We start from the raw sequence: 48075 nt of genomic DNA, 5'->3' as shown, positions 1-48075 counted from the left end.
GCGAAGGCGAAGGCGAAGGCGAAGGCGAAGGCGAAGGCGAAGGCGAAGGCGAAGGCGAATAGACGATACACGCTGCGGCTACGTCGCGAAATGAAATGTGAGCGCGGAAGCGCAGAGATCATTCAAGGGGAGCCCGTGGCCCCGGCGTGAATGAACGAAGCCGCGTGTTCTCGATGGCCCCTTCTGGCGAGCACGCAGTGCGAGGCGGGAAGTATGACGCCCTTGTCACTTACGTCGAATGTGCGAGGGCACAGATTCCAGATGCACCACTGCCCCCTCCAAGCCAGGGGACCCGCTTAAGAATTGGCGATTTGAGCCGCTTTCTCTTGCCTACTTCTCTTTGCGGCGGCAAAGAGAAGTAGGTGCCCGCCCCGCACAGGGGCGACGCTAATACACCAATAAGAAAACAAGGAAAGGCCAACGCCGCAGGCGAACAGACGAATAAGCGCCGCGCAGGCAACCACTTCAAGAAACGGCCAACGCCATAGGCAACCCGACAAAGCGCCGAGCAGGCAACCACTTCAAGGAAAGCCCAACGCCGTAGGCAATCAGACGAACAAGCCCCCACATGAAACCATGCTCAAGAAAAACCCAACGCCGCAGGCATCTTATTCGGGCAACTCAGCCGCCCCCATCCTCCTCGCGATCACGCGCGACCGCTGCGCCAGATACCCCGAGCCTCTGTGCTCATCAAAATACTTAGGCTGCGGCAGCATCACCGCCAACCTTGCCGACTGCGCAGCAGTCAATTTCGCAGCAGAAGTCTTGTAGTAATAATGCGCGGCCGCCTCCGCGCCATAAACCCCATTCCCCCACTCCACGGAGTTGAGATAAATCTCGAAGATCCGCTGCTTATCCATCAAGGTCTCAAGCATCCACGTAATGATCAGCTCCTGCCCCTTGCGGATATAACTCTTCTCCCGCGACAAAAATAGATTCCGCGCCAGCTGCTGGGTAATCGTCGAGCCGCCCCGCACAATCTTGCCCTTGGCCTTATTGCGCTCCCACGCCTGCAAAATGGCGTCCGTCTCGTAGCCGTTGTTATTCACGAAATTCGCATCTTCGGAAGCGATAATCGCACGCTTCAGATTGTGCGAAATCTGCTCATACGGCACCCACGTATGCTGCACCGAAAGATCAGGCCGATCCTCCGATAAGCGCCACGCATCCGATCGCATGAATGCCGTCGACTGGGGATTCACGTAATTCCACAGCGCGATCTGCGCGAAATAGAACGCCTGCGTAGCGAACCACGCAATTGCCACCACGGCCCCCAGATAAATCACCCATCGCACCGGACCTGGCCGGCTCCCGCGCCGTGTTGCTGTCATCGTGACTGGAGCCCTCAGGTCGGTGAATTGACGTATTCCGGAAAGTAATGCAGCAATCTAGGCGCGCGACGGCGCCGTCAGCAGCGCGCGCAATTCGGCCAGCACCGGTGCGCCGTCCGGCCGCACGCCACGCCACACGTAGAACGATTCGGCGGCCTGCTCGACCAGCATGCCGAGACCATCGGCGCCACGCGCACCGAGCTTCCGCGCATGCTCCATGAACACCGTCGGATGCGCGCCGTACATCATGTCATAAGCAAGCGTGCCGCTGCCGAACGCACGGTCGTCGCACTCGGGCAACGAAGCATCCAGACTGCCCGCCGTCGCGTTGACGATCACGTCGTACGTCCCCGCTTCAATCGCTCGCGCACTGCCGCCGCTCAGACGGCAAACGGCGTCGCGCGCAGCGTCGGCGAACTGCGCGACCAGAGCTTCCGCCTTCGCCGCGGTGCGGTTGACGATCGTCAGCGTATGCGGCGCGCGATCCAGCATCGGCAGCACGACGCCACGCGCAGCACCGCCTGCACCAAGCAACAAAATCCGCGCGCCCTTCAACGGCACACCAAGATTCACCTCGATGTCGCGCACGAGGCCAAAGCCGTCCGTGTTGTCGCCGTAGACACCGTTCCCATCGAAGCGCAGCGTGTTCACCGCGCCCGCGGCCGCCGCGCGCGGCGACAAGCTGTTAGCGAACGCGTGTGCGTCGAGCTTGAACGGCACCGTAACGTTCAAGCCACATCCGCCCGCTTCAATAAAAGCCCTCACGTGCGGCACGAAAGCATCGACCGGCGCAAGCAAATGGCCGTACTCGATCGGCTCGCCGGTCTGCGCGGCAAAGCGGCCATGAATGAACGGCGACTTGCTATGACCGACCGGATTGCCGATGACCGCGTAGCGATCGCGTGATTCGCTAACGCTCATCTTCCTGGCTCCGCCACGTGCTGCTGATCCGCTGGTGCGTCGCTGGCAGGCGCGCCGTTTTCGGCGTCGCCCTGTTCAGCCGCGCCGCCGTCGAGGTCCGCTTCGGCTTGCGCCTCGGCTTCGCCTTCGGCGCTTTCATCGGCCACGTCGATGATTTCCTCTTCGCCCTCGTCGGCTTCCTCAGCTTCGCTGCCGCTCGTCACGGTCGGCGCGTCGAGCACGTGCAACAGGCGCACGGAAGCTTCGACGGTCAGTTCGTCGAGCGACATCACTTCCATCTGCAAGCGCGTGCCACGCGCGTGCACACCGAGACCCGGCACGTGCAGCAGTAGCGGAATTTCCTCGAGGCGCACGAGATCGCCCTTCACCACCGACGCCACCACCTGCTTGCGGTTCTCCTGCTTCAACCACCTCAGGCACCAGAAGTACTCCATGCGGCGCTGGTGATCGGCATACGCGGTGTAGGTGTCGTCGAAACCTTGCACGACGGCGAACAGATCGGCGTCCTTTGGCTTGAAGGGTGCGGCCAGTTTCGCGGTCACGCCATGCTGTACGCAGGCGAGCAATTGCCACTGGTTCACGAGGTCGACGTAGCGGCGCAGCGGCGATGTGCTCCACGCGTATTGCGTGACGCCCAGCCCCTCGTGCGGCGCGGCGTTGGTCTGCATGCGGGTGCGCTTCGGGCCGGTCGGCGCGCCGAACGCGCGCTGCGTACGATAGATGCCCGGCACACCATGGTCATGCAGGAACGCACCCCACGACGAGTTGGCGAGAATCGCGAGCTCCGCGACGATCGTGTCGAGCGGCGACCCGCGCCGACGCGGCGTGATCGTGACGTGCTCGCCTTCCACATAGAAGTTGAAATCGGTGTTGCGTTGCACTTCACGGCGCAGGCCGTAACCGGCACGCGCGGTCTGACGCTTTTCGAACAGCGCCTGCGCGAACGGCCACAGCACGGCAATGTCTTCCTTGTGCGGATAGTCGCCGGTGCCGGCGGCGAGCGCTTCTTCGGTGACCAGCTCGTCCAGCGTGTTGTGGCGCAGATTGTTCTTCACGAACACACGCTCGGCGCGCGTTTCGCTTGCGACGATTTCCTGTGTCTCGCGATTGATGATCACATACAGCGACAACGCCGGCCGCAAGCCGCCTTCAGCCAGCGTGAATGCTTCGACGACGCTATCGGGCAGCATCGTGATCTTGTCGCCAGGCATATAGACGGTCGACAAGCGCGTGCGTGCAATCTCGTCGACCTCGTCGCCACGCACAATGCCGAGGGCCGGCGCGGCGATGTGCACGCCGATCCGCACACGGCCGTCGGCCAGATGCTCGACGGAGAAGGCATCGTCGATTTCAGTGGTGGTGACGTCGTCGATCGAGAACGCCTGCACATTGGCTTCCGGCAGATCTTCCGGCAACGTGCCGACCGTGACCGGCGGAAAACCGGTGCCGTGCGGAAAAAACTCCGACAGGAATTTCGCCTCGTGCAGCGCGCGAGCCGACGGAATCCCCCCGCATTCGAGCATCAGGCGCGCCTGCGAGATGCCGCGCGCGGCTGCGGCGCCTTCGAGCGCCTTGTATTCGATCGTGTTCTTGTCGGGCCGGGTGAGCAAAGCCAGCGCCTTGCTGCCGCTAAAGCCTTCCGGCAGACGGCCTGCCTTCAGTTCGTCTTCGTAACCTGCCTGCACCAGCGCCTGCTGACGCTTACGCTCCAGCCCGGCAAGCGCCAGCTTGAGCTGTTCCTGCGGCGCGCGCTGGTACATGCCACGGCCCTTGCGGCGAAAGTAGACCGGCGCGCCGTGCATGCGCAGCACCAGCGCCGCGCGTTCGATCGAGCCGAACGATTCGCCGAAGTATTCGGCGCCCAGCGTCGCAAACGGGAATTCATCTTCCGGCGCGCATTCCCACAGGAAATCCAGATCGATGTCCTGCGCCGCGGCGTCAGCCTGCTGCATCAACTCGCCGGCGCTCGGCTTTTCAAATTCGATCAGCACATCTTTCGCGCGCACCTTGGCGCGGCGGCCACCCGGCAACTCGACCTGAAAAGCATCGCCCTGGCGCGACAGCACGCTGCCCGCCTTGAAACTGCCCGATTCCTCGAAGAAAACGTTCACTCAATACTCTCGTTCTGACTTGCATCCGCCGGCGCGCCCGACTGGGTTCAGCTATCGGTCACTGCGCGCGGCACGGCAACATGTTCGTGGTAGTGGATCCGCGGCGCGATACGCGCGCGCCGGCGGCATGATTCTGGTGATACTCAACGGCCTCGCGGCGCAAACGTCGCGGCCGTGATTGTCAGGCCGCCTCGCGCGGCGCCGGCGGCTCGATGTCTTCGGCGTCGCAAAAGGCCAGCACCGCGTCGACGTATTGCGCGAATTCGCTGATCGCGTGGTCGCTCCCTTCGATCAGCGTAGTGCGCGCGCCCGGATAGTGCGCAAGCATTTCGCGGTAATCGAGCACTTCGTCGCCGGTGGCGGCTATCAAATAATAGCGTTCGGGCCGCGTGATCGACGCGACGCCCAGCGCGCGCAGTTCATCCAGATGATGGGGCTCGACTGTGATGCTGCCGCCGCCGTGCCACAAAGGCTGCTCGCCGAGGTAGGCGCTCAGGTCGCGTTGCGGCACCACCGCCGGGTTCAGCAACACCGTCGGCCAGCCGTGCTTCTCGGCGAGATGTGTGGCGAAGTAGCCACCCAGCGAACTGCCGATCACGGTGACATTTTCCGGTTGAACTGCCGCCACCAGCGATTCGGCGAGCGCCACGGTCTCGAACGGCGAGACCGGCAGCATCGGACAGCACCATTCGTCGCTGCGGCCCAGTTCGACGAGGCGTGCCGCCAGCACGCGCGCCTTGAACGAATTAGGCGACGAGCGGAAACCGTGCAGATAAAGGATCACGAAGTGCCTCGCGCGGAGAGGGCCGCGGATAACGCATCAAGCAGCTTCTGATGAACGCCGCCGAAGCCGCCGTTGCTCATCACCAGAATCTGGTCGCCGGGGCGCGCTGCGTGGACGACTGCTTTGACCAGCGCGTCGAGATTGTCGAAAGACTGCGCCCTGCCGCCGAGCGGCGCGAGCGCTTCGCCGAGATTCCAGCCGAGTGCGTCGCGACCGGCCGGTGCTCCGTAGCCGAACACGAGGTCGGCGTCGGCCAGACTCGCCGGCAATTGCGCCTTCATCACGCCGAGCTTCATGGTGTTCGAGCGCGGCTCCAGCACGGCCAGGATGCGCGTGTTCTCGCGGCCGACGCGCGCGCGCAGTCCGGCCACCGTGGTTTCGATCGCCGTGGGGTGATGGGCGAAATCGTCGTAGACGGTCACGCCGTCGACGCTGCCGCGCACTTCCATGCGGCGCTTCACATTGCGAAAGCTCGCCAGCGACTTCGCGGCCACTGCCGGCGGCACGCCGACATGCCGCGCGGCGGCGATCGCGGCCAGCGCGTTCATGCGGTTGTGCTCACCCTGCACCTGCCACTCGACCACGCCGACGCGTTCGCTGTTGTGATACACGGCGAAACGCTCGTCGACCGTCTCGCCGTCTTCCGCAGGCAAGGTTTCCCAACCGCCTTGCACGCCGAAGCGCTCGACTTCGCTCCAGCAACCGCGCGTCAGCACGCGCTCCAGCGCGTCTTCGCGACCATTTGTCACAATCCGGCCGATGCCCGGCACCGTGCGGATCAGATGATGAAATTGCGTTTCGATCGCAGCCAGATCCGGGAAGATGTCGGCGTGATCGAATTCAAGATTGTTCAGAACCGCGGTCTTGGGGCGATAGTGAACGAACTTGGAACGCTTATCGAAAAAGGCCGTGTCGTACTCATCGGCTTCGATCACGAAGAAGCTGGAGTCGGTGAGCCGCGCCGACACGCCGAAATTCAGCGGCACGCCGCCGATCAGGAAGCCCGGATTGAGACCCGCGTCGTCGAGCAGCCACGTCAGCATCGAACTGGTGGTGGTCTTGCCGTGCGTGCCGGCCACCGCCAGCACCCACTTGCCGTTCAGCACATGCTCGCCGAGCCATTGCGGACCAGAAACGTAAGGCAGGCCGCGATCGAGGATCGCTTCCATCAGCGGGTTGCCGCGCGAGACAACATTGCCGATCACGAACAGGTCGGCGTTGAGGCCGTTCAACTGGTCAGCGTCATAACCTTCGATCAGACGAATGCCTTGCGCCTCGAGCTGCGTGCTCATGGGCGGATAGACGCCGGCGTCGCAGCCCGTCACGGTGTGGCCCGCGCCGCGCGCGAGGACCGCCAGTCCGCCCATGAACGTGCCGCAGATACCGAGGATGTGGATGTGCATAAGCCTGTCGTGCCGCGCGGGCGTATTTTGCGAGGGATGGGAGTGCAGAGAAGCGGCCGAAACGACCGTCTGCAAAGGACGCTATTGTAACCGACGCCTTTCCATCGCCCTATGAACCGGGCCACCGGGGTGGCCGCCCGGCCCGAGCACGCCAGGCACCCGCTGCGAACCACCCAGAAAGGGCTGTCATCAATCTCTAGTATGATTGAGAGATGGTTCGCAAATCACATTTCGATCCGCAGCGCGTGCGCGAGGAAATCGCCATCGCGGCTGCCCGGATGATCGCTGAAGACGGTCTGGACTACGCAACGGCCAAGCGTAAAGCGGCACGGCAGGTAGTCGGGGAGAGTCGTGTTGCCGGCGAATGGCTGCCGGATAACGACCAGATCGAAGAAGAAATTCGTGAATATCAGTCGCTTTTCCAAGGCGACAGCCAGCCTGCGCTGTTGCGGCGGTTCCGCCACATTGCGATCGACTGGATGGAACGGCTCGCGCCGTTCAATCCGTATCTGACAGGCGCGGTGCTCGGCGGTACGGCCGGCGAACACTCGGATATTCACCTTCAGGTGTTCTGCGACAACCCGAAAGAAGTCGCGATCTACTTTCTGAACGCCAACATTCAATACGACGTGTCGGAGACGCGGCATTTTGCCGGTCGCGGCTACGTCGAGACGCTGAGCTTCCTTTGGCGCCCCACGGACGAAGCGCGCGATGCGGAGCCAGTCGGCATCCACGTCGCGCTGTACGAAACGGATGACTTGCGCGGCGCGGTACGGGCCGACGCGCGCGGCCGCACGGCCCGCGCGAATCAGCAAGCCGTTCAGGCGCTGCTGGACAGTAGCGACGTCACCTCTCCAACTAATTAATTAGACAGAGCTGGAATGAATACGACACGGATTCTGGCAGGGGCGCTGGTGGCGGTCGCCGCTGCGGGCGGCGGCGTGCTGGCCAATCACTGGCTGAACGGCGACCCCGAAGTCGCCCATGCGGCGCAGCGAGCTTCACCCCAAAGCGCGGTTGAACAGTTGTGGGCCGCCCCGGTCACCAGCGTCGACGGCAAGCCGCAAACGCTAAGTTTGCTTAAAGGCCATCCAATCGTCGTCAACTTCTGGGCGTCCTGGTGCGGACCGTGCATCGAAGAAATGCCCGCGCTTTCCCAACTTCAGCGCGACTATGCGAAAAAAGGCATCCAGTTCGTAGGACTTGGCGTTGATTCGGATAAAAATGTGCAGGCGTTCCTGCAAAAAGTGAAAGTGGCCTACCCGATCTATGTGACCGGATTCGGCGGCGCCGACCTGGCGCGCGCGTTCGGCAATAACGCCGGCGGCCTGCCCTTTACCGTTGTCATCGACGCAAAAGGCAACATCCGCTCGACAAAATTAGGCCAAATCGACCCGCAAGCGCTGAAGCAGACGCTCGACGCGCTCTAGATTTCACATTCGTTTGACGATCAGATAGGGGCAAAACGCGCGAAATTACGCGCAAATCGCTCAAATTTGAGAGAAGATGGGCGCCGGGAGCAGCGGCAAAAGGCCGCCGAGACCGTTCCGAACGCGCAGGAAACTAGACAAGTTTCTCTAATCAGCGCTAAAGTGCGCCCAATTCCACGGAAAAAGAAGCGACCATGACGCGACTGCTGGTACTGCACGGCCCCAACCTCAACCTTCTCGGCACCCGGGAACCTGAGGTCTACGGTCGGGTGACGTTGCCGCAGATCGATCAGGCACTGGCGGACCGCGCCGCGGACGCAGGTGTCGAACTCGCGTCGTTCCAGAGCAATCATGAAGGGGCGCTCGTCGATCGCATCCAATCCGCCCGGACTGAACAAACCGATTTCATACTGATCAATCCCGCCGCGTACACGCACACCAGCGTGGCCATTCGGGATGCACTGGCGGGGGTCGGCATCCCGTTCGTCGAGATTCATCTGTCGAACGTACATCGCCGCGAACCGTTCCGGCATCACTCATATTTCTCCGACCAGGCTGAAGGCGTGATTTGCGGCCTCGGCTGGAAGGGGTACATGTACGCACTCGAATTCGCGCTCGACCGGCTCGCCGCCGGTTCGTCGCGCGGCTGATTCCAAACACGTCCAATTTGAGCCGGGTACTGCGATTGCACGCGCCGGCACTTTACGCATTGAAAGGGGCTTCCTGATGGATCTACGTAAACTGAAAACTCTGATCGACCTCGTCTCGGAGTCCGGTATTTCCGAACTCGAAGTGACCGAAGGCGAAGGCAAGGTCCGCATCGTCAAGAATGCGCCGCCGGTTTACGTGCAGCCGTCCGCTTCGTATGCGCCGCAATATGCCCAGCCGGCTCCTCTGGCAGGCGAAGCCCCCGCCGCGGCAGCCGCACCGGCTACGCCGGCCGCCGCCGCGCCGCAAGGCCATGTGGTGACCTCGCCGATGGTCGGCACGTTCTACCGCGCGCCGTCGCCAGGTGCGGACCCGTTCGTCCAGGTGGGCGACACGGTCAAGGAAGGCCAGACGATCTGCATCATCGAAGCGATGAAGCTGCTCAACGAAATCGAGTCGGACAAATCTGGCGTGGTGAAGGAAATCCTCGTCGAAAACGGCCAGGCGGTCGAGTACGGCCAACCGTTGTTCGTGGTCGGCTAACGCGGCACGCGTTGCGCCTGCCGCCCGCGCGCCTGCCCTCCCGAGGCGCGCGACCGATCCTCTGAGGCAGCCTGAGTTGTGATCAACCGGGCGCCTATTGATGAGTCGAAAACCCGCTATGTTTGAAAAAATCCTCATTGCCAATCGTGGCGAGATCGCGCTTCGTATCCAGCGCGCCTGCCGCGAACTCGGCGTCAAGACCGTCGTCGTCTATTCGGAAGCCGACAAGGAAGCCAAGTACGTGAAGCTCGCCGACGAGGCGGTCTGTATCGGCCCGGCACCTTCGAATCTGAGCTACCTGAACATGCCGGCGCTGATCAGCGCGGCAGAAGTGACGGACGCCGAAGCGATCCACCCCGGCTACGGCTTCCTGTCGGAAAACGCCGACTTCGCCGAGCGCGTCGAGCAGTCCGGCTTCACCTTCATCGGCCCGCGCCCGGAAACCATCCGGATGATGGGCGACAAGGTGACCGCCAAGCAAACCATGATCAAGACCGGCGTGCCGTGCGTGCCGGGGTCCGAAGGCGCGTTGCCGGACGATCCGAAAGAGATCGTGAAAATTGCCCGCCAGGTCGGCTACCCCGTGATCATCAAGGCCGCCGGCGGCGGCGGTGGCCGCGGCATGCGCGTGGTCCACACGGAAGCGGCGCTGGTCAACGCGGTCAACATGACGCGCGAAGAAGCCGGCCGTGCCTTCGGCAATCCGCAGGTCTACATGGAGAAATTCCTGGAAAACCCGCGGCACATCGAAATCCAGATCCTCGCCGACTCGTTCAAGAACGCAGTCTGGCTGGGCGAACGCGATTGCTCGATGCAGCGCCGTCACCAGAAAGTGATCGAGGAAGCGCCGGCGCCGGGCATCGCGCGCCGGTTGATCGACCGCATCGGCGATCGTTGCGCGGACGCCTGCAAGAAGATGGGCTATCTTGGCGCGGGTACGTTCGAGTTCCTGTACGAAAACGGCGAGTTCTACTTCATCGAAATGAACACGCGCGTGCAGGTCGAGCATCCGGTGACCGAGCTGATCACGGGCGTCGACATCGTGCAGGAGCAGATTCGTATCGCGGCCGGCGAGAAGCTCGCGTTCCGTCAGCGCGACATCGTGTTCAAGGGTCATGCGATCGAATGCCGGATCAACGCTGAAGATCCGTTCAAGTTCATTCCGTCGCCGGGACGTTTGACATCGTGGCATATGCCGGGCGGCCCCGGCATCCGCGTCGATTCGCATGCCTACAATGGCTATTTCGTACCGCCGAACTATGATTCGATGATCGGCAAGCTGATCGCTTACGGCGCGACGCGCGAGCAGGCGATCAAGCGGATGCGCATCGCGCTGTCGGAAATGGTGGTGGAAGGCATTCAGACCAACATCCCGCTGCACCGCGAGCTGATGCTGGACGCGAAATTCGTCGAAGGCGGCACCAGCATCCACTACCTCGAAAACCGGTTGGCCGCGAAGCAGCAAGCCGCACCGGAAGAAGCGTAACTCATGAGCTACCGGGAACTGATCGCCGAGCTGGCACGCGAGCACGCGGAGGAGTTCTCCGACGCGTTGCTCGAGTTGGGTGCGCTGTCCGTATCGGTTGAAGATGCGGACGCCGACACGCCCGACGAGCAGCCGCTGTTCGGCGAGCCCGGTCTCACGCCGGATCGCACGGCTTGGCAGCGTTCACGGGTGATCGCCCTGCTCGCGCCGGAACAGGAGCCGGCGGTGCTGCTCACGGCCGCGGCCAATGAGATTGGGCTGGAAACAGCACCCTCGTTTACTGTTCGTGAAGTCGAAGAACAGGATTGGGTGCGTCTCACGCAATCGCAGTTCGATCCGATTCCGATCGGCGAGCGCATCTGGGTCGTGCCCTCGTGGCACGATGCACCGGACCCTGACGCGCTCGTGCTGGAACTCGATCCTGGCCTCGCATTCGGAACCGGCAGCCATCCTACGACACGTCTGTGCATGGAATGGCTGGAGCAATCGGTCAAGCCGGAGCAATCCGTGCTCGACTACGGCTGCGGCTCGGGCATCCTCGCGATCCTCGCGAAGAAGTGCGGCGCCAACCCGGTGTACGGCATCGACATCGACCCGCAAGCGGTCGAATCGGCGCGTCACAACAGCGAGCGCAACCGGGCAGAAGTCACCTACGGCTTGCCCGACGAATGCCCCACCGGCGAGTTCGATATCGTGGTCGCCAATATCCTGTCCAATCCGCTCAAGCTGATGGCCTCGATGCTGTCGTCGAAGGTCAAGCCGGACGGCCGTATCGCACTGTCCGGCATTCTGGCGCGGCAAGCGGACGAAGTGGCACAGGTCTACGCACGGTGGATCGACATCGGCGTATGGCGCGAACACGAAGGTTGGGTATGTCTAACGGGAACGCGCCGCGAAAGCCATTAGAATAAGGCGTATTGTCCAACCAACAGCCTTTCGGCTTACCGGCTCAATATGCTCCTGGCGACGCGTTGCCCCTTCTGCGATACCGTCTTCCGCCTGCAACCGGCGCAGCTCGCGCTGCGCCGCGGCCTCGTACGCTGCGGGCATTGCCATGAAGTATTCGACGCATCGAGCAGCCTGTTCGAACTGAACGAGAACGGCGACTTCTCGTCCGCCAAGCCGGTTGCCGCGGCTGCGGCGATCGAGGCGTTGTCCGGCGTACGCCCCAAGGGCCCCGATTTCAGCGCCGAAGCATGGGATCCGTGGGCCCCCGCGCCCGACGCCACGATCGACAACCGCCTGCTTCACAACGCCGGCAATCTGACGCTCACGCCGGTTTCCACCGATGCGGGCGTCGCGGTCACGCCGCGTCACGCCACCGAGCCGGAACTGCCGGCGAACGCCGTCACGACCCCGATTCCTTCCGACCACGAGCCCATCCTCGCGGACGCGCCGCTCGACCCCTTCGCCTATGAAGCCGATGCGCCGCCAGACATCCCGAGGGAGCCTTTCGCTTATCAGCCCGAGCCGCCTGCGGAACAATCGCCGCGGGTCTGGCATAAGACCGAGCGCCCTTCTGACCATCTTGCGGATGCCGACGAACCGGTCTTGAAGGAGTCGGCGACTTTGCATGGCATTCCTGACAATGAACCGCATTTTGGCGCGGCCGGCGCGGGTGGCCTGGGCGGCGGCTCAGGCACAGCAGGCCCAGCCACAACCGGATTGGGATCGAGCGGCGAACCCTTCGCGGTTCAGCCCGTGCATGACGGCGTCGATCCCTTCCCGGTAGTGCGTGAAACGCGCCCCGCCGAACCGCGCCGCGTGGGCTGGATCATCTTCGGCTCGGTGATCGCCGTGCTGCTGGTGATCGCCTTGCTCGCGCAACTCGCCTGGTGGCAACGCGAAACCGTGCAGGTCTACTTCCCCCGTTCGCAGACGCTCTATGCAAAAGTCTGCGCGCAGCTGGGCTGCCAGATCACGCCGCCGCACGACATCGACGGTTTGCAGGTCGAACCGTCCGATCTGCGGCAGATCGACGGCCCGCACAAGCTCGAACTGAAGATGCCGCTGCGCAACCGCTTCAATGTGGCTCTGGCCTACCCGGCCATCGAACTCACGCTGCTCGACGACCAGAACAATGTCGCCGTGCGCCGCGTGCTGTGGCCGCAAGACTACGTCCCACCCGGCACGCCGATCGCGGCCGGCCTGGCGGCGCACACGACCCAGATCATGATCGTCCACCTCGACACGGGCAATGCGGTCGCTTCCAATTTCCGCGTACAGATTTTTTATCCGTAACGCATCCTCGCGCGCCCGGCACTGACCGGGCGTATTCACCGTCATTACTGACGAATTTTCGGAGCACAACAACATGAGTCAAGTCACGCTGGGTGGCAACCCGATCGAAGTAGCCGGCACCTTCCCGTCGGTGGGTCAGAACGCGCCCGCCTTTTCGCTGGTCGGCAAGGATCTGAAGACGTTGTCGCTCGCCGATTTCGCCGGCAAGCGCAAGGTGCTGAACATCGTCCCGAGCCTCGACACGCCGACCTGCGCGACGTCGACCCGCAAGTTCAACGAAGCCGCAGCCAAGCTGAGCAACACGGCGGTGATCGTCGTGTCGGGCGACCTGCCGTTTGCCGCATCGCGCTTCTGCACGACTGAAGGCATCGAGAACGTGGTGACGGCGTCCACGTTCCGCGGCCATGAGTTCGCTCAAGCCTATGGCGTCGACGTGACGAGCGGCCCGCTGACGGGTCTGACGGCACGCGCCGTGGTCGTGCTCGACGAGAACGACAAGGTCGTGCACGCTGAACTGGTCGGCGAAATCAAAAACGAGCCGAACTACGACGCCGCACTGGCCGCGCTGAAGTAACCCGCATTGAAATAAGCTTTCGCGCACGAACCCCGGCGCCGCGCTTCATGCGCGGCGCTGTCACATCGTCGCGCCCATTCTCTCTATTTGTACAGGAAGGCTCGCCTTGGCTACGCTGATTTGCGGTTCGCTCGCCTACGACAACATCATGACCTTCGAAGGCCGCTTTCGGGATCACATCCTGCCGGAGCAGGTCCACATCCTGAACGTGAGCTTTCTCGTGCCGACGATGCGCCGCGAGTTCGGCGGCTGCGCGGGCAACATCGCTTACGCGCTGCATCTGCTGGGCGGCGATGCGCGCATCATGGGAACGCTCGGCGAGACCGATGCGCAGCGCTACATGGAACGGTTCGCACAGCTCGGGCTGTCGACGGAGAACGTGCTGGTGGTGCCGGGCACTTACTCGGCGCAGGCGATGATCACCACCGATCTGGAAAACAATCAGATCACTGCGTTCCACCCCGGCGCGATGATGCAGTCACATCTGAATCGCGCCGATCAGGCGAAAGGCATCACGCTCGGCATCGTCGGGCCTGACGGCTACGACGGCATGATCCAGCATTCGGAGCACCTGGCGGCGGCCGGCGTACCGTTTATCTTCGATCCGGGCCAGGGTTTGCCGCTGTTCGACGGTGATTCGCTGCGACGCATGATTGAACTTGCTACTTACGTAGCTGTCAACGATTACGAAGCCAAACTTGTGAGCAACAAGACAGGTTGGTCGATCGAAGAGATCGCCGGCAAGGTCGACGCGCTGATCATCACGCTCGGCGAACAAGGTGCGCAGATTCATCACGCCGGCGGCATCGAAGCGATTCCCGCGGTCAAGGCACAGCAGGTGCTCGATCCCACAGGCTGCGGCGACGCGTTCCGCGGCGGCTTGCTGTACGGCATCGAGAACAAGCTTGGCTGGGCGACCACCGGGCGTCTGGCGAGCCTGATGGGCGCGCTCAAGATCGAACACCAGGGCCCGCAAAACTATGCGCCCAGCCGGGCGGAGATCAACGAACGGTTCAAGCAGGCGTTCGGATACGACCTGTAGTAATACCGCAAGCTATTGGAGTTAGGGAATGAGAACAACGAGTCGCCTGGTAGTGGCCGCCTTGATCGCCGGTTCACTGGCCATGTCGGGCTGCGCGTACAACAGCAGCTCTGCCGACGTCTACACAGCGTCGCAAGCGCAGCGCGAAGAGACGGTTCGCATGGGCACAGTCGACAGCGTTCGGGCCGTGAAGATCAGTTCGAACAACGGCCAACCCAGCGGCCTTGGCGCGATCGGTGGCGGCGCGTTGGGCGCGGTGGCCGGCAGTGCGATCGGCGGCGGCCGCGGCTCGATCGTGACCGGCATCATCGGCGGCCTGGCTGGCGCGGTGGCAGGCAATGCGGTCGAGAACGGCGTGGCAGTGCACGACGGTCTCGAGATCACCGTGCGGCTCGACAACGGCGACATGCGCGCGATCACGCAAAGCGCCACCGGCGAAATCTTCCGCGCCGGCGAACGCGTCCGTCTGCTCTCCAGCGGTGGCGTCACGCGCGTCACGCACTAAGCTTCCCCTCTCGCGCGGTTGGCGCATCACGCGCCGCCGCGACGACCTCACACGCATGCCTCTGTGCATGCGTTTTTTTTCGCCCGTGGGTTTTGGCGGCGTTCGCTAGGCAGGCGTTTGCGTGAGTGCGGGCGTGAGGGTGAAACGCAAAAAAAATCCCGTCGCCAGAAAACCCGGCAACGGGACCCTGACCGAGTAGCGCTCGGTCATGCTTAAGCGCTACTCGATCATCGACACACGGTACGACGTGTCGAAATACTTCTACAGCTTCCGCCAGTTACGGACGGCTGCCCGTCGGGAACGGCCATGCCGCTGCCGGGTTCAGCGCGGTCTTCACCGTCGCCGCCGGTGCGCTCGAGACAGAAGTCGCAGCGGGTGCAGGAGCCGCCTTCTTGGCGACAGCCTTCTTCGCAGGCGCAGCCTTCTTGGCAGGAGCAGCGGCCTTCTTCGCGGCAGCCTTCTTGGCAGGCGCAGCCTTTTTAGCAGCAGCCTTTTTCGCAGGCGCAGCTTTCTTGGCAGCAGCCTTTTTCGCAGGCGCAGCCTTCTTGGCAGCAGCCTTCTTAGCCGGCGCCTTCTTTGCCGCGGCCTTCTTCGCCGGTGCTGCCTTCTTCGCTACAACCTTCTTGGCCGCAACCTTCTTCACTGCAGCCTTCTTGGCCGGCGCTGCCTTCTTTGCTGCAACCTTCTTCACCGCGACTTTCTTGGCTGCAACCTTCTTGGCCGGAGCAGCTTTCTTCGCTGCAACCTTCTTAGCCGGTGCTGCCTTCTTCGCTGCAACCTTCTTCACTGCGACTTTCTTTGCAGCGACTTTTTTCGCCGGAGCGGCCTTCTTTGCCGGAGCAGCCTTCTTTGCTGCGGGTTTCTTAGCTGCGGCTTTTTTTGCAGTTGCCATCATTTTCTCCTTCAGGTTTTCAGATGAGAGTCAGTTCAAACACCACCCTTCGTCAAAACCCGCTTCCCGCGGACGCTTCTCAGGGCGCGCGCTACGAAGCGGGCTATTCATCGGCGTACGCAGGTGCTGCGCGCTTACGCTAATGAATGCGGTAAGGCGCGCCGTGCCCTTGGGCACCGCGCGCCAGATCTGGTCGGCGCTGGATCTCAACGCCGGCAATTGCTTGATCGGGCCGCCGACGCTAACGCCAGCGGCTTTTTCCGGGGGGAAGTTTGCCCATCCCACTGAAGGGTTCGCAAAGTGCCAGCCATGTTTGTGGGCCGCGAAGGCACGCGGCGCACTGGGCACAATCTGCATCAGGCGGTTCTGCTCCTAACTAAATTGCCGCGGACCGAACCGCAGCATCCCCAAAATGAATGCATCTGCGACACGAACCCGGATCACTCCCAGGTCAGCGCGCCGCCAGTCTGATATTCGATCACTCGCGTCTCGAAGAAGTTGCGTTCCTTCTTCAGGTCGATCATCTCGCTCATCCACGGGAACGGGTTTTCCTCGTTCGGGTACAGCGGATCGAGACCGATCTGCTGGCAACGGCGGTTGCAGATGAAGCGCAGATAGCTCTTGAACATCGACGCATTGAGGCCGAGCACCCCGCGCGGCATCGTATCTTCTGCGTAACGATATTCAAGTTCGACCGCTTGCTGGAAGATCTCGCGGATTTCCGCGCGGAACTCAGCCGTCCAGAGCTGCGGGTTTTCGAGTTTGATCTGGTTGATCAGGTCGATGCCGAAATTGCAGTGCATCGACTCGTCGCGCAGGATGTATTGGTACTGTTCCGCCGCGCCGGTCATCTTGTTCTGACGGCCCAGCGCCAGGATTTGCGTAAAGCCGACGTAGAAGAACAGGCCTTCCATCACACAGGCGAACACGATCAGCGAGCGCAGCAGGGTTTGGTCTGCTTCGAGCGTGCCGGTCTTGAAGGCCGGGTCGGTCAGCGTATGGATGAACGGAATCAGGAATTCGTCTTTCGCGCGGATCGAGGAAACCTCGTGATACGCGTTGAAGATTTCACCTTCGTCGAGGCCCAGCGATTCGACGATGTACTGGTAAGCGTGCGTGTGGATCGCCTCTTCGAACGCCTGGCGCAGCAGGAACTGGCGGCATTCGGGCGCCGTGATGTGGCGGTAGGTGCCCAGCACGATGTTGTTGGCGGCCAGCGAATCAGCCGTCACGAAGAAACCCAGGTTGCGCTTGACGATGCGGCGCTCGTCTTCGGTCAGACCGTTCGGGTCTTTCCAGAGGGCGATGTCGCGCGACATGTTCACTTCTTGCGGCATCCAGTGGTTGGCGCAACCCGCCAGATACTTTTCCCAGGCCCACTTGTATTTGAACGGCACCAACTGATTGACGTCGGTCTGGCCGTTGATGATGCGCTTGTCGGCGACATTGACTCGCGCTTCGGAGGCGGCAGCCGTTCCGGTAGCAGCGTGGGTCACGTGAGCGACGGGAGCGACAGCGATGTCGTTCGCGAAGATGTCTTGAGCCGAGGGAGCGTGAGGAGCGGAACGCGTTCCGACTTGCGAACCGACAGCCGATCCCGCAGCGTTGCGCAACACATTCTGTTGCGTAGCGCTCGAGGGAGTTACGGCAGTGATCTCGTCATCCCAGTTGAGCATAAATGTCACCATCAATTTAGAACGGTTTGTACCATCTTTTCACGAGCGATAAAAGCCTTCGCTGATGAAAAATCCTGTTTTCGATTCGCGTTGCTACGTTCATACAACACTTTATTCAACAGACTGTGTGTGTCGCCTCATATGAAGCGTGTTGAACGTGTGTCGTCGAGGTGCTTCGCGAGCTCGAAGAGCAACGTGTCGAACGACGTTTCGCTGCTCTATCTATCTGTATTGCGGAGCGTGCTTGCGGCGTCTTGCGATTGCTTCCTGCTTGCTTCCCGCTAACTTTCTGCTGTCTTGCCGACGCGGTGTTTGCCTCGCGCTTGCTGCTTCGCGCCTGCTTCACATTCGTGTCGCGTCTGCTTGTTCGTCAGCGCTGGCGAGGTGAAGTTCAATGCGATGTCGAGCGATGCATCTGGCCGGCTATGTCGATCGACCATCGACCGGGGCGTTTGCCGAGCGCTTCATGTCGAGCGCTTCGTCTGTGATGCCGACTGCCGACTGCTTCATCTACCACGTGTCTGGCGCTTGCCTACCGCTTGCCTGCCGCTTGCCTGCCGCTTCAAAACTTCAGTTGCTTGCCATGCTTTGCTGCTGGTCGATGAGCGGCGCGACTTCGATTTCGAATTCGATTTCGTTTCGCCGCGCTGCCCATCGCCTTCACTTCTGCATCACTTCTGTCTGGCTGGCTGATCGCTGCATGCGGGTCTTTACCTACAACCCGTTCAGCAAGTAGCGATCCTGCCGCCTGCTTCGTGCTCGCCCCTCGCTTGTTGCGAGGGCACCGAGGCTCTTACTGGCAAGCCTCGCACTCGTCGAAGCCAGGATCGCCCGGACGCATCATGCACACCGGACCATCCGCTTCCGGCGCTGCTTCGACTGCGACTGCCGGAGCGGCCGCCGCTACCTGGATGCCACCCGAAGCCGCACCGCCGAAGCCGCCAGCCGCGCCACCGCCGAGACCACCTGCACCGCCCGAACCTTCGCCGCCACCCGAGCTCACCGCGTTCAACGCGCCGTGAGCGACCGTCGACTTCTCGACGTGCGTCGCCGCCATCGTGCGGAGGTAGTAGGTCGTCTTCAGACCGCGCACCCATGCAAGCTTGTAGATTTCGTCGAGCTTCTTACCCGACGCGCCGCCCATGTAGATGTTCAGCGACTGCGCCTGATCGATCCACTTCTGACGACGCGAAGCCGCCTCGACCAGCCACACCGGATCGAGTTCGAACGCAGTCGCGTAGATCGCGCGCAGGTCGGCCGGGATGCGGTCGATGCGCGAGAGCGTGCCGTCGAAGTACTTCAGGTCGGCGACCATCACCTCGTCCCACAGACCGCGTTCCTTCAGGTCGCGCACCAGGTAGTCGTTGACCACCGTGAATTCGCCCGACAGATTCGACTTCACATACAGGTTCTGGAAGGTCGGTTCGATGCACGCCGACACGCCGATGATGTTCGAGATCGTCGCCGTCGGTGCGATCGCGACGCAGTTCGAGTTGCGCATGCCGTAGGTGGCGATCCGCGAACGCAGTTCGGTCCAGTCCATCGATTCGCTCGAATCGACTTCAACGTAACCACCGCGCGCTTCGGCCAGCAACTTCACCGAGTCTTGCGGCAGAATGCCGCGATCCCACAGCGAGCCGCGGTAGCTGGAGTAACGGCCTCGCTCTTGAGCCAGTTCGGTGGAGGCGTAGTAAGCGTAGTAGCAAACCGCTTCCATCGACGTATCGGCGAACTTGACCGCCTCTTGCGACGCGTACGGCGTGCGCAGCAGGTGCAGGCAGTCCTGGAAGCCCATGATGCCCATGCCGACCGGACGGTGCTTCAGGTTCGAGTTACGTGCCTTGGCGACCGCGTAGTAGTTGATGTCGATCACGTTGTCGAGCATGCGCATTGCCACGCTGACGGTGCGCTTCAACTTGTCGTGGTCGAGCGCCAGCGTGCCGTCGGCCTGTTCCTTCAGGTGAGCGACGAGGTTCACCGAACCCAGGTTGCAGACGGCGATTTCGGCGTCGCTGGTGTTCAGCGTGATTTCCGTGCACAGGTTCGACGAGTGGACCACGCCGACGTGCTGTTGCGGCGAGCGCACATTGCACGGATCCTTGAAGGTGATCCACGGGTGGCCGGTTTCGAACAGCATGCCCAGCATCTTGCGCCACAGTTGCGCCGCCGGAATCTTCTTGAACAGCTTGATCTCGCCGCGCGCGACCTTGTCTTCGTAAGCCGTGTAAGCCGTTTCAAACTCGGCGCCGAACTTGTCGTGCAGGTCCGGGCAGGTGGACGGCGAGAACAGCGTCCAGTCGCCGCCTTCGTGCACGCGCTTCATGAACAGGTCGGGAATCCAGTTCGCCGTGTTCATGTCGTGCGTACGACGACGGTCGTCGCCGGTGTTCTTGCGCAGCTCGAGGAATTCCTCGATGTCCAGGTGCCACGTTTCCAGGTACGCGCACACCGCGCCCTTGCGCTTGCCACCCTGGTTGACGGCCACCGCCGTGTCGTTGACCACCTTCAGGAACGGCACCACGCCTTGCGACTTGCCGTTGGTGCCCTTGATGTGCGAACCCAGAGCACGCACGCGCGTCCAGTCGTTGCCCAGACCGCCGGCGAACTTCGACAGCAGCGCGTTTTCTTTCAGCGCTTCGTAGATGCCGTCGAGGTCGTCGTCGACCGTGGTCAGATAGCACGACGACAGTTGCGAGCGGCGCGTGCCCGAATTGAACAGCGTAGGCGTTGACGACATGAAGTCGAAGCTCGACAGCACGTTGTAAAACTCGATCGCGCGCGCTTCACGGTCGATCTCGTTCAGCGACAGACCCATTGCCACACGCATAAAGAATGCCTGCGGCATTTCGATGCGCACGCCGTCGTGATGCAGGAAGTAACGGTCGTACAGCGTTTGCAGACCGAGGTAGCCGAATTGCAGGTCGCGGTTGTTGTCGAGTGCGGCGCCGAGGCGCTTCAGGTCGAACTGCAGCAGCTTGTCGTCGAGCAACTCGGCTTGCACGCCGCGCTTGATGAACTGCGGGAAGTATTCGGCGTAACGCTCGCCCATTTCCGTTTGCGTGACTTCCTCTTCGAGGATCTCGCGGCGGATCGTGTGCAGCAGGATGCGTGCGGTGACCTGGCTGTACGCCGGGTCTTTTTCGATCATCGTGCGGGCAGCCAGAATTGCCGAGTCATAGACCTGGCTCATCGGCACGCCGTCGTACAGATTCTTTACCGTTTCCGCGATGATCGGATCGGCGCTCACGGCGTCGCCCAGGTTCGAGCAAGCCAGTTCGATGATGCCGCGCAGCGCAGCCATGTCGAGCGGACGCGTCACGCCATTGTCGGTGACGTTCAGACCCGGCGTGTTGGCGACGATCTGGTCGTCATGACCGCGCGCCTGGGTGCGCTTCTCGCGATACAGCACGTAAGCACGCGCGACGTTATGCTCGCCGCCGCGCATCAGCGCGAGTTCGACCTGATCCTGGATGTCTTCGATATGGAACGTGCCGCCGTTCGGACGGCTGCGCACGAGCGCGCGCACCACATTCTGCGTGAGTTGCTCGACCAGCTCGCGCACCCGCGCCGACGCCGCGCCTTGACCACCGTTGACGGCCAGAAATGCCTTCGTCACAGCGATGGCGATTTTCGACGGTTCGAACGACACCACGCTGCCATTACGACGGATCACCTTGTAGTCGGCGTAGGTCACTTGCGGCGCGAGCGCCTGGGCGCCTTGTGCCTGGCCGAAGGCCTGGCCAGTCGGTGAGCCCTCATACCGGGTCGTCACGTTGTCGGTGGTTTGCATGTGCAAAGCTCCTGGTCCTGGAAATGTTGCGGGAAGATCCGCGGATTAAAACGAACGCTGCGCCGCCGCGTGCGCAAGCGATGGGGTGCAGGAAAAAGGCCGGCTGAGCCGGGTGGCGGGATGCGACAGCGACGAAGCCTGATTCGAATTGATAACGGTCTTCATCATGTGTGTCGCGATCACTTGCTGTGCCCTTTTCCTGAATGCTTCTGGATGCCGCCGGAGGTCTCTACCGGCCGCGCCGCAGGAATTTTTTTCGCTGCCTGGAATGCTTGCGGCGCCATGCTCGAGGAGCGGGGCGCCGCACACTTATGCACTCAGTTATGCACAGAGTTATACACACCAGACACAAGATATAGTGCGAAACTGAATTTCTGGCACCAAGTATAGTGTAGTTTCAAGACAGGTCAAATCGTTTTATTTGCTTTCAAAGGCTTGACTTTTGCATAGCGCGACGCGAAGCCGACTCCCCGGAGAACAAGGCAGCGCCTTGCTCTCCTCGCATCACGCGAACTCGCGCGAAGGCTCGTTACGGCGTTTGGGAAAACTTGAGATAGGGGAAGTACTGATCCGCCAAGGCGGTGTCGCGTTGCAGACGCTGCCACTCGAAATGGGGCCCTGGATCGGTCTTGCGCCCAGGGGCGATGTCCGAGTGACCGGCGAGCCCTTCGACCGGATAGCGGGCCTTGAGCGCCGTCACAAGCGCACCGAGCGTGCGGTATTGCGCCGCCTCGAAAGCAGTCGTGTCACTGCCTTCCAGCTCGATACCGATCGAGAAATCATTGCAGCGCTCGCGGCCGAAAAAATTCGACGGCCCGGCGTGCCATGCGCGCTCGTTGCAGGAGACGAATTGCTCGAGCGCGCCGTCGCGCTGAATCACGAAATGCGCCGACACCCGCACGCCGCGTAGATGCGTGTCGTAGTACGGGTGGGCATCGCAGTCGAGTGTGTTCTGGAATAGTTCGGCAATCGCCGTGCCGCCGAACTCGTTGGGCGGCAGGCTGATGTTGTGCACGACGATCAGCGTCGGCACGGCCCCGGCGGGACGCGCTTCGAAATTCGGCGATGGCAGTTTGCGTGCGGCGCTGACCCAACCGTCGGCATCGACGGTGAACGCGACACTCATCGAGCGTCGCGGCCCGTGGGATGCGCGCCGTGACGCTGCGCGTGCGCGGCGCTGCAGAACGGCTGCCCGGCTACCACCACGGAATCGCTCTTCGGTGCGTGCACACCGCACTCGGCACAACGGATCATCGGCTCGGCGAGCCGCGGTTGCGCTTGCGGCGCATGAGGCCCACGCGCGGCGCCGTGCGGGCCTTTCGCACGACCGGCACCGGCGGAACCATTCGCGTCAGCACCGGTGCGTTGCGACGCTTGCGCGTCATGACGACGCAGCGCCTTGACCAGCCATTGGCCGACGATGAACAGCAGGATCAGCAGAAAAATTTGTCGCATGACAGGGCACTCACACTACAGCACGGTGCAACAGCACCTCGAATACGAAACGGCTGCCGACGTACGCCAGCAGCAGCGCGACGAACGACGCCAGCACCCAGCGCAATGCCGCACGGCCGCGCCAGCCGGAAACCTTGCGCGCGGTCAGCAGCGCGCCGAACATCACCCACGAAAGAATCGCAAAGACAGTCTTGTGATCGAGCCGCAATGCGCGGTCGACCAGTTGCTCGCTAAAGATGATGCCCGAAAGCAGCGTCAGCGTGAGCAGCACGAAGCCCGCGCCGATCAGACGAAACAGCAGCTTTTCCAGAGTCAGCAGGGGCGGCAAGGTATCGAGCCAGCTCGACAGCCAGCCGTTGCCCGCCGCGGCCGCATTGCGTTGCGACACTCCGCCGCGCATTGCATGCAGACGCCGCTCGACCAGCAGCATCAGAATCGCGTGCAGCGCCGCGATCGCGAACAAACCGTATGCGATGTTGGCGATCAGGAAGTGCAGCTTGAACATCGGCGCAGCGGAATACGGCAGCACGCGCACGCCATTGAATGCCAGCGGCAATAACGAAGCGACGCAGGCGAGCGGCAGCACCAGCAAGCGCAAGCCGTCGAGCGGAAAGAAAAAGCTCTCGATCCAGTAGATGCCGGCGCCGAGCCAGAACATCGCGGACAACGCGAACGCGAACCCGAACACCATCGCGTTCTGCGGAAAGATGGTGGTATGCAGCAGCACGCCGTGCGCGAGCAGCGCGACAAACAGCAACGCGCGGCCCGACGCGCCCATGCCAGAGGCGGCCGATGACGCCGAAACGCCCGCGGCAACAGGTACCGGCGGCACGCTTTCGAGCATGGGACGCAGCGCGGCGTGCCGGTGCGAGCGCCAGCCGGCCACGGCGAGACCGCCGTAGAGGAGCGCAGTGAGGGCATACAGTACAATATCCATATTCCAAGTTTACACTAGGCCCCTGCTCCGCGACGTCTTCCGCTTCGCGCCCCGCTCTGGCCGCACTGTTCATCGCTCCCCATGCTCGACAATCTGACTCAACGGATGGCGCGCGTCGTCAAGACGCTGCGCGGCGAAGCCCGGCTCACCGAGGCGAACACCCAGGAAATGCTGCGCGAAGTGCGCCTCGCGCTGCTCGAGGCGGACGTGGCGCTGCCCGTCGTGCGCGAATTCATCGCCAAGGTGAAGGAAAAGGCGCTCGGCGAGGAAGTCATCAGCAGCCTCTCGCCGGGTCAGGCGCTGGTCGGCGTGGTGCAGCGCGAGCTGACCGCGATCATCGGCGGCGACTATGAAGGCAAAGCGGTCGAACTGAATCTCGCCGTCACGCCACCGGCCGTCATCCTGATGGCAGGTCTGCAAGGCGCCGGTAAGACCACCACGGTCGGCAAGCTCGCCAAGCTTCTGCGCGAGAAATACAAGAAGAAGGTCCTCACTGTTTCGTGCGACGTCTACCGCCCGGCTGCTATCGCGCAGTTGAAGACGGTAACCGAGCAGGTGGGCGCGGACTTTTTCCCGTCGGAACCGGATCAGAAGCCGGTGGATATCGCGCGTGCCGCGGTGGATTGGGCCAAACGCCATTACCACGACGTGCTGCTGGTCGACACTGCCGGCCGCCTCGGTATCGACGAAGCGATGATGCAGGAAATCGCCGCGTTGCACAGCGAACTGAAACCGGCGGAAACGCTGTTCGTCGTCGACGCGATGCTGGGTCAGGACGCGGTCAACACCGCGAAGGCCTTTAGCGACGCTTTGCCGCTTACCGGGGTGGTCCTCACCAAGCTCGACGGCGACTCGCGCGGTGGCGCGGCGCTCTCGGTGCGTCACGTGACGGGTAAGCCGATCAAGTTCGTCGGCGTCGCCGAAAAGCTCGACGGCCTCGAAATTTTTTATCCGGATCGCATGGCGAACCGGATTCTCGGCATGGGCGACATTCTCGCCCTCGTCGAAGAGGCGCAGCGCGGCGTAGACGTCCAGGCCGCGCAGAAGCTCGCCGACAAGGTCAAGAAAGGCGGTGACTTCGACCTCAACGATTTCCGCGCGCAGCTTACGCAGATGAAGAGCATGGGCGGCCTGTCGTCGCTGATGGACAAGCTGCCCGCGCAGTTCCAGCAGGCCGCGGCCGGCGCCAATATGGGCATGGCCGAATCGCAGATGCGCCGCATGGAAGGCATCATCAACTCCATGACGCCGCTGGAGCGCGCCAAGCCCGAGCTGATCAAGGCCACCCGCAAGCGCCGCATCGCCGCGGGCGCGGGTGTGCAGGTGCAGGAAGTCAACCGCATGCTGAATCAATACGACCAGATGCGCACCATGATGAAAAAGCTGAAGGGCGGCAACCTGCAAAAGATGATGCGCGGCATGAAGGGCATGATGCCCGGCATGCGCTAAGCTTTAGCAAGACGGCGGCGCGCGTGCTTGCGTGCAGTGCAGGAATAACGGCATGCGCTGCTGACTCCGGATTGGTGCGGGTTTATTCTGTACCGCACGCCGCCGTTCTCACCCACACTATGTATACAGTCACCGCCCGTCAGACGTCATGAACCGCGAAGAAGCTCTCCACATTTTTAGCCACTCCGAAGAAATCGTTTCGGCCGACGACGTCAACGCGTCGATCAGCGGCATGGCTGCCGCCATCCGCAACGAGATGAGCGAGGACTTTCCGCTCGTGCTGTCGGTAATGGGCGGCGCGGCCGTGTTCACCGGCATGCTGCTGCCGCACCTCGATTTTCCGCTCGAGTTCGACTACATCCACCTGACCCGCTATCGCAACACCACCAAGGGTGGCAATGAGATGCAGTGGCGCGTGGCACCGGCTGAGTCGGTGAAGGATCGCGTCGTGCTGGTGCTCGACGACATCCTCGACGAAGGCGAGACGATGGCCGCGATCCGCGACCGCATCCTCGCCATGGGTGCGAAGCGCTTCCTGAGCGCGGTGCTGTGCGAGAAGATCATTCCGAAGGCGAAGCCGCTGCATCCGGATTACTGTGGTTTCGAGGTGCCGGACCGCTATGTGTTCGGTTGCGGGATGGACGCCAAGGGTTACTGGCGTAATCTGCCGACCATTCGGGCGTTGACCGAAGGGGCGTAAGCAAGGTGCTTAAGCGGCGCGGTTTATGGCACGCACCGGCGTAAAAAAAGCGGCTCGCGAGCCGCTTTTTTATTTGTCAGGCTGGTTGCTGGACGCCTGCGCTACCGCGTTGAACCCTGCACCGAAGCTCACTCAAAGTTGATGCACAAACGAACGAATACCGCCGAGCATCATTTCGACTGAGATCGCCACCAGCACCAAGCCCATCAGCCGTTCGAAGGCCATCATCGCGCGCTCGCCGAGCCACGCCTGAATGCGCTCCGCCAGCATCAGCACGATCGCGCAGACGATCATCGTGACGGTCAGCGCACCGATCCACTCCAGCATCTTGCCGGGCGCCTGCGACGTCAGCAGCATCACCGTAGCCAGCGCCGACGGGCCCGCCAGCGCCGGGATGGCGAGCGGCACGATAAGCGGCTCGCCGCCCCGCGTGTCGCCGCCGAGCGGACCGTCCGGATGGGGGAACACCATTCTGAGCGCGATCAGAAACAGCACAATCCCGCCGCCGATGCGCAACGACTGGTCGGTCAGACTCATCATGCGCAGAAAGCCGTCGCCGACCACCATGAAGACCAGCAGGATGGCGAACGCGATCGCCACCTCCCGGAGAATGACGATCGTGCGCCGCTTCGGCGACACACCCCGCAGGCAACTAATAAAGAGCGGAATGTTGCCGAGCGGATCGGTGATCAGAATCAGCAGGACGGTCGCAGATACGAAGGTGTACTCCACCGTCCGCTCCGCTTATTGCGCCAAGGCGGCGCGAACCTTGCCGATTACCGTTTGGGCGGCGTCATCGACCGGCAGCAGCGTGGCTTCGACATCGCGACGGCCCTGATACTCGAGCTTGCCGTCTTTCAGGCCACGGTCGCCGATCACCAGACGATGCGGCACGCCGATCAGCTCCCAGTCAGCGAACATCACGCCCGGACGTTCGCCGCGATCGTCGAGGATCACGTCGACGCCCGCTTCGAGCAACTCCGCGTACAGCTTGTCAGCCTGCTCGCGCACGGCTTCGCTGCGGTCGTAACCCATCGGGCACAGCACGACTTCGAACGGTGCGATCGATTCCGGCCAGATGATGCCTTTCTCGTCGAAATTCTGTTCGATCGCCGCGCCCAGAATTCGCGTGACGCCAATGCCGTAGCAGCCCATTTCCATCTGACGCGGCTTGCCGGTTTCGTCGAGACAGGTGGCGTTCATCGCTTCAGAATACTTCGTGCCGAGCTGGAACACGTGGCCGACTTCGATGCCACGGCAGATGTCGATCACGCCCTTGCCATCCGGCGACGGATCGCCCTTCTGCACATTGCGGATATCAGCGACGACCGGCTCCGGCAGATCGCGGCCCCAATTCACGCCGGTGATGTGGTAGTCCACCTCATTCGCGCCGACCACGAAGTCGCTCATGTTCGCGACCGTGCTATCCGCGACGACCTTGACCGGCTTCTTCGTATTGATCGGGCCGAGGTAACCCGGCGGCGTACCGAAGGTCTCGATGATTTCGGCTTCGGTGGCCATGCGGAAGTCGGCCAAACCCGGCAGCTTGGCTGCCTTGATCTCGTTCAGATCGTGGTCACCGCGCAGCATCAGCAACCAGATGGTCGGCGCAGCGCCTTCGTTTTCCGTGGCGAGCACGATCGACTTGATCGTGCGCTCGAGCGGAATGTTCAGCAGTTCAGCCACGGCCTCGCACTTCGCCTTGCCCGGCGTGCTGGTTTTCTTCATTTCTTCGGTCGGCGCAGCGCGTTCGGCGTAAAGCGACAGCGCTTCAGCCGCCTCGACGTTCGCCGCGAAATCCGAGGTCGGGCAATAGGCGATCGCGTCTTCACCGGTCTCGGCGATCACGTGGAATTCATGCGAACCGCTGCCGCCGATCGAACCGTTGTCTGCCGCCACCGCACGGAAATCCAGACCAAGGCGCGTGAAGATACGCACGTACGCGTCATACATCTTGCGATACGACTCGCGCAGACCTTCGACGTCTTTGTCGAACGAGTACGCGTCTTTCATGATGAACTCACGGCCGCGCATCACGCCGAAACGCGGACGGATCTCGTCGCGGAACTTCGTCTGGATCTGGTAGAAGTTCACCGGCAACTGGCGATAGCTCCTGATCTGGCCGCGCGCGATGTCCGTGACCACTTCTTCGTGGGTCGGTCCGAACACGAAATCGGATTGCTTGCGGTCCTTGAAGCGCAGCAGCTCGGGACCGTACTTTTCCCAGCGGCCCGACTCCTGCCATAGCTCGGCCGGCTGCACCGACGGCATCAACAACTCGATCCCGCCCGCCCGGTTCATTTCTTCGCGCACGATGGCTTCCACCTTGCGGATCGAACGCAGACCGATCGGCAGGTAGTTATAGATGCCGCCGGCGACGCGGCGGATCATGCCGGCGCGCACCATGAGCTGGTGGCTGACGATCTCGGCGTCGGCGGGCGCTTCTTTCAGGGTGCCGATAAAGAAACGGGAAGCTTTCATTCAGATTTTCCAAAAGCGGCGGCTCCGGAGGGACCGCCCGAAAGGTGAAAACGGTAGGGAAATCGACACAGACCCGGTGCGGAGCCGGCACGGATTCGCCGAACACCCGGGCCCGAGCCCGCCTGGCACCAGCCAAAGTCTTGACCAGGCCCCGGCAAACGCCCTGCACATACCAGGCAAACCCCGGCAAAACTGACCCGATCGGGCCGCTGAAGCCACCGCGCAAAGCCTTTGCAGCAAGGGGTAAGGCACGGAAAGACTGACAGGCTACCGCAAACGCGGGGCCTTTTGCGGCGAATCGTTCCAATCTGGTGCGAATCGGTGCGTCGGGTCCGTTATCTGTTTATAATCAAAGCAATTTTAAAGGATTCGAAGGTGGTTGTATGCTGGATCGTGAAGGCTTTCGCCCGAACGTCGGCATCATCCTCTTGAACGCGCACAACGAGGTGTTTTGGGGCAAACGGCTCCGTGAACATTCCTGGCAGTTTCCGCAAGGGGGCATCAAGTACGGAGAGACCCCCGTGCAAGCGATGTATCGGGAGTTACACGAAGAAACCGGGTTGCTTCCTGAGCACGTCAAGGTGATTGGTCGCACGCGCGACTGGTTGCGTTACGAGGTGCCTGACAAGTTCATCAAGCGTGAAGTACGCGGTCACTACCGCGGCCAGAAGCAAATCTGGTTTTTACTCCGGATGGTTGGACGCGATTGCGACATCTGCTTACGCGCCACCGACCACCCTGAGTTCGATGCGTGGCGCTGGAACGAGTACTGGGTACCCCTCGACTGTGTGATCGAGTTCAAGCGGGATGTGTATCAGTTGGCGCTGACGGAGCTATCCCGTTTCATGCGCCGGGCTGTGCCGCGTGCGGAAAAACCTGGCGGGCACCACGGGCCGCGTTATCCCCGGATAGCGTCGTCAATGGAAAGTCCGCCGGATTCGACGATGGTGACGGTCACCACCTCGGTGACCACCCTCAGCATCGAAACGTCGATTCACACGACGCTCGTGTCCGATTGCGGTCCGGGCTCCGGATCGGTAGCCGAGGTTGGCTCCCGGGCAGAGCACGAAGACGAATCGGATCGCGAAACCGCTGGCTCGCTGTTCCGCCCTGGCGTACGCAATTAACAACAACTCTGCGCGGCTTTCCACGCCGCCTCCCTCTGGCGCGGCTCAATGAGCCGCGCCAGTGTTTCGAGGAAACCATATTGAAAGCACTTGCTCTCGTCGTGGCGTGCGTCGCCACCGGCGCCCTGCTGGCTGGTTGCGCCAGCAAACCCACCAATAAAGACGACAGCGCGTTTGCCTACCTGCTGGACCGGCCGAGCAATTGGGTGGAAAACAAGGTGGACACGCTGCCGCCGCTGCCGCAAGAGTCGAATCTGCTGCCTTTCGAGGTCTCGGGCAACACGCCGCTGCAATTCTCGATCGATAAAACGTCGCTTACCGTCGGCAGCGACGGCGTGGTGCGCTACGTCGTCGTCGTAACGAGCCCAAGCGGCGCGCGCAACGTGAACTACGAAGGGATTCGCTGCGACACGTATGAATGGCGCCAGTACGCGGGGCTGAACGCCGATCACGACGGCTGGGACCAAACCGTCGCCAACGATTTCAGGCGTATCGAGAATGGCGCGTTGAACGCGTATCAGGCAACGCTGTATCAGGATTATCTGTGTGCGAACAAGATGCCCACGGGCAACGCAAAGCAGATTGTCGAGAACATCCGCTACAAGCGCACGCAGACCTCGCTGATTCACTAAGGCAGTTTTCCCGCGCGCGTGCGTGCGTCGACCTCGAAACCGCCGCAGATGTGAAAAAGCCGTTCCAGCTCACGCTGGAACGGCTTTTTTTGTCTGTCGTGCAGGTGGTGTTACACCGTCAGACCAGCACAAGATTGTCGCGGTGGATCACTTCAGGCTCCAACATGTAGCCGAGCACCGATTCAATCTCGCCGCTCGGACGCCGCTGGATCAGCTTGGTTTCCGCGCTGCTGTAGTTCGTCAGGCCTCGCGCAACTTCACGTCCTGCCGCACTCAGGCAAGCGATCACTTCGCCGCGCGCAAACGCGCCCTGCACACCGACGATGCCGATCGGCAGCAAACTCTTGCCACCTTCGGTCAGCTTTTCGACCGCGCCGTCGTCGATCACCACGTGGCCGCGCACCTGCAGATGATCGGCCATCCATTGCTTGCGTGCCGCCATACGTGCGGTCCGCGCGATCAACTGCGTGCCGATCACCTCGCCCGAGGCCAGCCGAGACAACACGTCCGCTTCGCGCCCGCTCGCGATCACCGTGTTGGCGCCGCTGTGCGCTGCACGTTTGGCCGCGAGAATCTTGGTCAGCATGCCGCCGCGGCCGAGGCTCGAGCCCGCGCCGCCGGCCATTGCTTCGAGTTCCGGCGCACCGGCATCGGCCTGCTGGACGAGCGTTGCGTTCGGATCCTTGCGCGGATCAGCGGTAAACAGCCCCTGCTGATCGGTGAGGATCACGAGTGCATCGCCTTCGATCAGATTCGCGACCAAGGCTCCCAGCGTGTCGTTGTCGCCGAACTTGATTTCGTCGGTAACGACCGTGTCGTTCTCATTGATGATCGGCACGACGCCCAGACGCAGCAGCGTCAGCAACGTGGAACGAGCGTTCAGATAGCGTTCACGGTCGGCGAGGTCGGCGTGAGTGAGCAGAATCTGCGCGGTCTGGATCGAATGCTCGGCGAAGCGGCTCTCGTAGACCTGCGCGAGACCCATTTGCCCGACAGCCGCGGCCGCCTGCAATTCGTCGATTTCGCGTGGCCGTTTGGTCCAGCCGAGCCGCTGCATTCCTTCGGCAATGGCGCCTGAACTGACCAGCACCACCTCCTTGCCTTGCGCGCGCAGCGCTGCAATCTGCGCAGCCCAGCGGCCGATCGCAGCATGATCGAGGCCGCGCCCGTCATTCGTGACGAGGCTCGAGCCGACTTTCACTACCAATCGCCGTGAATCTGCGATGACGGAACGCATTGTGCGCGGTCTCCCAAGATGATGCGTGTTGCCTGCCGGCGGCCCTTGCAGGCGTCGGTTCAGGCTTGCCATTACTGCGGATCGACGCTGGAGTCGTCCGAAGCAGCCGGCGTTTCAGGTTTCTCGCGGAAACGCACGTCAGCGGCAAGATCTTCGGCTTCGGCCGCGCGTTGCGCGTCCGAATGCGCGGCGATGTGGTCGAACACCGCGTAGCAAAGGTTCTCGCAACCCTGGCCAGTCAGCGCCGAGATTTCGAACACCGGACCATCCCAGCCAAAGCCCTCAAGGAATGCCGACACACGCGCCTCGCGCTCGTCTTCAGGCACCATGTCGAGCTTGTTCAGTACGAGCCAGCGGGGCTTCTCATACAGCAATTCGTCGTACTTGCGCAGCTCGTTGATGATTGCCTTGGCTTCCGCAACGGGATCGACGGCTTCGTCGAACGGTGCGAGGTCGACAATGTGCAGCAACAAACCGGTGCGCTGCAGGTGACGCAGAAACTGGTGACCCAGGCCCGCGCCTTCCGCCGCGCCTTCGATCAGGCCAGGAATGTCGGCGATCACGAAGCTGCGGCTCGGCCCCACACGCACCACGCCGAGGTTCGGCGCGAGCGTGGTGAACGGGTAATCCGCGATCTTTGGCCGCGCGTTCGACACCGACGAGATGAAGGTCGACTTGCCGGCATTCGGCATGCCGAGCAGACCGACATCGGCCAGAACCTTCAGTTCGAGGCGCACCATGCGGCGCTCGCCGGGCTTGCCGTCGGTTTTCTGACGCGGCGCGCGGTTCGTACTGGATTTGAAATGCAGGTTACCCAGGCCGCCCGCGCCGCCTTGCGCGATCTGCACGCTCTGGTTGTGCTCGGTCAAATCGGCGATCAGTTCGCCGGTTTCCATATCGGTAATGGTCGTGCCGACCGGCATGCGCAGCGTGATATCGTCGCCGCCCTTGCCGTAGCAGTCCGCGCCGCGGCCATTTTCGCCGTTGCGCGCCAAATGTTTTTTCGCATAGCGGTAGTCGATCAGCGTATTGATATTGCGGTCTGCAACCGCGATCACACTGCCGCCCCGGCCGCCGTCGCCGCCATCCGGGCCGCCGAACGGAACGAATTTCTCGCGGCGCATCGACGCGCTGCCATCCCCTCCGTCGCCGGCGATGACTTCAATCCTCGCTTCGTCAATGAACTTCATGCGTAACTCCGTCCCGTGGTGTGCTGCTACATGGTGCTGCTGGGTTGATGCTACCTGATGCCGCTATTTTGCCGCGCCCGCTGGGCGGTGAGCAATCAGCCGAACGGCTAGTCTTGCCGGCGCGTGGCCATTCGATCCACCCGATCGCCAATTTCGCCCGGCAAAAGACGCTGCAATAAAAAAAGCCCCGCTAACTTCGCGGGGCCTTCTTCCGGTCCTGAAGCCCGTGCCTGATTAAACTCAGACTGCTGCCGGGACGACGTTGACCATGTGCTTCTTCGCTGCGCCCTTCGTCGAGAAATTGACGTGGCCGTCCGTCAGCGCGAACAAGGTGTGATCCTTGCCGATACCGACGTTTTCGCCTGGGTGCATGCGCGTGCCACGTTGACGAACGATGATGCCGCCAGCGTTGATGGCCTGACCGCCGTAAACTTTGACGCCGAGACGCTTCGACTCAGAGTCGCGGCCGTTCCGGGACGATCCGCCTGCCTTTTTGTGTGCCATTTGATTTGCTCCTTAACCGTTGCGCTTACGCGTTGATCGCGTCGATGCGCAGTTCGGTATAGTTCTGGCGGTGGCCGCCATGCTTCTGGTAGTGCTTCCGGCGACGCATCTTGAAGATGGTCACTTTTGCGTGACGACCTTGCGACACGACGGTAGCCTTGACGGAAGCCCCACTGACCAGCGGCGTACCGAACTTAATCGATTCGCCTTCGCCCACTGCGAGAACCTGGTCGAGCGTGATTTCAGCGTCAATGTCTGCCGGTATCTGTTCTACTTTAAGTTTTTCGCCGACGGCAACTTTATACTGCTTGCCACCGGTTTTTATGACCGCGTACATTGAGAACCTCACTCTGTGTTCATTTTTCCCACGCACCGCGCGCGGAAACCCGTGATTATACATAGAGTTAGCTGCTCGGTCAAAACTCATTGAGAGTTGCCGCGCGTCCCGCCAGCGCCTTGCCGTCCAGCCCCGGCACGCGGCCCTGCCACTGCCTTCGTCTCGCCGTGCCGCAGCCTGCGACCCGGAACTGCCGCGATTCGCCTTATAATTCGCGGCACTACCCAAATCAGCCATCATGTCGTCGACTGCCACTCCCTCCTCCAACGCCGCCAGCCTGCTCGCTCCGATCGCCGAAGACATGCAGCAGGTCAATCGCGTCATCCGGCACCGTCTGGCGTCCGAGGTGATGCTGATCAATCAGATCTCCGAATACATTATCAGCGCCGGCGGCAAACGCCTGCGGCCCGCGCTGCTGCTGCTCGTGGCCGGCGCGCTGGGTGAAACCACTGGGCATCGACATGAACTGGCTGCGGTGGTGGAATTCATCCACACGGCCACACTGCTGCACGACGACGTGGTCGACGAATCCGATCTGCGGCGCGGCCGCCAGACGGCCAACGCGCTGTTCGGCAACGCCGCGAGCGTGCTGGTCGGCGACTTCCTGTACTCGCGCTCGTTCCAGATGATGGTCGGCGTGGGCAAGATGCGTGTGATGGAAATCCTGTCGGAGGCGACCAACATCATCTCCGAAGGCGAAGTGCTGCAGCTTTTGAATATGCACGACGCCGACGTGGACGAAGCACGCTACATGCAGGTGATCCGCTACAAAACGGCCAAACTGTTCGAAGCCGCAGCCCAGCTCGGCGCGGTGCTGGCCGGATCGGACGCAAAGATCGAAGCTGCCGCGGCGGAATTCGGCCGCCGCATCGGCACCGCGTTCCAGATCATGGACGACTGGCTCGACTACACGGGCACGGCTGAATCGATGGGCAAGAACGCCGGCGACGATCTGCGCGAAGGCAAACCCACCCTGCCGCTGATTTATCTGATCGAACGCGGCACGCCGGAGCAGTCGGCACTCGCACGGGAAGCCATCGAGCAAGGCGGCACGGACCGATTCGACACCATTTTCGAAGCAATTACACGGTCGGGCGCGCTGGATCACACCCTCGAGTGCGCAAAGCGGGAAGCACTGGCAGCCGCAGCAGCAATTTCTTCGTTTCCCGATTCCATTTTCAAAGATAGCCTGCTAGAATTATGTTCTTACTCGACGGCAAGACAGTCTTGAACGAGACTGAAACACCGAGTTAGTCTGAATCGAGTCCAGCAGTACAGATCGGGGTGTAGCTTAGCCTGGTAGAGCGCTACGTTCGGGACGTAGAGGCCGGAGGTTCGAATCCTCTCACCCCGACCAGATTTGCCTTGTTAGTTCAAGGCTCGAAAAACCGCCCAGCTTGCTCGGCGGTTTTTTTGTTTGGGCCGCGTTTTTTGCGCTGTCGGTTGCGTGAATTATCCGTCAGCCAGATCGTCGAGCGATGCTGCGGCCTTCTGCGCTCACCCGGAATTTCACGATCCCTGTCGTCCGGCGGCTCGCCGGCAAAAACCAACTAGTCCTGGTTGGCCCCACGCACTGCGCCATCCTCGCAGCGGGAAGCAAGCAGTTCATCCCACCTCACCACTGAGCGCGAACCAGGCACACGCGCCGTCTACACAACAAACCAATACCACCCGACCGTTTCATCGGAACGGAACCGAGCGCGCTCGTGCACGCCGTATGCCTGCAAACTTCGGCCGAAACAATACGTAGTCCAATCAATTCTCCGTCGCATTGGTCCTTCAATATTTTTTACAAAGATAAATTTTATTCGGGGATGCAATGCACCGCCATTGATCTCAAAGCGTTTTATATCAACGTCAAGTCAACCCCGCCTCTAATCTCAATATACTTTAGCCCGAGTGAGTTTAAAATCACTGCAAGCCGACTTGCCATTCCGATAGAACCGGAATAAGATCCCATCCAAGAAACAATCGCACTATATATTTCGACATCCTCATTATGAGGATAATTCAACAACGTACTCTGCCGGCGAAACGCCCGAGGACAAAGGGCATGCATACGGCTAGGCATATGCACGCTGAGTGGGCCTGCGTCACCCCAAGAGAAATCCGAATTTATCTCAAAGGAATCGGCGTGAATTAAGACGATTTTAGAAAAATCTCAATTCACTAAGAATTAAGCCAAAATCTCGAATTCAATCTCAATTGAATTCTGATTTATATCGATTAACACATTGCTCCGGCACATCCATTTGATGAATGCTTTTTCACTCGATCAAATCGGCTCCATGAGTCCGGAGCAGCCTTGCGGCGTCGATCTGGAATATGACATCGCCTTCACGGCATTGCAGCAAGCCGCAACGGGCGTTCGCGAGCAGCAATTCGGCGACGCCCTGATTCCCGCCGTTGCCCCCGACTGGCGGCACGTCGAAACACTGGCCGTCGAGCTGCTCGGACGCAGCGTCGATCTGCGAATCATCGCTCTGTTGACACAGGCATGGACGGAGATCGACGGTTTGCCCGGGTACGCAAAAGGTCTCGCGCTCGCCGCTGAAGCGTTAGAGCAGCAGTGGGAAGACGTCCATCCACAGTTGCGGATCGCCGGCGAGTTCGATCCGTTGGTCCGTGTCAACGCCATCGCGGCCTTGACCGACCCGAAGGGCGCCGGACGCGCCGCTCGCGACGCCATCTTGCTGCACCTGGCATCCGGCGATCTATCGTTGCGCGAGGCTGCGGCGATTCTCGAAGGCAATCCCACGGCCGCGGCGAAAAGCCACCCGTCGTCCGGCGGTATTCAGAAGGCGGCGCTATGCGCAGCGCTGGCCGTCGAGCAAACACAACTGACCGCTGTTGCGCACCTGCTGGATTCGATCGATCGAATCCGCCAGCAGATCGCCACCCGGCTCGACATCTCCTGGGTTCCCTCCGCAAGCGCGGTGGAGGCCCCGTTAGAAACCGTGCAGCGGGCGATTCTTGCATCACGGGAGCACGCTCCGCAGGCTGTGGGTGGCCTCACGCCGCTCGTCGAACAGGCCCAATCCATTGTCGTCAATGATGCTCGCGGGCCTTTCGAGCGGACGCCAATCGGCTCGCGCGAGTCCGTCATGCTCGCGCTCGAGAATGCGTGCCTGTATTTGGAGCAGGCGGAGCCGGGTCATCCGGCGCCGCTGCTGATCCGCCGCGCCCAACGCCTGATGCGGATGACCTTCTACGAGATCGTCCGTGACATGGCGCCCGCTGCCTTGCCTCAGGTGGATGTTCTGGCCGGCCACGCGCAGAGCACGTCAGACAACCTGCGCGGCTAAGCCGGCGCGCATCGTGGCCAGCACATCAATCAAATCAGCGGAGGACTTCAAATGGGCAACTCAAACGCGTCAAGAGCAAAAGCAACGGGGCAAAAATTCATCGCACGCAATCGCGCGCCGCGGGTTCAGATCGAGTACGACGTCGAGACTTACGGCAGCGAACGGAACGTGGAAATACCGTTCGTGATGGGCGTGATCGCCGATCTTGTCGGCAAGTCGACGCAGCCGCAGCCCGATCTCGAACAGCGCAAATTTTTCGAAGTCGACATCGACAACTTTGACGGCCGTCTGAAATCGATCCGGCCGCGCGTCACCATGCACGTCCCGAACAGCATCTCCGGTCAAGGGTTGCTAGCGGTGGATCTCAGCTTTGAAAGTCTCGGAGATTTCTCACCGGACGCCATCGCGACCCAGGTCCCCGCGCTCAACCAGTTGCTGCAAGCGCGTTCGCAACTGTCGAATCTGCTGTCGTACATGGATGGCAAGAGCGGCGCGGAGGAACTGATTACCCAGGCGCTGAAAAGTCCCTCACTGCTCAAGGCACTGGTGGACGCCTCCGGTTCGCCGGATGCCGGAGCCGCCGGTGTCGAACGCGCGTAACGCGTACAGCGATGTGCACGGCAACGTGCATGGCGCGAGGCATGCCTTCATCTCAAGACCGTTGAAAAGACCGCAATGAATCATACCGAGTCCCCTTTGCCGCAACAGCTCATGCCTGTGCTCTCGGCTGACCGCTTTTCCGCCTCCCTGATCAGGGAGCTCAATCCGCGTACCGAACAGGCGCAGCAAGCGATCGACGGCGCGATGAAAACGCTCGCCCTGCAGGCGCTTGAGAACGCGGTGGTCATGTCGGACGACGCTTACCAAACGATCCAGGCCGTGATCGCCGAGATTGACCGCAAGCTCTCGGAGCAGATCAACGCCATCATCCATCATGAGGATTATCAACAGATCGAGTCGTCGTGGCGCGGGCTGCACTATCTGGTCAACAACACCGAGACGGACGAACTCCTGAAAATCCGCTGCCTGCCGGTAACGAAAACGGAGTTGAGCCGGGTGCTCAAGCGCTATAAGGGCGTCGCCTGGGATCAAAGCCCGATTTTCAAGAAGATCTACGAAGAAGAGTACGGCCAGTTCGGCGGGGAACCGCTCGGCTGCCTCGTCGGAGACTACTACTTCGATCACAGCCCACAGGACATCGAGACGCTCGGCGAAATGGCAAAGATCGCGGCCGCGGCGCATTGCCCATTCATTACCGGCGCCTCGCCCGCGGTCATGCAAATGGAGTCGTGGCAGGAGCTATCGAACCCGCGCGACCTCAGCAAGATTTTTCTGAATAGCGAGTACGTTGGCTGGCGCCACCTGCGCGACATGGAAGACTCGCGCTATCTGGGTCTCACGATGCCGCGCTTTCTGGCACGCCTGCCCTATGGCGTTCGCACGAATCCGGTCGACGCCTTCAACTTCGAAGAAGACACCGACGGTGCCAACCACGAGCGCTACGCATGGATCAATTCGGCCTATGCAATGGCGACCAACATCAACCGTTCGTTCAAGCAGTATGGTTGGTGCACGTCGATTCGCGGCGTCGAATCCGGCGGCGCGGTGGAGGACCTGCCCACCCACTCGTTTCCAACCGACGACGGTGGCGTCGACGTGAAGTGTCCCACGGAAATCGCGATCAGCGACCGTCGCGAGGCGGAACTCGCACGCAACGGCTTCATGCCTTTCGTCCATCACAAGAATTCCAGTCTTGCGGCATTCATCGGCGCCCAATCATTGCAGCGGCCGGCGGAATATCACGACGCCACGGCCACGGACAATGCGCGGCTCGCGGCTCGCTTGCCCTACCTGTTCGCGTGTTGCCGCTTTGCGCACTATTTGAAGTGCATCGTGCGCGACAAGGTGGGGTCATTCAAGGAGCGCAGCGAGATGGAATCGTGGCTCAACAACTGGATCATGCATTACGTCGACGGCGATCCGGTCAATTCATCGCAGGACACCAAGGCGCGAAAGCCACTTGCGGCCGCGTCCGTGGTCGTGGAAGACATCGACGACAACCCGGGCTATCACAGCGCGAAATTCTTTTTGCGGCCGCATTATCAATTAGAGGGACTAACGGTATCCCTACGTCTCGTTTCGCAGTTACCCGCGCTCAAGCATGGCGATTGAGCCGTGCTTTCGCTTTGATCGTTGAAGTCGTTTCAATCAGTAGGAACCAGGAGGTAGGGAATGTCAGTTGATATGTACATGCGGGTGGACAACGTAACCGGCGAGTCCAAAGACGCCAATCACAAGGGATGGATCGACATCCAGTCCTATGGCTGGGGCGCAACGCAGCCCGGCAGCATGGCAACCGGAAGTGGCGGCGGCATCGGCAAAGTCAGTTTCAACGACTTGCAGGTCGAAACCTTCATGGATAAGGCGGCCCCCGCCATTCTCAAATACTGCGCCAACGGCAAGCACCTGCCGAAGGTCGAGGTTTCCGTGTGCAAAGCCGGCGGCTCGCAAGTCGAGTATCTGCGCATCACCTTGTCCGAAGTGTTGGTGACGGCCGTACAGCAAGGCGCGGCCAAAGGGTCCGAGGCAGTGCGAATCACCTACTCGTTCCAGGCGGCAAAAGTGAGAAAGCAGTATTGGGAACAGACGGACCAGGGCACGAAGGGCGGGGAAAGCGTACTCGCCTGGGACATCAAGGAAAACCGCGAGGTCTAGCCCCTTCCATCAACCGGTGTGCCGTGCGGACGCGCGGCAAACGCTTCCGTCCGCACGCCACGTAGTTAGCCAGCCAGTTAGCCAACGAGAGTCTCTTTTGTGAGCCCCACCTTTGCTTCCATCTCAACGCGAGATCGCGCACCGGTCCGCACTCGTGCGCACGCCGAGGCGCTTCCCAGCCTGCTGGATCGGCTGACGGAACGACGGCCGCCGGCTGTAGACGGCGGGGTCACGTTCGTGCCGTCGCGCGCTGATCTGCGCGACGCCCTGCTGCGTGACCTGAGCTGGCTATTGAACTGCGCCAGCCTTGAAGCGACCGACGATCTCGCCGCATACCCACACGTGCGCAAATCCGTGTTGAATTTCGGCATGCGCGCATGGGCAGGCGGTCGCGCTTCGGCGCTTGACCAGGACGGTATGGAACGCGCACTCCGTGAAGCGATCGTGCAGTTCGAGCCGCGCATTCTCGCTGAAAGCGTGGAGGTGCGTTGCAACGTACACGCTCAGTCACGTGCCATCCTGTCACTGGAAATCACCGGCCAACTGTGTCCGGCCCCCGCGCCCCAAGCCTTCCAGTTTCGCTCGGACATCGACATCGAGAACGGCCATGTCGTGCTCCGTTCGCAGGAAGCCAGGTAATGGACGCCCGTCTGCTCGACTACTACAACCGCGAACTTGCGTATCTGCGCGAGCTCGGCGCCGAATTCGCGGCCGAATTCCCGCAGGCCGCCGGACACTTGGGCATGCGCGGCATCGAGGTGAGCGATCCGTATGTCGAGCGTCTCCTTGAAGGGTTCAGCTTTCTGACCGCGCGCATCCAGTTAAAAATGGACGCCGAGTTTCCCCGTTTCTCCCAGCGCCTGCTCGACGTGGTCTATCCGAACTACCTCGCTCCGCTGCCGTCGATGACGATCGTCGCCGTGCAGCCGAATCTGCGCGAAGGCAGTCTGTTGTCAGGCTATACGCTGCAGGCCGGCACGTCGCTGCGCGGCAATCTGGCGCCCGGCGAGCAGACCGCCTGTGAATACAGCACCGCGCACGATGTCACGCTGTGGCCGCTGCGCATCACCGAAGTCAAACTGGGCGGCGTCCCCGCCGATCTGCCATTGCCGCACGGCGCACTGACAAGCCGCGTGCGCGGCGCGCTGCATATTCAACTGGAGGCCAGCGGCGTCGGCAATCTGCGCGAGTTGCCGCTCGATTCGTTGACGTTTTTTCTAAGCGGTCCGGACAATCAGGCGCTGCCGCTGCTGGAACAGGTGCTAGGCCATCATCTCGGTGTGATCTGCCACGGGCCTTCGGCCTCGGGCAACACACGTCACAGGGATAGCGCCTGCTCGCTGCTCGACGGCGAGGCCATCCGCCAGGAAGGTTTCGATGCTGCCCAGGCGTTGCTGCCATACGGTTCGCGTTCGTTCCAGGGATACCGGCTGCTGCACGAGTATTTCGCCTTTCCACAACGTTTTCTGTTTTTCAGCATCGGTTCACTGCAACACGCGCTGCAAAACATTGACGGCACCACGTTCTCGCTGACCGTTCTGCTCGATGACGCGTCGCCCGAGCTCGAACGCTCGGTCGATCTGCACAGCCTCGCGTTGTTTTGCACGCCGGCGATCAACCTGTTCCCGAAGCGGACCGACCGTATCGCCATCACGAATCAGCGGTATGAGCATCATGTCGTAGTCGACCGCACACGGCCGCTGGACTACGAAATTTACGGCGTCGAGAAAGTGACGGGCCACCGCCAGTCTGACGGCGGCCACTGTGAGTTTCATCCTTTCTACGGCGGTCTCTCCCATGACCACGCCAATCGCGGCCGCTATTTTTCGACACGACGCGAAGCGCGGCTCGTCGCCCCGCGCGACCATGCTCCAAGCCGCGCAGCGCGCAGCAGTATGAGGTCGGCATATGCCGGCAGCGAATTATTCATATCGTTGGTGGATCAGCACGAAGCGCCATTTTCCGACGACTTGCGGCACCTTTCCGTCGACGCCATGTGTACCAACCGCGATCTCGCACTGCTGATGCCAACCGGCAGCACTAGCGATTTCAGTCTGCGCACCTCGGCCCCGGTCGTCGCCATCCAAGCGCTCCGCCGGCCCACGCCACCGCAGCCGCCGCTGGCGGAAAACGAAATCACGTGGCGACTCGTGAAGCATCTCGGGCTCGACTACCTCACGCTCACCGATCTCGACAGCGTGCAGGGCGCGCAGGCCTTGCGCGAATTGCTCGAACTCTATGCGAACGCGGCCGACGCAACCGTGCGGCCGCAGATTGACGGCGTACGCAGCGTTCGGGTTGAGCCGGTCACCCGTCAGTTGCCTCAGGCGGGACCGCCGATGTTCGGCCGCGGTGTTGCAGTCTCGCTGCTGCTCGACGAAACCTCGTTTGCGGGCGCGAGCACGTATCTATTCGGCGCGGTGCTGGAACAATTTTTTGCACGTCACGTATCACTGAATAGCTTTAGCGAACTTGCGGTAGCCACGCTGCAGCGTGGACACGTGAAACGTTGGCCACCTCGCATCGGACGCCGCCCCACAGCATGAGCAACGCCATCGCCCCATCGTCGCGTGTGCCGCACGCCAGTTCCAGGCTCGAGCATTTCTGGCAACGCGTAGCCGATGCGCCATACAAATACGATCTGTACAACCTGTTGCGCTGGCTGGACGCGCGCGCGGCGGCCCCGGCGCCGTTGGGACGCGCGGCGCATCCCGCCGATGAACCGCTGCGGATCGGGCAGCTACCTTCGCTCGCCTTCGCGCCGGCAACGCTCGCCACCGCGACTGCGCCGGCGGAAGGCGCGAAGCCGCGTGTCCTGATTCACAGCTTCGGTCTATTCGGACCGAACGGTCCCCTGCCCCTGCATCTGACCGAGTTCGTGCGCGAGCGCGCTCGCCATCACGACGACCATGCGCTGAGCGCATTCGCCGATCTGTTTCATCATCGGCTGATCCTGCTGTTCTACCGCGCCTGGGCCGATGCGCAGCCTACGGTAAGCCTCGACCGAGGCGAGGGCGGGCGTTTCGATCGCTATCTGGCGAGCCTCATCCATCTGCCGCGGCGAGAGGCGCGGCAAGCCGACACGCTGTCGGATCACGCCAGATATTTCATGGCCGGCCACCTGGTGCGGCAGACGCGCAACGCGGAGGGTCTGCGGAGCATCCTGCGCGCCTGCCTCGGCGTGCCCGTCGAGATCGTCGAATGGCTGCCGCAGTGGCAGCCGGTCGAAGCGCCGCAGCGCACCGCGCTGCGCACGCGCGCGCACACCCGCCGGCTGGGTGCCGACGCCATGCTGGGGGTGGCGGCTCGCGACGCGCAGATGAAATTCGAGGTTCGGCTCGGCCCGCTGTCACGCGAACAATACGCCGCGTTGCTACCCGGCACCCCGCTTTCGCAGCAGTTGACGGATTGGGTGCGGCAATACGCCGGCGTCGAGTGGTCGTGGGACGTGCGCCTGCTGATGGCCGCCGATCAGGTTGCCGGCATCGCACTCGCCGCCGGCCGCCCGCTGGGCCTCACCAGTTGGCTCGGCACGCGAACCAGCACGCCCACTGCCGGCGATCTCGTCTACCAACCTGAAACACGCGCCGCCCAAGCGGCACGCGCTCAGTCGGATCTTTGAAGAAGCTGCCATGAACCACATCATCATCGCGCACACGCCACTCGATCCGCAGATGCTTCGATTCCGCTCGCTACGCGGCGAGGAGACACTGTCGGCGCTGTATGAATTCAACGTGGAACTGGTGAGCCCGTCCGCTTCGCTCGATATGAACGCGCTGCTCGGCAAGCCGCTGACGCTCTACATCGTCACGCTCAACGGCAGCACCCGATACCTCGGCGGCCAGATCGTGCGCTGCGAATTCGCCGGACGCGAGACCGATACGCCGCGCACTTACGTCTATGCGGTCACGCTGCGGCCATGGTTGTGGTATCTGACCAAAACGACCGATTGCCGCATTTTCCAGAACCAGACAGCGGTTGAGATTCTGCGCGAGGTCATCGGCAAATATGGCTTTCCGGTCGAAGAACGTCTGCTCGCAAGCTATCGAAGCTGGGACTATTGCGTGCAGTATCAGGAAAGCGATTTTAATTTCGTCAGCCGGCTGATGGAACAGGAAGGCATCTATTATTACTTCCGCCATGAAGCCGGTCAGCAGGTGCTGGTGCTTGCCGACGACACCAGTGCGCACGACCCGCTGCCCGAGCACGCCACGCTGCCGTATCAAGCGCCCGACCGCCTTGCGCTGCCGCGCGAAGAGGGCGTCGACCAGTGGCGTCCCGCCACCCAGATCAGCGCGGGCGCGTTCGCCGTCGACGACTACGATTTCCGCAAACCGCGAGCCGATCTGTCGCAAACGCGGGCCCAGTCTTCGAGCGCCGAGCACGGCGGCTACGCGAGGTATGCGTGGCAAGGCGGCTACATCGAAGCCGAGCAGGGTGAGCATTACGTGCGCATGCGTCTCGAAGAGGAGCAGGCGGCGAACGCGCGTGTACGCGCTCACACCTGTTTGCGTGAAGCCGCGCCAGGCTATCGCTTCACGCTGCAGGACTGTCCCCGGCAAGCGGAGAACCGCGAATACCTGCTGGTGAGCGTGGCCTACCGTCTGCAGGAGGGCGGCTATGCAAGCGGCAGCAGCCACGCGCAATACGACTTCGACCTCGTTGCGCAACCCGCTTCGCTGCCGTTTCGCGCGCCCAGCGCGACGCCGGTGCCCCGAGCCACGGGCCCGCAAACCGCGGTGGTCGTCGGACCGGCAGGCCAGGACATCTGGACCGACCAATACGGCCGCGTGAAAGTGCAATTCCGCTGGGACCGCTACGGCAAACGCGACGAGAACAGCTCATGCTGGATTCGCGTGTCCGACGCGTGGGCCGGCGCCGGCTTCGGCAGCATTCATATTCCGCGTGTCGGCCAGGAAGTGGTGGTCGATTTTCTCAACGGCGCGCTCGACCGTCCGGTCATCACCGGGCGCATCTATAACGCCGATCAGATGCCGCCGTTCGCGCTGCCGGAAGCCGCCACGCAAAGTGGTTTTGTCACGCGCACGCCAGGCGGCGGCAGCGCCAACGCGAACATGCTTCGTTTCGAAGACAAAGCGGGCGCGGAGCAGATTGCCGTCCACGCAGAGCGCAATTACGACGTCTCCGTCGAAAACGATGCGACACACCAGGTCGGCCGCAATGAAGCCGTCAATGTGAGCAACAATGCGACGCGCGATGTGGGCCGCGACTACACGGTATCGATCGGTAACGACTATGCCGCGTCGGTCACCAGCAACCAGACCCGCAAGGTCGGCAACAACTCCAGCGCCGAGGTGGCTAATGATGAGGTGCACACCATCGGCCGCAACTACAGTCTGAATGTCTCAAACGATTCGACCCATACGGTGGGCAATAAGCACACGCTGACGGTCGCCAGCGACATGACGCACAGCGTGGGCAACGACCACACCCTGAGCGTCGCCAGCAACTCGACCACCAGTGTCGGCGCCAGTTCGACAACCAGCGTGGCCGCCGATTCAACCAGCACCGTGGGCGGCGACTCGGCCGTCACGGTCAGCGGCAGCTCGACCGGGATCGTGATCGGCTTGCAAACAGGCATCGCCACGGCTCAGCTTTTCGTGACCGGCTCGATCGTCTCGATAACCGGCTCAAGCGTCGGTGCCACCGGATCCGTCGTCAGCGCGACCGGGTCGGACGTGGGCGCAACCGGCAGTTCGGTGACTAGCACCGGATCGTCGGTCAGCAGCACGGGATCGAGCGTCAGTGCGACCGGTGTGTCGTTCTCGACCGTCGGCTTCTCGGTCACATTCTGAAGCCAGCGATCCGATGAAAATCATCAAACCCACCCCCGTCGGCATTCTGACCCGTGCATACCGGCAGGCCGGCCACGAGCATCTCGGCATCGCGATACCTGTGATGGTAACGCTCGGCGACGTGCCTCACCTCGTCAGCGAATCGGAACTGTGGAACACGGTTGGCAGCGAGTTGGGCGCCTACGCACTCGACGCCGCGCTGCCGAAGCAGCATCCCGAGTTTCTGGTAGCGGGACGCGCCTATGGCCAGTATTGCGATGCGGCTCATACGTGCCGCGTCGGCATTCGATTCGCCGGCCTCCAAAAGCAACTGCAAGTGTCGGGCGCGCGTGAGTGGAACGGCGATACGCCGTCGCATGCCGCGCCGTTCGAATGCTTGCCGCTCGATTGGCCGCTGGCCTATGGGGGCCCAGGCTATGCCGGGAATCCACGTGGTATCGGCTTTCCCACAAGGGCGCAGCGAAGCGCACTACTGCTTCCGCAAATCACCTATCCGGACGCGCCGGTCGCCACACGCGAACGCGGCACGGCTCCGGCGGCCTTCACGCCGATCGCCGCTGACTGGCCGCAACGCAGCGCGCGATATGGCGAGATGGATTCGCAGTGGCGCGAAGAGGATTGCCCAGGCTTTCCGCGCACGATGCAGCCGGCTTATTTCAACGTCGCACCGGCCGATCAGCAATTCCCTCACTTCGACTCGCTTGCGCCGGGTGCCGCGTATGAATTGACACATATGCATCCCGAGCGACCGACACTGGCCGGCACGTTGCCGCCCCTGCGCGCGCGTTGCTTCTTGCAGCGGACCCGCGAGTCGGACCTGACCGAAGTCGCCATGCGGCTGACGACGGTATGGTTCATTCCACACCGCGAACGGGCCATCATGATTTTTCACGGCGCGGCGCCGATCCAGGAGTTCGACGCGCAAGACGTGGCATGCCTGCTGCTCGCCGCCGAATGCCATGGCGACCCACGCAGCGACGCGCATTATCGCCGCGTGTTCGATCTGCGCATGGACAGCAAGCGCGGCGCATTGCACGCACTGCGCGACCTGGACCTCGCGCCGCAATCGATGCTATCTGCAGAGGGCGACGGAGAAGACGCGTGCAACGCGCAAGCCGAACCGCCAATCAGCGCTTTGCAACGCAATCTGCAACAACGCGCCCGCGAGCAGGTTAGCCAGGCGGCCGCTGCCGGGGTCGTCATCCCTGCGCCAGAAGTGCTAGCCACGCGCCCACCGCGTCTCGACGAACTGGCCGAGTTTGTCGAGCGCAACGAAAAATTCGCCGAGACTCAGTTGGCCGCGCTCGAACAGACGCGTCAGCGGATCGAGGCCGAGCACCCCGAACTCGCCGCGAGCCGGAACGCTGCGGCAAGACGTGGACCTCCCCAGTCTTTCGCAAGCAATCGCGCGCAGCACCCCGCACCGCCCGAGCTGCTCGAACAGGAACGGGAAGCCGAGCGCAGACTGCGTGCATCCTATCTGCAGTCGGCCCACTATCAGGAGGCCGCGGCACGCCTGGACGCTACGTCGTCCGCGACACTGCGCGAGCGCGTTGCCGCCGGTCATAGCCGTGGCGAATCGCTCGCCGGCCTCGACCTCACCGGCGCCGATCTGAGCGGGATGAATTTGCGCGACGCGGACCTCGCCGGCGCGCTGCTCGAAAGCGCCGACCTGAGCAACAGCGACCTGACAGGCGCCAACTTGCGCGACGCGGTCATCGCGCGCGCCGCGCTCGCCGGGACCATCTTCGCCAGGGCCGATCTCTCAGGCGCCAATCTCGCGCTCACCGACTGCGACGGAACTAACTTCAGCGAAGCCGTGCTTGACCGCAGTCTGTTCGAACGTGCGGTCTGGCGAAACTGCAACGCGCGGCGTGCATCGGTAAGACGAGTCCAGTTCAGCGGCTGCCGCTTCGAAGCGGTCGATTTCGAGGAAGCCACGCTCGGCGAGTTGGTCTTCATGGAGCAGACGTTGACCGACGTGAACTTCCACGCGGCGACGATCCGCAAGCTCGCGTTCATTCAGTGCCGGCTCGAACGCGTCGCTTTCACGTCCACGGACATCGACGGTTTCGGCCTGGTCGAAACCGTTGCGCAGCAGATCCGTTTCGACCACGCACGGCTTCGCAAAGCGTGTTTCGCGAAAGACACCGTACTGGATCGTGCGGACTTCTCACGGGCGTCGCTGACCGAAGTGAATCTGCGGCATATGCAAGCCCGCAACGCGCGGTTCAGCGGCGCAACGATCAGCCAATGCGACTTCTCGGATGCCGGTCTGCAGCAAGCCGACCTGAGCGATGCGAAGTTCGACGGCGGCTATCTGGTTCGCACCGACCTGAGCGGCGCCAGCCTCGCCGGCGCCGACCTGATCGGCGCGCAAATGCGCCGCGCCATGCTGCACGACGCCAACTTCGACGAAGCGAATCTGTTCCGCGCCAATCTTGCCGAAGCATCGATCGATGCATCCACGCGCTTTGACCATGCCTATCTCGAGCAGACCGTGTTCCATCCGTTACGCAAGGCAGCCGCATGATGTCCCTGCATGAACAATTGCAGCGGGCCGTGCGCAACGGCGAAGCGATCGGCAACCGCTCGATCGGCACCCTGGATCTCGAGGGGTGCGATCTGTCGGGCGGCATCTTCGACAAGGTCACGTTCGACGGGACCCGGCTTGCGCAGGCACGCCTCGCCGAGTGCGTCTTCACCGACTGTCTGTTCACCGGCGTCGACTTGCGCGGCGCGGATCTGTCGAAAATAAAGACCGACAATTATCTTGTCCGGTGGATTGACGATTGTTCTGGCCGGTAGTGAGG

The 48075-nt window shown here is 62.1% G+C and carries 44 protein-coding genes and 1 tRNA gene; 27 read left to right on the top strand and 18 right to left on the bottom strand.

The annotated features are described in order from the left end of the window. Positions 1-608 precede the first annotated feature (608 nt). The 5 genes from mtgA to mpl form a co-directional block, all read right to left on the bottom strand. The gene (gene mtgA / locus PQR53_RS36445; protein ID WP_408465076.1) at positions 609-1331 is read right to left on the bottom strand and encodes a monofunctional biosynthetic peptidoglycan transglycosylase; all 723 of its coding nucleotides are present in this window, start codon (positions 1329-1331) and stop codon (positions 609-611) included. 57 nt (positions 1332-1388) lie between these two features. After that, positions 1389-2252 (bottom strand): shikimate dehydrogenase, encoded by an 864-nt coding sequence (aroE, locus tag PQR53_RS36440; RefSeq protein WP_408465074.1) that lies wholly within the window; start codon positions 2250-2252, stop codon positions 1389-1391. Continuing rightward, positions 2249-4363, bottom strand: a complete 2115-nt coding sequence (locus PQR53_RS36435; RefSeq protein WP_408465072.1) for a ribonuclease catalytic domain-containing protein — start codon at positions 4361-4363, stop codon at positions 2249-2251. The genes aroE and PQR53_RS36435 overlap by 4 nt, the downstream gene beginning before the upstream one ends. Positions 4364-4544: 181 nt before the next feature. Continuing rightward, positions 4545-5147, bottom strand: coding sequence for a YqiA/YcfP family alpha/beta fold hydrolase (locus PQR53_RS36430; protein ID WP_408465070.1), 603 nt, complete (start codon positions 5145-5147; stop codon positions 4545-4547). Then, a complete protein-coding gene (mpl, locus tag PQR53_RS36425; protein ID WP_408465068.1) occupies positions 5144-6550 on the bottom strand; it encodes a UDP-N-acetylmuramate:L-alanyl-gamma-D-glutamyl-meso-diaminopimelate ligase in 1407 nt (468 codons plus the stop codon). Before mpl ends, PQR53_RS36430 begins: the two co-directional genes overlap by 4 nt. A gap of 212 nt (positions 6551-6762) precedes the next feature. On the opposite strand from mpl, the gene PQR53_RS36420 reads away from it, so the two are divergent. From PQR53_RS36420 to PQR53_RS36375, 10 genes are all read left to right on the top strand, one after another. Continuing rightward, the gene (locus tag PQR53_RS36420) at positions 6763-7416 is read left to right on the top strand and encodes a UDP-N-acetylmuramate--alanine ligase (protein WP_408465066.1); all 654 of its coding nucleotides are present in this window, start codon (positions 6763-6765) and stop codon (positions 7414-7416) included. A gap of 15 nt (positions 7417-7431) precedes the next feature. Beyond that, positions 7432-7980: a TlpA family protein disulfide reductase gene (locus PQR53_RS36415; protein WP_408465064.1), complete on the top strand. Its 549-nt coding sequence runs from the start codon at positions 7432-7434 to the stop codon at positions 7978-7980. A 194-nt stretch (positions 7981-8174) separates the two neighbouring features. Continuing rightward, on the top strand, positions 8175-8630 hold the full coding sequence (gene aroQ, locus PQR53_RS36410; protein WP_074765826.1) for a type II 3-dehydroquinate dehydratase: 456 nt from the start codon (positions 8175-8177) through the stop codon (positions 8628-8630). Positions 8631-8706: 76 nt separating this feature from the next. Further along, positions 8707-9171: an acetyl-CoA carboxylase biotin carboxyl carrier protein gene (gene accB / locus PQR53_RS36405; RefSeq protein ID WP_408465062.1), complete on the top strand. Its 465-nt coding sequence runs from the start codon at positions 8707-8709 to the stop codon at positions 9169-9171. Between the two features lie 118 nt (positions 9172-9289). Continuing rightward, on the top strand, positions 9290-10657 hold the full coding sequence (gene accC / locus PQR53_RS36400) for an acetyl-CoA carboxylase biotin carboxylase subunit (RefSeq protein WP_408218543.1): 1368 nt from the start codon (positions 9290-9292) through the stop codon (positions 10655-10657). A 3-nt stretch (positions 10658-10660) separates the two neighbouring features. Beyond that, positions 10661-11563, top strand: a complete 903-nt coding sequence (prmA, locus tag PQR53_RS36395) for a 50S ribosomal protein L11 methyltransferase (protein ID WP_408465060.1) — start codon at positions 10661-10663, stop codon at positions 11561-11563. A gap of 48 nt (positions 11564-11611) precedes the next feature. Further along, positions 11612-12898 carry a DUF3426 domain-containing protein gene (locus PQR53_RS36390; protein WP_408465058.1) on the top strand — a complete coding sequence of 429 codons (1287 nt, stop codon included), beginning with the start codon at positions 11612-11614 and terminating at the stop codon, positions 12896-12898. Between the two features lie 73 nt (positions 12899-12971). After that, positions 12972-13472 (top strand): thiol peroxidase, encoded by a 501-nt coding sequence (gene tpx / locus PQR53_RS36385; RefSeq protein ID WP_323046448.1) that lies wholly within the window; start codon positions 12972-12974, stop codon positions 13470-13472. Between the two features lie 106 nt (positions 13473-13578). After that, entirely contained in the window at positions 13579-14514 is a 936-nt protein-coding gene (locus PQR53_RS36380) for a carbohydrate kinase family protein (protein WP_408465056.1), read from the top strand. Positions 14515-14542: 28 nt separating this feature from the next. Further along, positions 14543-15019: an outer membrane lipoprotein gene (locus PQR53_RS36375; protein WP_054040737.1), complete on the top strand. Its 477-nt coding sequence runs from the start codon at positions 14543-14545 to the stop codon at positions 15017-15019. 277 nt (positions 15020-15296) lie between these two features. Here the strand turns inward: PQR53_RS36375 and PQR53_RS36370 are convergent, their stop codons facing one another. From PQR53_RS36370 to PQR53_RS36360, 3 genes are all read right to left on the bottom strand, one after another. Next, complete coding sequence (locus PQR53_RS36370) at positions 15297-15911, bottom strand: histone H1-like DNA-binding protein (protein WP_179734468.1); 615 nt, start codon at positions 15909-15911, stop codon at positions 15297-15299. A 30-nt stretch (positions 15912-15941) separates the two neighbouring features. Then, positions 15942-16268, bottom strand: a complete 327-nt coding sequence (locus PQR53_RS36365) for a hypothetical protein (RefSeq protein WP_408465054.1) — start codon at positions 16266-16268, stop codon at positions 15942-15944. A gap of 83 nt (positions 16269-16351) precedes the next feature. Beyond that, on the bottom strand, positions 16352-17587 hold the full coding sequence (locus PQR53_RS36360; protein WP_054040807.1) for a ribonucleotide-diphosphate reductase subunit beta: 1236 nt from the start codon (positions 17585-17587) through the stop codon (positions 16352-16354). 409 nt (positions 17588-17996) lie between these two features. Here PQR53_RS36360 and PQR53_RS36355 point away from each other — a divergent pair, with 409 nt between their 5' ends. Further along, complete coding sequence (locus PQR53_RS36355; protein WP_408465052.1) at positions 17997-18323, top strand: hypothetical protein; 327 nt, start codon at positions 17997-17999, stop codon at positions 18321-18323. Between the two features lie 57 nt (positions 18324-18380). Here the strand turns inward: PQR53_RS36355 and PQR53_RS36350 are convergent, their stop codons facing one another. The 4 genes from PQR53_RS36350 to PQR53_RS36335 form a co-directional block, all read right to left on the bottom strand. After that, the gene (locus tag PQR53_RS36350; protein WP_408465050.1) at positions 18381-21377 is read right to left on the bottom strand and encodes a ribonucleoside-diphosphate reductase subunit alpha; all 2997 of its coding nucleotides are present in this window, start codon (positions 21375-21377) and stop codon (positions 18381-18383) included. A gap of 529 nt (positions 21378-21906) precedes the next feature. After that, positions 21907-22503, bottom strand: coding sequence for a 1,6-anhydro-N-acetylmuramyl-L-alanine amidase AmpD (gene ampD / locus PQR53_RS36345; RefSeq protein WP_179734475.1), 597 nt, complete (start codon positions 22501-22503; stop codon positions 21907-21909). Next, positions 22500-22832 carry a PP0621 family protein gene (locus PQR53_RS36340; protein WP_408465048.1) on the bottom strand — a complete coding sequence of 111 codons (333 nt, stop codon included), beginning with the start codon at positions 22830-22832 and terminating at the stop codon, positions 22500-22502. The genes ampD and PQR53_RS36340 overlap by 4 nt, the downstream gene beginning before the upstream one ends. A gap of 10 nt (positions 22833-22842) precedes the next feature. Continuing rightward, entirely contained in the window at positions 22843-23769 is a 927-nt protein-coding gene (locus PQR53_RS36335; RefSeq protein ID WP_408465046.1) for a cytochrome C assembly family protein, read from the bottom strand. Between the two features lie 81 nt (positions 23770-23850). Between PQR53_RS36335 and ffh the strand changes: the two genes are divergently transcribed. Then, on the top strand, positions 23851-25218 hold the full coding sequence (ffh, locus tag PQR53_RS36330; RefSeq protein WP_408465044.1) for a signal recognition particle protein: 1368 nt from the start codon (positions 23851-23853) through the stop codon (positions 25216-25218). Positions 25219-25366: 148 nt separating this feature from the next. Further along, positions 25367-25918, top strand: coding sequence for a hypoxanthine-guanine phosphoribosyltransferase (locus PQR53_RS36325; RefSeq protein WP_323046457.1), 552 nt, complete (start codon positions 25367-25369; stop codon positions 25916-25918). A 132-nt stretch (positions 25919-26050) separates the two neighbouring features. Here the strand turns inward: PQR53_RS36325 and PQR53_RS36320 are convergent, their stop codons facing one another. Together PQR53_RS36320 and PQR53_RS36315 are read right to left on the bottom strand one after the other, a co-directional pair. After that, positions 26051-26650 carry a MarC family protein gene (locus PQR53_RS36320; protein WP_408332025.1) on the bottom strand — a complete coding sequence of 200 codons (600 nt, stop codon included), beginning with the start codon at positions 26648-26650 and terminating at the stop codon, positions 26051-26053. A gap of 12 nt (positions 26651-26662) precedes the next feature. Further along, positions 26663-28399 carry a proline--tRNA ligase gene (locus tag PQR53_RS36315; protein ID WP_408465042.1) on the bottom strand — a complete coding sequence of 579 codons (1737 nt, stop codon included), beginning with the start codon at positions 28397-28399 and terminating at the stop codon, positions 26663-26665. Between the two features lie 383 nt (positions 28400-28782). Here PQR53_RS36315 and PQR53_RS36310 point away from each other — a divergent pair, with 383 nt between their 5' ends. Then, positions 28783-29526 carry an RNA pyrophosphohydrolase gene (locus tag PQR53_RS36310; RefSeq protein WP_408465040.1) on the top strand — a complete coding sequence of 248 codons (744 nt, stop codon included), beginning with the start codon at positions 28783-28785 and terminating at the stop codon, positions 29524-29526. A gap of 80 nt (positions 29527-29606) precedes the next feature. Continuing rightward, positions 29607-30158 (top strand): CNP1-like family protein, encoded by a 552-nt coding sequence (locus tag PQR53_RS36305; RefSeq protein ID WP_408465038.1) that lies wholly within the window; start codon positions 29607-29609, stop codon positions 30156-30158. Positions 30159-30276: 118 nt separating this feature from the next. On the opposite strand, the gene proB is transcribed toward PQR53_RS36305, so the two are convergent. From proB to rplU, 4 genes are all read right to left on the bottom strand, one after another. Next, the gene (gene proB, locus PQR53_RS36300) at positions 30277-31395 is read right to left on the bottom strand and encodes a glutamate 5-kinase (protein WP_408465036.1); all 1119 of its coding nucleotides are present in this window, start codon (positions 31393-31395) and stop codon (positions 30277-30279) included. 71 nt (positions 31396-31466) lie between these two features. Continuing rightward, complete coding sequence (gene cgtA, locus PQR53_RS36295; RefSeq protein ID WP_408465034.1) at positions 31467-32585, bottom strand: Obg family GTPase CgtA; 1119 nt, start codon at positions 32583-32585, stop codon at positions 31467-31469. A 240-nt stretch (positions 32586-32825) separates the two neighbouring features. Further along, positions 32826-33089 (bottom strand): 50S ribosomal protein L27, encoded by a 264-nt coding sequence (gene rpmA, locus PQR53_RS36290; RefSeq protein ID WP_007180330.1) that lies wholly within the window; start codon positions 33087-33089, stop codon positions 32826-32828. Between the two features lie 25 nt (positions 33090-33114). Further along, positions 33115-33426: a 50S ribosomal protein L21 gene (rplU, locus tag PQR53_RS36285; protein ID WP_007180329.1), complete on the bottom strand. Its 312-nt coding sequence runs from the start codon at positions 33424-33426 to the stop codon at positions 33115-33117. Positions 33427-33664: 238 nt separating this feature from the next. Between rplU and PQR53_RS36280 the strand changes: the two genes are divergently transcribed. From PQR53_RS36280 to PQR53_RS36225, 12 genes are all read left to right on the top strand, one after another. Next, complete coding sequence (locus PQR53_RS36280; protein WP_408465032.1) at positions 33665-34657, top strand: polyprenyl synthetase family protein; 993 nt, start codon at positions 33665-33667, stop codon at positions 34655-34657. Between the two features lie 49 nt (positions 34658-34706). Further along, positions 34707-34783: transfer RNA gene (locus PQR53_RS36275), tRNA-Pro, on the top strand. 898 nt (positions 34784-35681) lie between these two features. Further along, positions 35682-36731, top strand: coding sequence for a type VI secretion system protein TssA (gene tssA, locus PQR53_RS36270; RefSeq protein WP_408465030.1), 1050 nt, complete (start codon positions 35682-35684; stop codon positions 36729-36731). Positions 36732-36782: 51 nt separating this feature from the next. Further along, positions 36783-37331 carry a type VI secretion system contractile sheath small subunit gene (gene tssB / locus PQR53_RS36265; RefSeq protein WP_408465028.1) on the top strand — a complete coding sequence of 183 codons (549 nt, stop codon included), beginning with the start codon at positions 36783-36785 and terminating at the stop codon, positions 37329-37331. 111 nt (positions 37332-37442) lie between these two features. Then, positions 37443-38903 carry a type VI secretion system contractile sheath large subunit gene (gene tssC, locus PQR53_RS36260; RefSeq protein ID WP_408465078.1) on the top strand — a complete coding sequence of 487 codons (1461 nt, stop codon included), beginning with the start codon at positions 37443-37445 and terminating at the stop codon, positions 38901-38903. A 60-nt stretch (positions 38904-38963) separates the two neighbouring features. Further along, the gene (locus PQR53_RS36255) at positions 38964-39446 is read left to right on the top strand and encodes an Hcp family type VI secretion system effector (RefSeq protein WP_408465026.1); all 483 of its coding nucleotides are present in this window, start codon (positions 38964-38966) and stop codon (positions 39444-39446) included. A 99-nt stretch (positions 39447-39545) separates the two neighbouring features. Beyond that, positions 39546-40085, top strand: coding sequence for a type VI secretion system baseplate subunit TssE (tssE, locus tag PQR53_RS36250; RefSeq protein ID WP_408465024.1), 540 nt, complete (start codon positions 39546-39548; stop codon positions 40083-40085). Continuing rightward, positions 40085-41992 carry a type VI secretion system baseplate subunit TssF gene (gene tssF, locus PQR53_RS36245; RefSeq protein ID WP_408465022.1) on the top strand — a complete coding sequence of 636 codons (1908 nt, stop codon included), beginning with the start codon at positions 40085-40087 and terminating at the stop codon, positions 41990-41992. The genes tssE and tssF overlap by 1 nt, the downstream gene beginning before the upstream one ends. After that, complete coding sequence (gene tssG, locus PQR53_RS36240) at positions 41989-43068, top strand: type VI secretion system baseplate subunit TssG (protein ID WP_408465020.1); 1080 nt, start codon at positions 41989-41991, stop codon at positions 43066-43068. Before tssF ends, tssG begins: the two co-directional genes overlap by 4 nt. Before the next feature lie 10 nt (positions 43069-43078). Beyond that, positions 43079-45262 (top strand): type VI secretion system Vgr family protein, encoded by a 2184-nt coding sequence (locus PQR53_RS36235; RefSeq protein ID WP_408465018.1) that lies wholly within the window; start codon positions 43079-43081, stop codon positions 45260-45262. Positions 45263-45275: 13 nt separating this feature from the next. Then, positions 45276-47795 (top strand): DUF2169 family type VI secretion system accessory protein, encoded by a 2520-nt coding sequence (locus PQR53_RS36230; RefSeq protein WP_408465016.1) that lies wholly within the window; start codon positions 45276-45278, stop codon positions 47793-47795. Further along, a complete protein-coding gene (locus PQR53_RS36225; RefSeq protein ID WP_408465014.1) occupies positions 47792-48070 on the top strand; it encodes a pentapeptide repeat-containing protein in 279 nt (92 codons plus the stop codon). Before PQR53_RS36230 ends, PQR53_RS36225 begins: the two co-directional genes overlap by 4 nt. Positions 48071-48075: the final 5 nt, after the last annotated feature.

Origin of the sequence: Paraburkholderia fungorum (assembly GCF_046027605.1) — a bacterium.
GTDB classification, from domain to species: domain Bacteria; phylum Pseudomonadota; class Gammaproteobacteria; order Burkholderiales; family Burkholderiaceae; genus Paraburkholderia; species Paraburkholderia fungorum_F.
Note: the sequence above shows the minus strand (reverse complement) of the source record. Positions and strands in the feature narration are given on the sequence as shown.

Excerpts from the sequence above, each read along its gene's own strand:
- mtgA (WP_408465076.1), bottom strand. The coding sequence starts at position 1,331 with ATGACAGCAACACGGCGCGGGAGCCGGCCAGGTCCGGTGCGATGGGTG.
- aroE (WP_408465074.1), bottom strand. The coding sequence starts at position 2,252 with ATGAGCGTTAGCGAATCACGCGATCGCTACGCGGTCATCGGCAATCCG.
- mpl (WP_408465068.1), bottom strand. The coding sequence starts at position 6,550 with ATGCACATCCACATCCTCGGTATCTGCGGCACGTTCATGGGCGGACTG.
- PQR53_RS36420 (WP_408465066.1), top strand. The coding sequence starts at position 6,763 with ATGGTTCGCAAATCACATTTCGATCCGCAGCGCGTGCGCGAGGAAATC.
- PQR53_RS36415 (WP_408465064.1), top strand. The coding sequence starts at position 7,432 with ATGAATACGACACGGATTCTGGCAGGGGCGCTGGTGGCGGTCGCCGCT.
- aroQ (WP_074765826.1), top strand. The coding sequence starts at position 8,175 with ATGACGCGACTGCTGGTACTGCACGGCCCCAACCTCAACCTTCTCGGC.
- accB (WP_408465062.1), top strand. The coding sequence starts at position 8,707 with ATGGATCTACGTAAACTGAAAACTCTGATCGACCTCGTCTCGGAGTCC.
- accC (WP_408218543.1), top strand. The coding sequence starts at position 9,290 with ATGTTTGAAAAAATCCTCATTGCCAATCGTGGCGAGATCGCGCTTCGT.
- prmA (WP_408465060.1), top strand. The coding sequence starts at position 10,661 with ATGAGCTACCGGGAACTGATCGCCGAGCTGGCACGCGAGCACGCGGAG.
- PQR53_RS36390 (WP_408465058.1), top strand. The coding sequence starts at position 11,612 with ATGCTCCTGGCGACGCGTTGCCCCTTCTGCGATACCGTCTTCCGCCTG.
- tpx (WP_323046448.1), top strand. The coding sequence starts at position 12,972 with ATGAGTCAAGTCACGCTGGGTGGCAACCCGATCGAAGTAGCCGGCACC.
- PQR53_RS36375 (WP_054040737.1), top strand. The coding sequence starts at position 14,543 with ATGAGAACAACGAGTCGCCTGGTAGTGGCCGCCTTGATCGCCGGTTCA.
- PQR53_RS36370 (WP_179734468.1), bottom strand. The coding sequence starts at position 15,911 with ATGGCAACTGCAAAAAAAGCCGCAGCTAAGAAACCCGCAGCAAAGAAG.
- PQR53_RS36365 (WP_408465054.1), bottom strand. The coding sequence starts at position 16,268 with ATGCAGATTGTGCCCAGTGCGCCGCGTGCCTTCGCGGCCCACAAACAT.
- PQR53_RS36360 (WP_054040807.1), bottom strand. The coding sequence starts at position 17,587 with ATGCTCAACTGGGATGACGAGATCACTGCCGTAACTCCCTCGAGCGCT.
- PQR53_RS36355 (WP_408465052.1), top strand. The coding sequence starts at position 17,997 with ATGCATCTGGCCGGCTATGTCGATCGACCATCGACCGGGGCGTTTGCC.
- PQR53_RS36350 (WP_408465050.1), bottom strand. The coding sequence starts at position 21,377 with ATGCAAACCACCGACAACGTGACGACCCGGTATGAGGGCTCACCGACT.
- ampD (WP_179734475.1), bottom strand. The coding sequence starts at position 22,503 with ATGAGTGTCGCGTTCACCGTCGATGCCGACGGTTGGGTCAGCGCCGCA.
- PQR53_RS36340 (WP_408465048.1), bottom strand. The coding sequence starts at position 22,832 with ATGCGACAAATTTTTCTGCTGATCCTGCTGTTCATCGTCGGCCAATGG.
- PQR53_RS36335 (WP_408465046.1), bottom strand. The coding sequence starts at position 23,769 with ATGGATATTGTACTGTATGCCCTCACTGCGCTCCTCTACGGCGGTCTC.
- ffh (WP_408465044.1), top strand. The coding sequence starts at position 23,851 with ATGCTCGACAATCTGACTCAACGGATGGCGCGCGTCGTCAAGACGCTG.
- PQR53_RS36325 (WP_323046457.1), top strand. The coding sequence starts at position 25,367 with ATGAACCGCGAAGAAGCTCTCCACATTTTTAGCCACTCCGAAGAAATC.
- PQR53_RS36315 (WP_408465042.1), bottom strand. The coding sequence starts at position 28,399 with ATGAAAGCTTCCCGTTTCTTTATCGGCACCCTGAAAGAAGCGCCCGCC.
- PQR53_RS36310 (WP_408465040.1), top strand. The coding sequence starts at position 28,783 with ATGCTGGATCGTGAAGGCTTTCGCCCGAACGTCGGCATCATCCTCTTG.
- proB (WP_408465036.1), bottom strand. The coding sequence starts at position 31,395 with ATGCGTTCCGTCATCGCAGATTCACGGCGATTGGTAGTGAAAGTCGGC.
- cgtA (WP_408465034.1), bottom strand. The coding sequence starts at position 32,585 with ATGAAGTTCATTGACGAAGCGAGGATTGAAGTCATCGCCGGCGACGGA.
- rpmA (WP_007180330.1), bottom strand. The coding sequence starts at position 33,089 with ATGGCACACAAAAAGGCAGGCGGATCGTCCCGGAACGGCCGCGACTCT.
- rplU (WP_007180329.1), bottom strand. The coding sequence starts at position 33,426 with ATGTACGCGGTCATAAAAACCGGTGGCAAGCAGTATAAAGTTGCCGTC.
- PQR53_RS36280 (WP_408465032.1), top strand. The coding sequence starts at position 33,665 with ATGTCGTCGACTGCCACTCCCTCCTCCAACGCCGCCAGCCTGCTCGCT.
- tssA (WP_408465030.1), top strand. The coding sequence starts at position 35,682 with ATGAATGCTTTTTCACTCGATCAAATCGGCTCCATGAGTCCGGAGCAG.
- tssB (WP_408465028.1), top strand. The coding sequence starts at position 36,783 with ATGGGCAACTCAAACGCGTCAAGAGCAAAAGCAACGGGGCAAAAATTC.
- tssC (WP_408465078.1), top strand. The coding sequence starts at position 37,443 with ATGCCTGTGCTCTCGGCTGACCGCTTTTCCGCCTCCCTGATCAGGGAG.
- PQR53_RS36255 (WP_408465026.1), top strand. The coding sequence starts at position 38,964 with ATGTCAGTTGATATGTACATGCGGGTGGACAACGTAACCGGCGAGTCC.
- tssF (WP_408465022.1), top strand. The coding sequence starts at position 40,085 with ATGGACGCCCGTCTGCTCGACTACTACAACCGCGAACTTGCGTATCTG.
- tssG (WP_408465020.1), top strand. The coding sequence starts at position 41,989 with ATGAGCAACGCCATCGCCCCATCGTCGCGTGTGCCGCACGCCAGTTCC.
- PQR53_RS36235 (WP_408465018.1), top strand. The coding sequence starts at position 43,079 with ATGAACCACATCATCATCGCGCACACGCCACTCGATCCGCAGATGCTT.
- PQR53_RS36230 (WP_408465016.1), top strand. The coding sequence starts at position 45,276 with ATGAAAATCATCAAACCCACCCCCGTCGGCATTCTGACCCGTGCATAC.
- PQR53_RS36225 (WP_408465014.1), top strand. The coding sequence starts at position 47,792 with ATGATGTCCCTGCATGAACAATTGCAGCGGGCCGTGCGCAACGGCGAA.